This is a genomic window from Streptomyces sp. NPDC058008 (genome assembly GCF_042886395.1).
Taxonomy (GTDB): Bacteria; Actinomycetota; Actinomycetes; order Streptomycetales; family Streptomycetaceae; genus Streptomyces.
The window spans coordinates 1-57,328 of sequence record NZ_JBHVQX010000006.1; the positions used below are offsets into that span (position 1 = coordinate 1).

At 72.8% G+C, this 57,328-nt stretch carries 45 protein-coding genes, 1 pseudogene, 2 CRISPR repeat arrays and 1 riboswitch (1 of these 49 cut by a window edge); of the genes and pseudogenes, 14 read left to right on the forward strand and 32 right to left on the reverse strand.

The annotated features are described in order from the left end of the window. Positions 1-288: 288 nt before the first annotated feature. The 3 genes from ACFVS9_RS07530 to ACFVS9_RS07540 all read right to left on the reverse strand — a co-directional run bounded on the left by ACFVS9_RS07530 (position 289) and on the right by ACFVS9_RS07540 (position 3,204). Entirely contained in the window at positions 289-1,644 is a 1,356-nt protein-coding gene (locus tag ACFVS9_RS07530; RefSeq protein ID WP_389930832.1) for an NtaA/DmoA family FMN-dependent monooxygenase, read from the reverse strand. Positions 1,645-1,654: 10 nt separating this feature from the next. After that, positions 1,655-2,752 carry an LLM class flavin-dependent oxidoreductase gene (locus ACFVS9_RS07535; RefSeq protein ID WP_389930834.1) on the reverse strand — a complete coding sequence of 366 codons (1,098 nt, stop codon included), beginning with the start codon at positions 2,750-2,752 and terminating at the stop codon, positions 1,655-1,657. Between the two features lie 311 nt (positions 2,753-3,063). Beyond that, positions 3,064-3,204 carry a putative leader peptide gene (locus tag ACFVS9_RS07540; RefSeq protein ID WP_389930835.1) on the reverse strand — a complete coding sequence of 47 codons (141 nt, stop codon included), beginning with the start codon at positions 3,202-3,204 and terminating at the stop codon, positions 3,064-3,066. Positions 3,205-3,446: 242 nt separating this feature from the next. Here ACFVS9_RS07540 and ACFVS9_RS07545 point away from each other — a divergent pair, with 242 nt between their 5' ends. The 4 genes and pseudogenes from ACFVS9_RS07545 to ACFVS9_RS07560 all read left to right on the forward strand — a co-directional run bounded on the left by ACFVS9_RS07545 (position 3,447) and on the right by ACFVS9_RS07560 (position 6,479). After that, a complete protein-coding gene (locus ACFVS9_RS07545; RefSeq protein ID WP_383116398.1) occupies positions 3,447-3,590 on the forward strand; it encodes a putative leader peptide in 144 nt (47 codons plus the stop codon). Between the two features lie 243 nt (positions 3,591-3,833). Then, positions 3,834-4,811: pseudogene (locus tag ACFVS9_RS07550) on the forward strand (PLP-dependent cysteine synthase family protein); the annotation flags it as partial. A gap of 190 nt (positions 4,812-5,001) precedes the next feature. Beyond that, a complete protein-coding gene (locus ACFVS9_RS07555) occupies positions 5,002-5,610 on the forward strand; it encodes a GNAT family N-acetyltransferase (protein WP_389930837.1) in 609 nt (202 codons plus the stop codon). Between the two features lie 47 nt (positions 5,611-5,657). Continuing rightward, the gene (locus ACFVS9_RS07560) at positions 5,658-6,479 is read left to right on the forward strand and encodes a DUF1684 domain-containing protein (protein ID WP_389930839.1); all 822 of its coding nucleotides are present in this window, start codon (positions 5,658-5,660) and stop codon (positions 6,477-6,479) included. A gap of 65 nt (positions 6,480-6,544) precedes the next feature. Here the strand turns inward: ACFVS9_RS07560 and ACFVS9_RS07565 are convergent, their stop codons facing one another. Further along, on the reverse strand, positions 6,545-7,657 hold the full coding sequence (locus ACFVS9_RS07565) for an AI-2E family transporter (RefSeq protein WP_389930841.1): 1,113 nt from the start codon (positions 7,655-7,657) through the stop codon (positions 6,545-6,547). Between the two features lie 350 nt (positions 7,658-8,007). Here ACFVS9_RS07565 and ACFVS9_RS07570 point away from each other — a divergent pair, with 350 nt between their 5' ends. Both ACFVS9_RS07570 and glpK read left to right on the forward strand, forming a co-directional pair. After that, complete coding sequence (locus ACFVS9_RS07570; RefSeq protein ID WP_383116402.1) at positions 8,008-8,853, forward strand: MIP/aquaporin family protein; 846 nt, start codon at positions 8,008-8,010, stop codon at positions 8,851-8,853. A gap of 27 nt (positions 8,854-8,880) precedes the next feature. Next, complete coding sequence (gene glpK / locus ACFVS9_RS07575) at positions 8,881-10,398, forward strand: glycerol kinase GlpK (RefSeq protein WP_383116403.1); 1,518 nt, start codon at positions 8,881-8,883, stop codon at positions 10,396-10,398. Positions 10,399-10,406: 8 nt separating this feature from the next. On the opposite strand, the gene ACFVS9_RS07580 is transcribed toward glpK, so the two are convergent. The 4 genes from ACFVS9_RS07580 to eno form a co-directional block, all read right to left on the reverse strand. Next, positions 10,407-11,432: an ABC transporter substrate-binding protein gene (locus ACFVS9_RS07580; protein WP_389930843.1), complete on the reverse strand. Its 1,026-nt coding sequence runs from the start codon at positions 11,430-11,432 to the stop codon at positions 10,407-10,409. A gap of 40 nt (positions 11,433-11,472) precedes the next feature. Beyond that, positions 11,473-12,246 (reverse strand): ABC transporter ATP-binding protein, encoded by a 774-nt coding sequence (locus ACFVS9_RS07585; protein ID WP_383116405.1) that lies wholly within the window; start codon positions 12,244-12,246, stop codon positions 11,473-11,475. Further along, positions 12,246-13,361 (reverse strand): FecCD family ABC transporter permease, encoded by a 1,116-nt coding sequence (locus tag ACFVS9_RS07590; RefSeq protein ID WP_389930845.1) that lies wholly within the window; start codon positions 13,359-13,361, stop codon positions 12,246-12,248. The genes ACFVS9_RS07585 and ACFVS9_RS07590 overlap by 1 nt, the downstream gene beginning before the upstream one ends. Before the next feature lie 120 nt (positions 13,362-13,481). Next, positions 13,482-13,558: riboswitch (cobalamin riboswitch) on the reverse strand. Positions 13,559-13,804: 246 nt separating this feature from the next. Continuing rightward, on the reverse strand, positions 13,805-15,103 hold the full coding sequence (eno, locus tag ACFVS9_RS07595; protein ID WP_389930846.1) for a phosphopyruvate hydratase: 1,299 nt from the start codon (positions 15,101-15,103) through the stop codon (positions 13,805-13,807). Positions 15,104-15,260: 157 nt separating this feature from the next. On the opposite strand from eno, the gene ACFVS9_RS07600 reads away from it, so the two are divergent. Next, entirely contained in the window at positions 15,261-15,683 is a 423-nt protein-coding gene (locus tag ACFVS9_RS07600; RefSeq protein ID WP_389930848.1) for a MarR family winged helix-turn-helix transcriptional regulator, read from the forward strand. A gap of 139 nt (positions 15,684-15,822) precedes the next feature. On the opposite strand, the gene ACFVS9_RS07605 is transcribed toward ACFVS9_RS07600, so the two are convergent. Beyond that, on the reverse strand, positions 15,823-16,398 hold the full coding sequence (locus ACFVS9_RS07605) for a TetR/AcrR family transcriptional regulator (RefSeq protein WP_383116409.1): 576 nt from the start codon (positions 16,396-16,398) through the stop codon (positions 15,823-15,825). A gap of 513 nt (positions 16,399-16,911) precedes the next feature. On the opposite strand from ACFVS9_RS07605, the gene ACFVS9_RS07610 reads away from it, so the two are divergent. Next, complete coding sequence (locus tag ACFVS9_RS07610; RefSeq protein WP_383116410.1) at positions 16,912-17,154, forward strand: hypothetical protein; 243 nt, start codon at positions 16,912-16,914, stop codon at positions 17,152-17,154. A gap of 158 nt (positions 17,155-17,312) precedes the next feature. Next, positions 17,313-20,117: an AAA family ATPase gene (locus ACFVS9_RS07615; protein WP_389930850.1), complete on the forward strand. Its 2,805-nt coding sequence runs from the start codon at positions 17,313-17,315 to the stop codon at positions 20,115-20,117. Between the two features lie 79 nt (positions 20,118-20,196). Here the strand turns inward: ACFVS9_RS07615 and ACFVS9_RS07620 are convergent, their stop codons facing one another. Then, positions 20,197-23,115: an AAA family ATPase gene (locus ACFVS9_RS07620; RefSeq protein ID WP_389930851.1), complete on the reverse strand. Its 2,919-nt coding sequence runs from the start codon at positions 23,113-23,115 to the stop codon at positions 20,197-20,199. A gap of 187 nt (positions 23,116-23,302) precedes the next feature. Continuing rightward, on the reverse strand, positions 23,303-25,567 hold the full coding sequence (locus ACFVS9_RS07625) for an ATP-binding protein (protein WP_389930853.1): 2,265 nt from the start codon (positions 25,565-25,567) through the stop codon (positions 23,303-23,305). A 545-nt stretch (positions 25,568-26,112) separates the two neighbouring features. On the opposite strand from ACFVS9_RS07625, the gene ACFVS9_RS07630 reads away from it, so the two are divergent. Beyond that, positions 26,113-28,341, forward strand: a complete 2,229-nt coding sequence (locus tag ACFVS9_RS07630) for an ATP-binding protein (RefSeq protein ID WP_389930854.1) — start codon at positions 26,113-26,115, stop codon at positions 28,339-28,341. A 513-nt stretch (positions 28,342-28,854) separates the two neighbouring features. Here ACFVS9_RS07630 and ACFVS9_RS07635 read toward each other — a convergent pair. The 11 genes from ACFVS9_RS07635 to ACFVS9_RS07685 all read right to left on the reverse strand — a co-directional run bounded on the left by ACFVS9_RS07635 (position 28,855) and on the right by ACFVS9_RS07685 (position 43,684). Then, positions 28,855-29,124 (reverse strand): GlsB/YeaQ/YmgE family stress response membrane protein, encoded by a 270-nt coding sequence (locus tag ACFVS9_RS07635; RefSeq protein WP_383116415.1) that lies wholly within the window; start codon positions 29,122-29,124, stop codon positions 28,855-28,857. 462 nt (positions 29,125-29,586) lie between these two features. Beyond that, positions 29,587-30,957: a CRISPR direct-repeat array (repeat unit 29 nt; unit sequence GGGACCATCCCCGCAGGCGCGGGGAGCAC). A 90-nt stretch (positions 30,958-31,047) separates the two neighbouring features. Next, complete coding sequence (cas2e, locus tag ACFVS9_RS07640) at positions 31,048-31,395, reverse strand: type I-E CRISPR-associated endoribonuclease Cas2e (protein WP_383116416.1); 348 nt, start codon at positions 31,393-31,395, stop codon at positions 31,048-31,050. Beyond that, positions 31,392-32,369 carry a type I-E CRISPR-associated endonuclease Cas1e gene (gene cas1e / locus ACFVS9_RS07645; RefSeq protein WP_389930856.1) on the reverse strand — a complete coding sequence of 326 codons (978 nt, stop codon included), beginning with the start codon at positions 32,367-32,369 and terminating at the stop codon, positions 31,392-31,394. The genes cas2e and cas1e overlap by 4 nt, the downstream gene beginning before the upstream one ends. A gap of 4 nt (positions 32,370-32,373) precedes the next feature. Then, positions 32,374-33,150, reverse strand: a complete 777-nt coding sequence (cas6e, locus tag ACFVS9_RS07650; RefSeq protein WP_389930858.1) for a type I-E CRISPR-associated protein Cas6/Cse3/CasE — start codon at positions 33,148-33,150, stop codon at positions 32,374-32,376. Further along, positions 33,150-33,872 (reverse strand): type I-E CRISPR-associated protein Cas5/CasD, encoded by a 723-nt coding sequence (cas5e, locus tag ACFVS9_RS07655; RefSeq protein ID WP_389930859.1) that lies wholly within the window; start codon positions 33,870-33,872, stop codon positions 33,150-33,152. Before cas5e ends, cas6e begins: the two co-directional genes overlap by 1 nt. Beyond that, positions 33,869-35,062 (reverse strand): type I-E CRISPR-associated protein Cas7/Cse4/CasC, encoded by a 1,194-nt coding sequence (cas7e, locus tag ACFVS9_RS07660; RefSeq protein WP_389930861.1) that lies wholly within the window; start codon positions 35,060-35,062, stop codon positions 33,869-33,871. Before cas7e ends, cas5e begins: the two co-directional genes overlap by 4 nt. After that, positions 35,059-35,778, reverse strand: coding sequence for a type I-E CRISPR-associated protein Cse2/CasB (gene casB, locus ACFVS9_RS07665; RefSeq protein WP_389930863.1), 720 nt, complete (start codon positions 35,776-35,778; stop codon positions 35,059-35,061). Before casB ends, cas7e begins: the two co-directional genes overlap by 4 nt. Beyond that, on the reverse strand, positions 35,775-37,484 hold the full coding sequence (casA, locus tag ACFVS9_RS07670) for a type I-E CRISPR-associated protein Cse1/CasA (RefSeq protein WP_389930865.1): 1,710 nt from the start codon (positions 37,482-37,484) through the stop codon (positions 35,775-35,777). Before casA ends, casB begins: the two co-directional genes overlap by 4 nt. 560 nt (positions 37,485-38,044) lie before the next feature. Continuing rightward, the gene (gene cas3 / locus ACFVS9_RS07675; protein WP_389930866.1) at positions 38,045-40,987 is read right to left on the reverse strand and encodes a CRISPR-associated helicase Cas3'; all 2,943 of its coding nucleotides are present in this window, start codon (positions 40,985-40,987) and stop codon (positions 38,045-38,047) included. A gap of 218 nt (positions 40,988-41,205) precedes the next feature. Then, positions 41,206-42,148: a CRISPR direct-repeat array (repeat unit 29 nt; unit sequence CTGCTCCCCGCGCACGCGGGGATGGTCCC). An 83-nt stretch (positions 42,149-42,231) separates the two neighbouring features. Next, positions 42,232-42,429 carry a hypothetical protein gene (locus tag ACFVS9_RS07680; protein ID WP_389930868.1) on the reverse strand — a complete coding sequence of 66 codons (198 nt, stop codon included), beginning with the start codon at positions 42,427-42,429 and terminating at the stop codon, positions 42,232-42,234. Positions 42,430-42,718: 289 nt separating this feature from the next. After that, a complete protein-coding gene (locus ACFVS9_RS07685) occupies positions 42,719-43,684 on the reverse strand; it encodes a pirin family protein (RefSeq protein WP_389930869.1) in 966 nt (321 codons plus the stop codon). 118 nt (positions 43,685-43,802) lie between these two features. On the opposite strand from ACFVS9_RS07685, the gene ACFVS9_RS07690 reads away from it, so the two are divergent. Continuing rightward, positions 43,803-44,180, forward strand: coding sequence for a tetratricopeptide repeat protein (locus ACFVS9_RS07690; RefSeq protein WP_383116425.1), 378 nt, complete (start codon positions 43,803-43,805; stop codon positions 44,178-44,180). A gap of 547 nt (positions 44,181-44,727) precedes the next feature. On the opposite strand, the gene ACFVS9_RS07695 is transcribed toward ACFVS9_RS07690, so the two are convergent. Both ACFVS9_RS07695 and ACFVS9_RS07700 read right to left on the reverse strand, forming a co-directional pair. Next, positions 44,728-45,423 carry a TetR/AcrR family transcriptional regulator gene (locus ACFVS9_RS07695; protein WP_389930871.1) on the reverse strand — a complete coding sequence of 232 codons (696 nt, stop codon included), beginning with the start codon at positions 45,421-45,423 and terminating at the stop codon, positions 44,728-44,730. A gap of 223 nt (positions 45,424-45,646) precedes the next feature. Then, complete coding sequence (locus tag ACFVS9_RS07700) at positions 45,647-46,396, reverse strand: SDR family oxidoreductase (protein WP_389930873.1); 750 nt, start codon at positions 46,394-46,396, stop codon at positions 45,647-45,649. Positions 46,397-46,852: 456 nt separating this feature from the next. Between ACFVS9_RS07700 and ACFVS9_RS07705 the strand changes: the two genes are divergently transcribed. Next, complete coding sequence (locus ACFVS9_RS07705; RefSeq protein WP_389931072.1) at positions 46,853-47,368, forward strand: GNAT family N-acetyltransferase; 516 nt, start codon at positions 46,853-46,855, stop codon at positions 47,366-47,368. A gap of 210 nt (positions 47,369-47,578) precedes the next feature. Here the strand turns inward: ACFVS9_RS07705 and ACFVS9_RS07710 are convergent, their stop codons facing one another. The 7 genes from ACFVS9_RS07710 to ACFVS9_RS07740 form a co-directional block, all read right to left on the reverse strand. Beyond that, the gene (locus tag ACFVS9_RS07710) at positions 47,579-48,259 is read right to left on the reverse strand and encodes a 4'-phosphopantetheinyl transferase (protein ID WP_389930874.1); all 681 of its coding nucleotides are present in this window, start codon (positions 48,257-48,259) and stop codon (positions 47,579-47,581) included. Beyond that, positions 48,256-49,161: a metallophosphoesterase family protein gene (locus ACFVS9_RS07715; protein WP_383116870.1), complete on the reverse strand. Its 906-nt coding sequence runs from the start codon at positions 49,159-49,161 to the stop codon at positions 48,256-48,258. The genes ACFVS9_RS07710 and ACFVS9_RS07715 overlap by 4 nt, the downstream gene beginning before the upstream one ends. A 78-nt stretch (positions 49,162-49,239) precedes the next feature. Continuing rightward, entirely contained in the window at positions 49,240-49,989 is a 750-nt protein-coding gene (locus ACFVS9_RS07720) for a sigma-70 family RNA polymerase sigma factor (RefSeq protein WP_389930876.1), read from the reverse strand. Positions 49,990-50,126: 137 nt separating this feature from the next. After that, entirely contained in the window at positions 50,127-50,915 is a 789-nt protein-coding gene (locus ACFVS9_RS07725) for a hypothetical protein (protein WP_389930877.1), read from the reverse strand. A 153-nt stretch (positions 50,916-51,068) separates the two neighbouring features. Continuing rightward, a complete protein-coding gene (locus ACFVS9_RS07730; protein ID WP_383116867.1) occupies positions 51,069-51,602 on the reverse strand; it encodes a putative immunity protein in 534 nt (177 codons plus the stop codon). Between the two features lie 112 nt (positions 51,603-51,714). After that, entirely contained in the window at positions 51,715-53,139 is a 1,425-nt protein-coding gene (locus tag ACFVS9_RS07735; RefSeq protein ID WP_389930879.1) for a PepSY-associated TM helix domain-containing protein, read from the reverse strand. A gap of 193 nt (positions 53,140-53,332) precedes the next feature. Further along, positions 53,333-54,511, reverse strand: coding sequence for an epoxide hydrolase family protein (locus ACFVS9_RS07740; protein ID WP_389930880.1), 1,179 nt, complete (start codon positions 54,509-54,511; stop codon positions 53,333-53,335). A 162-nt stretch (positions 54,512-54,673) separates the two neighbouring features. Here ACFVS9_RS07740 and ACFVS9_RS07745 point away from each other — a divergent pair, with 162 nt between their 5' ends. Together ACFVS9_RS07745 and ACFVS9_RS07750 are read left to right on the forward strand one after the other, a co-directional pair. Then, positions 54,674-55,885, forward strand: a complete 1,212-nt coding sequence (locus ACFVS9_RS07745) for a phosphatidylserine/phosphatidylglycerophosphate/cardiolipin synthase family protein (protein WP_389930882.1) — start codon at positions 54,674-54,676, stop codon at positions 55,883-55,885. A gap of 126 nt (positions 55,886-56,011) precedes the next feature. Then, complete coding sequence (locus ACFVS9_RS07750) at positions 56,012-56,440, forward strand: hypothetical protein (RefSeq protein ID WP_389930883.1); 429 nt, start codon at positions 56,012-56,014, stop codon at positions 56,438-56,440. 70 nt (positions 56,441-56,510) lie between these two features. Here the strand turns inward: ACFVS9_RS07750 and ACFVS9_RS07755 are convergent, their stop codons facing one another. Next, positions 56,511-57,328, reverse strand: the 3' portion of a protein-coding gene (locus ACFVS9_RS07755) for a MerR family transcriptional regulator (RefSeq protein ID WP_389930885.1). The gene runs 142 nt beyond the window's last position; 818 of the gene's 960 nt are visible here — the last part of the coding sequence; its start codon lies beyond the right edge, outside the window — the gene reads right to left on this strand; it ends in the stop codon at positions 56,511-56,513.

Consider the following 57,328-nt stretch of genomic DNA (forward strand, 5'->3'; position numbering starts at 1 on the left):
TGTTTGTTTTTTTTTTCATACGTGCTGGTGGCGTCCGGGCGTGAGACGCTTGACTGGGGGGGGTGGGGGGGCTGGTGCCCCCCGCGCGCCGCCCCCCGCCCGCGCCAGGCTTCACCACCGGTCCGGGGGCGGGTCGTTCGCGGACCGGAGAGCGCGGGACACGGCATCGGCCCCTCGGCCCACGCCGGTCACGTCCGAGCCCCGGCCCCGGCGTGGTCGAGCGCCGGGGCCGGGGCGTGCCCGGGTCGCGTACGGCCCTCCGGCACGGCGGCTCCGTGCCCCGGGCTCCTACCCCGGTGCGGGCAGGTCGAGGTGCTCCCGCAGGGTGGTGCCCCGGTACTCGGTGCGGTAGACGCCGCGCTCCTGGAGTTCCGGGACGAGTCTGTCGACGATGTCCGTGACGGAGGCCGGGAGGAGATGCGGCAGGAGGTTGAAGCCGTCGACGGCGCGGGTGCTGACGTAGCGCGTCCACTCGTCGGCGACGGCCGCCGGGGTGCCGACGAAGGACGGGTGCCCCGGGGACACTTCGAGCGCCAGGTCCCGTATGGAGAGCCCGCGTTCCGCCGCGAGATCCCGCCACTTGCGGATCAGGGCCTGCTTCCCGGTGCGCCGCTCGACGGAGATCGTGCCGCGTGAGGGGTCCAGTTCCTCCTCGCCGGGTTCGATGTCGGGCAGCGGGCCGTCCGGGTCGTAGCCCGACAGGTCGGTGCCCCAGTACTGCTCGAGGAAGGCGATCGACCGCGGCCCGTTGACCTGCTCGCCGCGCACCCAGCGCGCCTTCTCCTCCGCGTCGGCGGGAGTGTCGCCGAGGACGACGCTCGCGCCCGGGAGGATCCGCAGGGAGTCGGGGCTCCGGCCGTGACGGGCCAGGCGCTCCCGCAGGTCGGCGGCGTAGGCCACCGCCTTGCCGTAGTCGGTGTTCGCGGAGAAGACGACGTCGGCGTGGCGGGCGGCGAGTTCTCGGCCGCCGTCGGAGTCGCCCGCCTGGAAGAGCACCGGGCGGCCCTGACGGCTGCCCGGAACCGTGGCCGTCGCACGGAACGTGACGAGGTCCCCGTCCCGCTCCACCGGGGTGATGGAACCGGGGCGCGCCCAGGCCTCAGCCCGCCCGTCGGGCGCGACGGCGTCCGGGGCCCAGGACGCCCAGAGTTCCTTGGCCGCTTCGACGAACCGTCCCGCGCGCGCGTAGCGGCGTTCGTGCTCCAGCCAGCCCCCGTGGCGGAAGTTGGCCCCGGTCCACGCGTTGTCGGTGGTCACGATGTTCCAGCCGGCCCTCCCCTCGGACAGCAGGTCCAGGCCGGCCAGCCTGCGGGCGAGGTCGGCGGGAAAGTTGTAGGTGGTGTTCTGGGTGGCCACCAGACCGATCCGCCGGGTCACCGCGGCGAGGGCGGACAGCTGGGTGATCGCGTCGGGCCGGCCGGCCACGTCCAGGTCGAAGACCTTGCCCCGGTTCTCCCGCACCCGCAGGCCCTCTCCGAGGAAGAACGCGTCGAACAGTCCGCGTTCCAGGACCTGTGCGATCTCGACGAACGTCTCGAACTCCGTGTGGGAGGGCGCGTGCGGATCGGTCCAGATCAACTGGGGTCCGACACCGGTGAAGAAGACACCGAGGTGGAGCTGCGGGCGGGAGTTCTGATCGGTCATGACACTCACCTCAGGCGTTCCTGGTAGCGGCGGCGAACCGGCCGGCGGGGCGGGGAAGGCCGAGCGTGTCGCGGAGGGTGCCGCCGGCCCGGGGCCGGGACGCGGCCAGTTCGGGCAGCACCCGCTCGGCCAGGACCGGGAGGTCGACGGCGAGCACGGCCGGGTGGAGCCGGACGCCGTCGACCGCACCGGACAGGTCGCGCAGCAGGTCCAGCAGGGATTCGGCGGAACCGACGTGGCGCAGCCGCCCGGCGTCGGGCCAGTCGGCGGCGGCGTTCAGCTCGGCGAGCCGGTCGGCCGCCGGGGCCGACGCGTCGAGGACCACCTCCACCTCGGCGAAGACCAGGGGCGCGCCCGCTTCCCTGGCCGTGGCGGCGCGGGTCGCGATCGCCGCGCGGTCGGGCCGGGCGACCAGGACCACGTCGGCTCGCGCGTCGGCGTCCAGGACGTCCGGAGCGAGGACCACGATCTGGCCCTGGGGCGGTCGCGGAGTGATCAGCGGTCCCTTGACCGTGAAGGTGGCGCCCTCGAAGTCGATGTGGTGCACCCGTCCCGAGTCGAGGAACCTGCCGGTCGCCACGTCCTTGATGACCGCGTCGTCGTCCCACGAGTCCCACAGGGCACGGGCGGCGTCGATGACGTCGGCGGCCTCGCGGGCCAGCGCGGCAGCGGGGAGGGCCGCTCCCCCGATGGTGGCGAGTTCGGCCGCGCCCGCCGCCGTCCCGACCACCCAGCCGGCCCTGCCGTGCGAGGCGTGGTCCAGGCTGGCCAGTTGGGTGGCGAGGTGGAACGGTTCCGTGGTGGCGACGTGCAGGGTGGGCGCGAGGCCGACGCGGTCGGTGAGGGGGGAGACGTACGAGGCCCGGATTCCGGCCTCCAGCCGCCCGGCCACCCCGGTGCCCGGATCGGGCGGCAGCGGCGTGTCCGCGAAGGTGACGAGGCCGATGCCCGCGTTCTCGGCGGCGGCGACCACCTCGCGCAGCGCTCCAGGGGCCAGTACGGCACCCGGCGGGCGGCCCGAGTGGCGCCAGGCGGCCGGGTGGGCGCCGTCGCCGTCCACCTCCAGGGCGAGACGCAGGCCGGTGGGCCCGGATTCTCGGTCGGTCATGGGATGTGCCTCCGGTCGGATTCGGTTCAGCGGGCGAGGAGTCGGCACGGAACGGCGCACGACGCCCGGAGCTGCGTACGGACCTGGCGGCCCGGCGGCGGCCCGCGCCGGTCGGCCCTCCCGGGCACGACCGCGGGTGCCACGGCACCCGGCAGTCACGGGCCCACGTGATCGGCCCCGGTGCTCCTGGGCCGTCGGGAGCCCGGGCAGGACCTACGAGCGGGGACGGAACTGGCGGCGGGGGCACGCGGATGAGAGTGCGGTGCGCGGTCGCAGGGGGGCGCCGGCCGGTGCGGGCGGCGGGTACGCGCTCAGTGGCGCGGCGGTGTCCCCGGACACAGCGCGCTGCTCACCCGGAGCAGGTCGACGTGGCGCCGGGCGACCAGGGGGGCGCAGGCCCCGGCGTGGTGGGGCAGGCGGTTCTCGCACGCACGGAAGGGGCGCGTCGCCATGCCGGTCACCTCGCAGCCCTCGGGTCGGTCGGCAGCTCGTCCACCGCTGCCGACGTGTGATCTCGCCTCACGGTAACGGTTCGACCACGGTTGAACAATGCCGTCCGGGCGCCCCGTGGCCCGTGGGGCGAGCGCGGTCCCCCCTGCCGGAGCTTCCTTCTCATCGCGGCGTCCGAGCTGATACGTTGCCTGGCGTCGTCCCGGGCGGACGACGCCACGTGTGCGAAAGGACGGCGTCACCCATGCCGTACCGTACGGCCACCGCCGGGGCGAAGCCTCCGAGCCGGGTTACCGGCACCCGCTGCGCGGGGTTCCTCCGTCCGCGCTTCGCGGCCCGTCGGCACATAGATCTGCGCCGCGTCTCCAGCGCCCTCTGTCCGGCCTGATCCACGCCCCTCACCGCTTCTCCGGCCCCGCGCTGCCCGCCCGATTGATCCCGGCCGGCCGTCGGTCCTGATTCCCGCCCGCCCCGCCGTCGGCGGGCTTCCGGGCGCGGTGGACGAAGTCTTCGCCCCACCACAGACCCGCACCCCGGGAACCCGCGGTCGTCCCCTATGCCGCCGGCCGGGCGCGGGGCCGGTACCGCGGGTTCGACGGCCGGAGCCGCCCCCGACGCAAGGAGCACCGCCTTGGACGTCCACGCATCCCTGACCGATCTGGTCGGCAACACCCCGCTGGTGCGGCTCAACCGCGTCACGGGCGCGGTGCCCGCACCCGTCTGCGTAAAACTGGAGTACGTCAATCCGGGGGGCAGCGTGAAGGACCGGATCGCGCTGTCGATGGTCGAGGCCGCCGAGCGGGCGGGACAGCTGCTGCCGGGCGGGACCATCGTCGAAGGCACCTCGGGCAACACGGGTGTCGGCCTGGCGATGGTCGCCGCGCAACGCGGCTACCGGTGCGTCTTCGCCGTCCCGGACAGGAGCAGCGCCGAGAAGATCGCCGTGCTGCGGGCCTACGGGGCCGAGGTCGTCGTCTGCCCGAGCGACGTGCCCCGCGAGCACCCCCGCCATGTGCACTCCGTAGCCGGCCGCGTCGCCGCGGAGACACCGGGCGGCTGGCTGGCGGACCAGTACGACAACCCGGCCAATCCGCAGGCCCATCACCGCACCACGGGGCCGGAGATCTGGCGCCAGACCGACGGGCGGATCACGCACCTGGTGTCGGGGATCGGCACCGGCGGCACCATCACCGGGACCGGCGAGTACCTCAAGGAGGTGAGCGGGGGGCGGGTGACGGTGGTCGGCGCCGACCCCGAGGCCTCGGTCTACTCGGGCGGTGACGGGGGCCCGTACCAGGTGGAGAGCATCGGCAGGTTCCGTCATCCGGAGACGGTGGACGACACCTGGCCGCTGTCCTACCACCCGGCGGTCGTGGACCGGTTCGAGCGGATCAGTGACCGCGACTCCCTGCTGACCGCCCGGCGCCTGGCCCGGGAGGAGGGGCTGCTGGTCGGCGGCTCCGCCGGCACCGCGGTCGCCGCGGCTCTGCGGGTGGCGGCCGGGCTGAGCAAGGACGACCTGGTGGTCGTCCTGCTGCCGGATTCCGGCCGCAACTACCTCTCCAAGGTCTTCGACGACGACTGGCTGCGCGGGACCGGCCTGCTCGACAGCGAGCTTCCCGCAGGCGCCACGCACTCTCCGGCGGCCACCGCGGGACCGGACGCGCCCCGCTGACGGAGCGGCCAGCAGTACACCACCCACAGGACGAGAGGCAGCACGACACGATGACTCCCGCACTCCCCGCGCCCGCCCCGACCGCGAGCGGGACCGGCCCCGGGCCGACAGAGGACGGTGCCCGGTGACCCTGGACGCCGACGCCCTCGCACCGGGCACCGGACCGGCCGCCACCCCGGCACCGTACGGCGGCGTCGCGGCGGTCCCCCGGGGCCGGACCGGGACGTCCCCGGAACCCGCCGGGGCGCACCCCGGCACGGCGGTACGGTGGTCCGCCGTCGACTGGGAGCACCCCGACGCGCGGGCGCTGCGCGCCCGGATGGACGCCGAACTGCGGCCCCGTTACGCCCCGTTCGACGCGCAGCGCGCGGGCCGGCAGGCGGACCCGCCGACCGCCTCGGAGATCGTGGCCACCTGGCTCGCCCACGAGGGGGCACACCCTGTGGCCATGGCTTCGCTGCGCCGGCTCCGAGGGCCCGACGGCGGCGGCCTCCACGAGGTCAAGCGGGTCTACGTGCACGACGGGTACCGGGGGCGCGGCCTGGCCAGGGCGGCGCTCGACGCCGTCGGGACCAGCGCCCGGGCGCTCGGCGTCACCCGGCTCGCCCTGCAGACCGGAAAGCTGCAACCGGAGGCCATGGCGCTCTACGAACGCCAGGGCTGGCAGCGGATCCCCTGCTACCCGCCCTACGACACGGACCCGTTCAGCGTCTGCTACGCCAAGGACCTGTGAGGGCGCGGGCCCGGCCCGCGACCGCCGCCGCACACGAGGGAGCGAACATGACAGTCCACGACGTCGACGAGGTGGCCTTCGCCAGGGAGTGGGAGCGGTGGCACCGTGAGCGCGAGGAGGTGCTGGCCGCCCCGCACGGGTTTCTCGCGATCACCGGCCTGCACTGGCTGAACCCCGGACCGACCCGGTTCGACGACGCCCCGGGAGCGTGGTCGAGCACTCCGGAGGGGGTGGTGGTCGAGCTCGCGGAGGACGAGGAACTCACCGTGGACGGTGTAACGGTCCGCGGCCGGTACGCGTTCGGGGTCATCGGTGAACGGGACAGCCTGTACGCGGGCTTCGGCGACGCGGTGGCCGAGGTGGCCCGGCGCGGCGGACACGACATCCTGCGCCCCCGCCACCCCGGTAACGCGCTGCGCACCGCGTTCACCGCGACCCCCGCGTACGCCCCCGACCCCCGCTGGGTGCGCGACGGCCGGTTCGTGCCGTTCGACCGCCCGCGCCCGGTGACCGTCGGCGCGGCCGTCGAGGGCCTGGAGCACGTCTACGACTCCCCCGGGCAGGTCGAGTTCGAACTCGGAGGAGCGGTGCACCGGCTCACGGCGTTCGACGGCGGGAGCCCCGGCGGTCTGATGGTGCTGTTCACGGACGGGACCTCCGGTGTGACGACGTACGCGGCGAACCGCGCCCTTCAGATCGGGCCGCCGGACACCGGGGGGAGGGTGACCCTCGACTTCAACCGGGCGGCCAACCTGCCCTGCGCGTACACGGACCTGGCGACCTGCCCGCTGCCTCCGGCGGAGAACCGGCTGACGGTCGCGGTCGAGGCGGGCGAGAGGATCCCCCTGGAGCGGGGCGGACGGCCCTGACGCACAGAGGGCGCCGTTGCCGTCCGGCCGTGGCGCGCCGGGGGCCCGGCGGCCGGACGGGCGCGTCACGACGGGACGGCGGCGCCCTCCGACGGTTCGGGCTCCGGTTCCTGCGGCGATTCGGCGAGCTGCTCGCGCACGTAGTTCCAGACGACCGCGGCCAGCGCGGCCGCGGGAACGGCGAGCAGGCTGCCCACGATGCCCGCCAGGCTGCCGCCCAGCGTCACGGCCAGCAGGACCACCGCGGCGTGCAGGCCCAGCCCGCGGCTCTGGATCATGGGCTGGAACACGTTGCCCTCGAGCTGCTGCACCACGACGATGATCGCCAGCACGATCAGCGCGTCGGTCGGTCCGTTCGACACGAGGGCGATGAGGACCGCGACGAATCCGGCGAACAAGGCGCCCACGATCGGGACGAACGCGGACACGAAGGTCAGCACCGCCAGGGGCAGCACCAGGGGCACGCCCATGATCCACAGGCCGATACCGATGAGGACGGCGTCGAGGAGTCCGACGTACGCCTGGGAGCGTACGAACTCACCCAGGGTCTCCCAGCCCCGCGCCGCCACCGTGGGGACATCGGTCGCGAGCCGGCCCGGGAGCTGGCGGGCGAGCCACGGCAGGAACCGGGGGCCGTCCTTGAGCATGAAGAACATCAGGAAGACGGCCAGGACGACGGTGACCACTCCGTTGACCACCGTGCTCACCCCGGTGAAGAGCGTGGTGACCAGGCTGCCGAGGCTGTCCTGGATGCGGGCGGTCGCGGAGTCGAAGGCACCGGTGATCTGGTCGTCGCCGATGTTGAGGGGCGGCCCTGACGCCCACTCGCGCACCTTCTGGATGCCGCCCACCACTCCGTCGGCCAGCTCGCCGGACTGGGAGGCCACGGGCACCGCGATCAGGGCCGCGACCCCGGCGGCGACCAGGAGGAACACCACCGTCACGACGGAGGCCGCGAGCGCGGGGGGCCACCCGCGCCGGCGCAGGTATCGCGCCATGGGCCACGTCAGGGTGGTGAGCAGCAGGCCGACTATGAGCGGCCAGACGACCGACCACATGCGGCCCAGCGCCCACACCGCCACCGCGGCCATGGCAAGGACCAGGAGCAGCTCGCCCGAGACGCGTGCGGACACGCGGAGGGCGGCGCGGGTCCTGGTGGAGCTCAACGTGACTGACATGCGATTCACCCTATGGGCCCACGGCCGCCCCGAGGACCGCACCGTCCCGCGCGGGCCGGGCCCGCTCCCCCACACGAACAGAGCAACGGCTGTCCGGACCGGCGCCCGTGACGTCCCCGGGCGGGCCGGTGGCGATCATCCGCCCGCCGTCCGGCCGTCCCGTCCCGTACCGGCGCGGCGGGAGGCCGCCCCGCACGCGGCACGGCGGCGGGCGCGGTCCGGGAAGCCGTGGCACGACGATCCGACCGCGCCTGATTCATCCTGATATGCGCGTCGGCGTGACCCGTCTTAGCCTGACCGAAATTGCTCGGGCAGTCGACGGCCGGTCAGCCGGCGGAGGGTGAGCTTCCATGGCGCGGTTGCGTAAACGATCCGGCTTGTTCGCCGAGGTCTCGGCGGAGTTCGCCGGCACGATGATCCTGATCCTCTTCGGCTGCGGTGTGGTGGCCCAGGTGTCGGCGGGCGGGGCCCTGACGAACCCGCCCGGCGGTCTGGGGGACCACGACAGCATCGCCTGGGCCTGGGGTCTCGGCGTTACCCTCGGCGTCTACGTGGCGGCCCGGCTGAGCGGTGCCCACCTCAACCCCGCGGTGACCCTCGCCCTCGCGACGTACCGGGGGTTCCCGTGGCGCAAGGTCGCGCCCTACGCCCTGGCCCAGACGGCCGGCGCGTTCGTGGCGGCCCTCCTCGTGCGCTGGAACTACACCGAGGCGCTGGCGAAGGCCGACCCCGGTCACACCATCAAGACGCAGACGGTGTTCTCCACCCTCCCCGCCAACGGCAACCCCGCGCTGCCGGTCCACGAGTGGGGCGCGTTCCGCGACCAGGTGATCGGCACGGCGATCCTGCTGCTGCTGATCATGGCCATCACCGACCTGCTGAACACACCGCCGGGCGCCAACCTGGGCGCGTTCATCATCGGCCTGGTCGTGGTCGGCATCGGCATGGCGTGGGGAACCAACGCGGGCTACGCGATCAACCCGGCCCGCGACTTCGGCCCCCGGCTGGCGAGCTTCATCACCGGGTACAGCGGAGCATGGCGAGATCAGTACGGAAACCTCTACTTCTGGGTCCCCATCGTCGGCCCGCTGGTCGGCGGTCTGCTCGGTGCGGGCCTGTACAAGGTATTCGTCAGCCGGTTCCTGCCCACCGCGGAACCCGAGCCGCCGGGACGCGTCCCGGCCCCCCAGGACTGACCACACCGCCCGGAGAGGTGACACATCATGGCGGACTTCATCGGCGCGGTGGACCAGGGGACCACCAGCACCCGGTTCATGATTTTCGACCACGGCGGCAACGAGGTCGCCAAGCACCAGCTGGAGCACGCCCAGATCCTCCCCCGGTCGGGCTGGGTCGAGCACGATCCGGTGGAGATCTGGGAGCGGACCAACTCCGTGATGCAGAACGCGCTGCGGTACGGCGGCCTCGCGCCGGGCGACCTGGCGGCGATCGGGATCACCAACCAGCGTGAGACCACGGTGGTGTGGGACCCGCGCAACGGGCGGCCCTACTACAACGCCATCGTGTGGCAGGACACCCGCACGGACGTCATCGCGGCGGAGCTCGAACGCTCGGGTCGCGGTGACGTCATCCGCCGCAAGGCCGGGCTGCCCCCGGCGACCTACTTCTCCGCCGGCAAGATCCAGTGGATCCTGGAGAACGTCGACGGCGTACGGGAGGCGGCCGAGGCGGGCAACGCCCTCTTCGGCAACACGGACGCCTGGGTGCTGTGGAACCTGACGGGCGGTCCCGACGGCGGCATCCACGCCACCGACGTGACCAACGCCAGCCGCACCATGCTGATGGACCTGGAGACCCTCGACTGGGACGAGGAACTCCTGGGGTTCTTCGGCATCCCCCGGGCGATGCTCCCCACCATCAACCCCTCGTCGCACCCGGAGGCCTACGGCGCGACCCGCACCTCCCGGCCGCTGCGCGCCGCCGTTCCGATCGGCGGTGTCCTCGGCGACCAGCAGGCGGCCACCGTGGGCCAGGTCTGCTTCTCCCCCGGCGAGGCCAAGAACACCTACGGGACCGGCAACTTCCTGGTGCTCAACACCGGAACCGAGCTGGTCCGCTCCCAGCACGGCCTCCTCACGACCGTGGCCTACCAGTTCGGCGACAGTCCGGTGGTCTACGCGCTGGAGGGCTCCATCGCCGTGACCGGATCCGCGGTGCAGTGGCTGCGCGACCAGATGAAGATCATCAAGACCGCGGCCGAGAGCGAGGTGCTCGCCCGCACCGTGGAGGACAACGGCGGGATGTACTTCGTCCCCGCGTTCTCGGGCCTGTTCGCCCCCTACTGGCGTTCCGACGCCCGGGGCGCGATCGTCGGCCTCGCCCGGTACAACGACAACGCCCACCTGGCACGCGCGACCCTGGAGGCGATCTGCTACCAGAGCCGCGACGTCGTCCAGGCCATGGAGCAGGACTCCGGCGTGCACCTGGACGTGCTCAAGGTCGACGGCGGGGTCACCGCCAACGACCTCTGCATGCAGATCCAGGCCGACGTCCTCGGCGTCCCGGTCAGCCGCCCCGTCGTCGCGGAGACCACCGCCCTGGGCGCCGCGTACGCCGCGGGTCTGGCCACGGGCTTCTGGCAGAACACCGACGAACTGCGCACCCACTGGCAGGAGTCCGAGCGGTGGTCACCGCAGTGGTCCGAGGACCGGCGCGAGGAGGGCTACGCGGGCTGGAAGCGGGCCGTGGAGCGCACCCTCGACTGGGTGAAGGTGCCGTAGGGGCCGTTTCAGGAGCCGACGTTCCTCAGTTCCGCGGCGAGTGAGCTGATGGCCGCGGGGTTGCGCGGGCTCTCCACGAGGTCCACGTAGTCGAGGACGACGATGCGGTCGTTCCTGACAGCGGAGACGTTCGCGAGCGGCTTGTAGGACCTGAGGAACGTCCGCTTCTGCTCGGCCGTCGTGTCACCGTAGTTGTTGATCACGATGACCTCCGGGTCGCGGGCGACGACGGTCTCCCAGCCCACCGTGGTCCAGCTGTCCTTGAGGTCCTTCATGATGTGGTCGCCGCCGGCCTTGGTGATGATGTCGTGCGGCCCGGCGTAGGCGCCGGAGGTCAGGGGCTTGTCCTGCCCGTCGTCGTAGAGGAAGACACGGGGCCGGTCGGCCCCCTTCGGTGCCTTCGCCTGGGCTGCGGCCACCTCCTTCCGGAACGAGGCGATGAGGGTTTCGGCCCTGCCCTCGACGTCGAACACCCTGCCCAGGTTCCGCAGGTCGGTGTAGAGCGCGTCGAGCGGGGCCATCACCCCGCGGGCCTTGCCCTGTCCGTTCCGGCAGGACTCGCTGAGCAGGTACGAGTCGACGCCCACGCGCCGCAACGCCTCGGGGGTGAAACCCTCGCCTTCGCTGAAGCCGTAGTTCCAGCCCGCGAAGACCAGGTCCGCGCGGGCGTCCAGGACCAGTTCCTTGTTGATCCGCTCCTTCGACAGCCACGTGGTCCTCCCGTAGCCGTCCTTCCAGGGGACGGACGTGAGGTCCCCCTTGTCGTCGGGCATGACGTAGCCCGCCATGTGGTCCTCGAGTCCGAGCGCGAACATGATCTCGGTGATCCCCACGTCGTTGGTGACCACACGCCGGGGCGCCGCGTCGTACGTCTTCTTCTCGCCGCAGTTCTCGACGGTCACCGGGTAGTGGCCGTCGGCGGCCCGGGACCCGCCCTCCTTCCCCTGGGACGAGGTGACCTGCGCACCGCAGCCGGAGAGGGTGAGGGTGGCGACGGCCAGGGCGAGGGCGGCGGGGCGTGCGAAGCGCGGCATGACAGCGGTGACTCCTTGAGGCGGGTGCGGCGGGGAGGGGTTACGCGGAGGGGAGGCGGTCGAAGAGCAACTGCATCGCTCCGGTCCCGGGGTGCGGTACGCGGTGCGCCCGTACGCCGAAGACATCGGCGAGCAGCTCGGGCGTCAGGACGTCGTACGGTGCGCCGGAGGCCACGACGCGCCCTTCGTCGATCACGTGGACGAGGTCGCAGTGGAGTGCGGCGAGGTTGAGGTCGTGCAGTGCGGTGAGCACGGTCAGTCCGCTCTCCCGGACCAGCGCCAGCACTTCCAGCTGCTGGGCGATGTCGAGGTGGTTGGTCGGCTCGTCGAGTACCAGGACCCGGGGCTGCTGCGCGAGCGCGCGGGCGATCAGGACCCGCTGCTTCTCACCGCCCGAGAGGGTCAGGAAGCCGCGGTCGGCCAGATGTGCGGCCCCGACCCCCGCGAGTGCCGCCTCACACGTCCGGCGGTCCTCTTCGGTGGTCCTGGCCATGGGCCCCTGGTGCGGCAGCCGGCCCATGGCCACCACCTCGGCCGCGGTGAAGTCGAACTCCGCGGCGGCCTCCTGGGGAAGCGCGGCCAGTCGGCGCGCGCTCTCCCGCGCGTTCAGGGCCCGCAGGTCATCGCCACCGACCCTCACCGCACCGGCCGAGGGCCGCAGGGCCCGGTAGACGCAGCGCAACAAGGTGGACTTGCCGCTGCCGTTGGGACCGACGAGGCCGACGAGCTGCCCGGAGCCCGCCCGCAGGGTGGCCTCCTCCAGCAGCCGCGCACCGGCGATCTCGACGGTGAGCGCTTCCACGTCGACCCGCATCACACGCCTCCGAAGGTGTAGCCGCGTCGGCGCATGAGGAGGACGAAGCACGGCACGCCGACGGCCGCGGTCAGTACGCCCACCGGCAGTTCGGCCGGTGCGAGCACCACCCGGGAGAGGACGTCCACCCAGATCAGCAGGACGGCGCCGGCCAGTGGCGCGACGGCGAGGAGCCGTCGGTGGTCGGCGCCGACCAGCATGCGTGCGGCGTGCGGGACCATGAGGCCCACGAAGCCGATGGCCCCGCTGACCGCGACGACCGCCCCGGTGACGGCCGCCGAGACGAGGAAGAGCTCCTTGCGCAGCCTCGCGGGGTCCACCCCGAGCGCGGCGGCGGTCTCGTCCCCCATCGCCAGGGCGTTCAGGCGGCGCGCGGACCAGCCGAGGTGGACGAGTCCGCCGAGCACGGCACCGGCGGCGATCGGGACGGAGGACCAGGTGGCTCCGCCCAGGCTGCCGAGCAGCCACATCATGGCGGAGCGGGCGGCTTCGCCCCGCTCGGCGGCGAACACCATGAACGTGGTCACGGCGGAGAAGCCGTAGTACATCGCCGTGCCGGTGAGTACGAGGCGAAGGGGCGTCAGCCCGCGGGCGGTCCGGGCGATGGCGTACACGAGCACCATGGAGAGCAGGGCGGAGAGGGCGGCGGCCGTGGACAGCGCCCAGATGCCGAGTGCGCCGAACGCCCCGAAGATGAGCACGGCGTTGGCGCCGACGGCCGCGCCGGAGGAGATGCCGAGGACGAACGGGTCGGCGAGGGCGTTGCGCACCATGGCCTGTACGGCGACGCCGATGGCGGCCAGCCCCGCACCGACGACGGCCGCCAGCACGGCGCGCGGGAGGCGCAGTTCCCAGACGATGGTGTAGGAGGGGACCTCGTCGGGGGTGATGGTCCCGCCGGTCAGCCCGGCCCACATGTGGTGCAGCGCCTCACCCCAGGGGACTCCGGAGGCGCCGATCCCCGCCCCGCAGGCGAGGGACAGCGGGAGCGCCACGCACAGGCCGGTCACGATCAGGGGGAGCGGGAGGCGTGAGGAGGCGGGCGGCGCGCCTCCGGTCCGGGTCCGGGCGCCGTGGGTCGGCACGGCGGCTATTCGGTCACGGGGCGTGGCCACAGGCGGATCTCTTTCGCCTCGGGCCGTGCACCTACGTATTCCAAGGAGCGGCCCGGACGCCAGGCGCCGTGCGCAGCGCCTCTCGCAGTCCACGGCGATTGACAGGAGCTTCACCACCGCGGGTGATCGGGCTTACGAATCGCATCGCGTTCCGCCTACCGTTGCGGGTCAGCGCCGGACTTCGACCGGACTTCCCCCACGAGGCGCTTGCAGCTTAGCGCGTGTCCCTCCGCTCGCGGCCACGGGGAAGCCGGGCGCCGCGTCCGCGCCCGACTCCCGTGGCACCAGGGCTCGGACACGCCCCGGTGCCACGGCCGGGCCCGGGCGCCGGACCCGGGGCGCCCCCGCCGCGGTGCGGCACCGCTCCTCCCGCGCTCACGGGCCCGGGGCCGTGGCTCCCGGCCGGAACCGTGGGCCGCGTGTTCCCCGTCTCCGCCCGCCGTTCACCCCCGGCGCAGCGCGGAACGGCCCGCGTAGCGCGCCGAGCCTCCCAGCTCCTCCTCGATCCGGATCAGCCGGTTGTACTTCGCCGTGCGGTCGGAGCGGGACAGCGAGCCGGTCTTGATCTGTCCGCAGCCGGTCGCCACCGCCAGGTCCGCGATGGTGGTGTCCTCGGTCTCCCCCGAGCGGTGGGACATGACGGCCGTCCAGCCCGCCCGGTGGGCGGTGTCCACCGTCGCCAGCGCCTCGGTCAGGGTCCCGATCTGGTTGACTTTGACGAGTACCGAGTTGCCGGCGCCGGTGCGGATCCCCTCGCGCAGCAGCGCCTCGTCCGTGCAGAACACGTCGTCGCCGGTGAGCTGGCAGCGGTCGCCGACGCGGGCGGTCAGCTCGCGCCAGCCGTCCAGGTCGTCCTCCGCCATCGGGTCCTCGATGGAGAGGACGGGGTAGGCGTCGATGAGTCCGGCCAGGTAGTCGGCCTGTTCGGAGGAGGTACGGCGCACCCCCTCCCCCGCGTAGTCGTACACCCCGTCGCGGAAGAACTCCGACGACGCCGGGTCCATGATCAGGCCGACGTCCGTGCCGGGACGGTAGCCGGTGCGCTCGACGGCGGCCAGGACGAAGTCGAGCGCCTCCTCGGCGGTGCGCAGCGAGGGCGCGAACCCGCCCTCGTCGCCGACCCCGGTGGAGTGACCGGCCGCGAGCAGGTCGCGGCGCAGGGTGTGGAAGATCTCGCTGCCCATGCGGACGGCTTCGGCGAAGGTGTCCGCGCCCACGGGCGCGATCATGAACTCCTGGAAGTCCAGCGGATTGTCCGCATGGGCGCCGCCGTTGATGATGTTCATCATCGGGAGCGGCAGGAGCTGGGCGTCGGCGCCCCCGAGGTAGCGGTAGAGCGGGCGGCGGTGTGCCGCCGCGGCGGCCTTGGCTGCGGCGAGGGAGACTCCGAGGATCGCGTTGGCGCCGAGCCGGGACTTCGTGGGAGTGCCGTCGAGGGCGACCAGAGCGGCGTCGAGACCTGCCTGGTCCGCCGCGTCCCGGCCGCGCACGGCTGCCGCGATCTCCCCGTTGACGTGGGCCACCGCGCGGTCGACGCCCTTGCCGTGCCAGCGCGCCGGGTCTCCGTCACGCAGTTCCGCGGCTTCCCGGGCACCGGTGGAGGCGCCGGAGGGGACGGCCGCTCGCCCCAGGGACCCCTCAGCCAGGACGACGTCGACCTCCACCGTGGGGTTGCCCCGGCTGTCGATGATCCCGCGCGCGGTGACAGTCTCGATGGCGGTTCGGGCCTGCTGTGCGGACATGGGAGTTCCTTCCCGTCGTCGTGTGCCGTGGCCCCGGCTGCGACGACGCTGGCGCTGGGCCCGACAGCAAAACCATACAGCAATGCTGTTCAGTTTTGCTGTACAGCATTGCTGTAGAGGCAGACCGGGCGCTGCCGACCGCGCGGTAAAGTGCCCTATGCCCACCTCGGAAGCCGCTGCCATCGCCGCCGAACTGCGCACCGCCATGGGCGAGCTCACCCGGCGCGTCAAACACGAGGACCGCATCCCGCTGACCCAGGTCGCCGTGCTCGGCGCACTCGACCGCAACGGCGCCATGACCACCAGCGACCTCGCCGTCGATCAGCGGGTGCGTCCCCAGTCGATGGCCCGGGCGGTGGGCCTGCTCATGGAACAGGACCTGATCACGCGCCGGGCGCACCCCACGGACGGCCGCAAGTCGCTGGTCGAGCTGTCGGACGCGGGCCGGGCCGCCCTGGAGGAGGAGCGGGGCCGCAGGGCCGGCTGGCTCGCCCGGGCCATCGAATCCGAACTCACCGATGAGGAGCGGGCGTTGCTGGCACGGAGCGCCGCGATGCTGAAGCGCCTCGCGGCACGCTAGGTACGGCGGCGGCTGCCGGTGCGCACCGCGTCGGCCTGCTCCCGGGGCGCCGGACGGTCGCACCCCACCCGCCGTCCGCGCCCCGGTGTCCCTGCCGCGCGGGATCAGCGTCGCGGTGCCCCGGCCCTGCGGAGCTCCGTCAGTCCAGCGCTCTCAGCGCCCCGGCGACGGCCGACTCCAGGAACTCCCGGTCGGCCCTCGCCTGGCCCATGACATGGATGCCCTGGATGAACGTCGTCAGGAACCGGGCGAGCTCCACCGGACTGTGCTCGCCGCGCAGTTCCCCGCGTTCCCGGGCCCGGCGCAGCGCGTCGGTGAGCACCGCGCCGACGGCGTTCATCGCCATGCGGACCTGTTCCACCGTGCCGTCGTGGGCCGCGCGTTCCGTGGTCGCGCTGACGAGCAGGCATCCTCTCTCGGGGTCGGCGACGTCGTCCGTGACCATGGTGATCAGCAAGCGGCGCAGTGCCGTGCGGATGTCGGAGCCGGACCGGACCTCCCGGTCGAGAGCGGCGACCAGTCCGTCGCAGTAGCGTTCCAGAGCCCGCGCGTAGAGGCCGTCCTTCGAACCGAACGCGGCGTACAGGCTGCCGCTGCCGATGCCCAGCAGCGCCGTCAGCCGGGGCATGGGCGTGGCGTGGTAGCCCTGCCGCCGGAACAGGCTCATGGCCTGTTCCACGGCCGTGTCGGTGTCGAACCCACGAGGGCGCGCCACTGCGGGATCCTTTCGTCGGCGGGGTCCGCGGGCAGGTGCTCGTCGGCGGGGTCGCCGCGCGGGGACGGGGGATCGGTCACGGTGCGGCGGGGCGCGCCCGGTCCGGGACCCCCGGGGCGGCGGGACGGAACACAGACCCGACTCTGGCAGCACGGGCGAGGTGCGGCTTAAGTCGATCGACTGCACGCACGTGACCGCCGGCCGCTGCCCCGGCACCCGCGCCGCACGGACCGGCCGGCCGTGCGCCCTCCCGGTACCGGGCCGTGTGCCGGTACGGGCAGGGCAGTGCCCCGCTGCGACGACGTGCGGTCAGCCTCGACGGCATCAGCCCGACCTGAACCCCCCGCGTGAGCCCGGCGGCGCGGCCCGGCACGCCGCCGTCGTCGCGACCGCCGCGGACATCAGCGGTGCGGAACTGGACTACAGTCCTGAGAGCGTCCTGCTGGTGGAGGACATCGTCGACGGCTTCCGGGCCGAGGGCGCGCCACCGGGGAGGACAGGGCGGAGTCCCTCGTGGCCTTCGGCCGTTACGTGGGAGAGATCCTCACCCGGCACGCCGGCGGATCCTGGCGGCGTACGATGATCGCACCGACCACGGCCGCACCCCTCGTCGTGGAACTGCCGGACGCACGGGAGTGCCGTCCGATCGACCGGGTCTTCCGCCGTCCCGAGTTCGGCACCGACGTCAGCGTCCGCACCCTCTGCGCTGCGGCCGGGACCGAGCGCGGACACCCGGTGGAGCGAGCACGCCGATGACTGTGCGGTACTCACACGCGGTACGGACGGGCGTGGGACGGGCCCGGCGTTCCGGTGAGCGGCAGGACACGTGCGAGCGCGGGACACACCCGGGAACACGTCGGCGGACGGATCAGGACGTATCCGCTGTTCGTTGAGGACATGTGGGAAGGCAGGAAGTGGGCACGCACATCGGCTCGGACCGCACAGGTGCGCACCGGACCGGCTCGGACGACGCCGGTCTGCTCGGCCGTGAGCACGAGAAGGCGCTGGTGACGGCGCTGCTGGCGGGTGCGTCCCGGGGTGGACGGGTGCTCCGGCTGAACGGCGCCGCGGGCACGGGCAGGTCCGCCGTCCTCCGTCACGCCGCCTCGGCCGCCGCACACCAGGGCATACGTGTGCTGTCGACGGGGTGGGCGCCGGGCGAGCGGGGTGTACGGCATGCCGCGCTGCACGGTCTCCTGCGGCCCGAGCTGGCGCGGGTGCCCTGCCTGCCGGCCACGGAACGCGCCGTGCTGGAGTCCGCGTTCGGTGGCGGCCCGACCGTGCCGCCACCCGCCGAACTGGCCGCCGCCGTGCTGAACCTGCTGGCCGTGGAGCCGGGACCGGTCCTGCTGTGTGTCGACGACCTCGACCGGCTCGACAGCGCGAGCCGAGACACCCTGAACGCACTGGCCCGGCTGTGCCCCGGGACACGTGTGGGCGTGATCGTCTCGGAGCGCGCGGCCCCCGGCGCACCGGCGGCGCCGGATCAGCTCGCCGCCACGCTCGGCGCGCTGCCCGGTCCCGAGGCCCGCGCCGTCCTCACCCGTGCCGGGCGGGCCACTGGGTACGCCGAGGAACACCTCGTCCTCGCGGTGGCCCGGGGAAACCCGCTGGCGCTCACGGAACTCTCGCTGGGCGACGGGCACCTCGGCGAGGAAGCCGGCTTCGGCATGCTGTCGGCAACGCCCCGGCTCGCCGAGGCGTACGCGGAGGATCTGGCGGGACTGTCGGTCCCGGCCCGTGGCGTGCTGCTCGTCGCGTCGCTGAGCGTCTCCGCCGTCGCCCAGGACGTCCTGGGCGCGAGCGCCCTGCTGCTGGGCAGCAGCGACGCGGCCGGCGCGGGGCTGGCCGAGACGATCGCCCGCGGACTCGTCACCGATGACGAGGTGCCCGCCGCCGGCGCAACGGCACGGCGGCGCCTGCTGCGTTTTCCCCAGCCGCTGGTGCGCCCCGTGGTCCTGCACCTGGAGTCCACGGCCCGGCGGATGGCCGTCCACGCGATGCTGGGGCAGAGCGTCGGCAGCCCCGCCCACGCCGCCTGGCACACGGCCCGGGTCGCTGCGGGTCCGGACGAGGAGCTGGCCGGGCGGCTGGAGTCACTGGCCGGCGCCGGCCCCCGCGCGGGCACCGGCGTACTCGTGGCGCTGGCCGCCCTGGAAGGCGCGGCCCGTCTCTCCGCGGACCCCGGGCGCCGGGCGGACCGGCTGCTGCGCGCCGCCGAACTGGCCTGCGACCACGGTCTGGTGGACCAGGCGCTGCGTCATGCGCGGCAGATCGACCCGGCCGGGCTCGGGACGTTCGGCCGTGCGCTGCTGCTCTGGGTGCACGAGCTGCTGCCGGGCAACACCGGCGGCGGCCGCGAGCGGATCACGGAGCTGTGCGAGGCGGCTCGCGCCGTGGCCTCGCGGGAGCCGGCGCTCGCCAGGAAACTGCTGCACGCGGCGGCCCGCAGGTGCTGGTGGCAGAAGGCGGGCCCCGGCGAACGCCAGGTAATCCGGGCAACGTTCGAGGAGCTGCGGTCGGCGCCCTGGGACGCGCGTGACCTCGCGGTCATGGCGCTGACCGACCCGCTGTCGGTGCTCCCGCGGGCGGAACCGCGCCCCGTTCCCGGACTGCCCGCGGGCGACGAGCCGAACCTGCTCGGCCAGGTCGCCCACCTGACCGGCGACCTCGACCGGGCGGCCACGCACTTCGGGAAGGCGGAGGCGGCCGTCCGCGCCGCGGGCCGGCACGGGCGGCTTCCGCAGATCCTCGTACCGAGGGCGATGGGCCAGATCTGGCTCGGCGGCCAGTGGGACACCGCCCTCGCCCTCGCCGAGGAGGGCCGGATGATCGCGGGCCGCACGGCACAGCCCGACTGGGTGGCGCGGGCCACCGCGACGCTGGGCATCGTCGAGGCGCTGCGGGGCCACCACGGACGGGCGCTGGAGTACGCCGCGCAGGTCGAGGAGGCCTCCCTGCGGCTGGGCCAGGACCGGCAGTTGCACCTGGCTTCCCTGGCCCGCGCGCTCACCGCGTCGGGCACGGGCCGTTACGCCGAGGCGTACGCCCGGCTGCGGGGCCTGTTCACCGAGCCGTCGGGACCGTGCGCTTACGCGGAGTTCTGGGGGCTCGCCTTCCTCTCCGAGGCCGCGCCGCCCGCGGGCGAGGCGGAGGACGCCAGGACGGTCGTCGCACAGGTGGCGTCCCTGACCGCAGCGGGACGGGCGCCGCTGCTGGAGCGGATCCTGGCGTACGCGGACGCGGTCCTCGCTCCCGACGCGGAGGCGGAGGACCGCTACCGCCGGGCGCTGGAGCCCGGGATCGAGGCGTGGCCGCTGCTGCACGGGATGGCCCGGTTCGGCCACGGGGCCTGGCTCAGGCGTCGGCGCCGCGTCACGGCGTCCCGTACACCGCTGGCCACGGCCGAGTCCGTCTTCCGGGCCCTGGGGGCCCGCTCCCGTGCGGAGCAGGCGGCTTCCGAGCTGAGGGCGACAGGGCTGGCGACGGCCGGGCACCAGGACCGGGACTCCGGGGACTCCGGGGCCGACGCCCTCGAAGCGCTGTCACCGCAGCAGCTCACCATCGCCCGACTGGCGGCCCGCGGCCTGACCAACCGTGCCATCGGCGAGCAGCTGCGCCTGTCACCCCGTACGGTCGCCTCGCACCTGTACCAGATCTTCCCGAAGCTGGACGTCACCTCCCGCGCGGAGCTCGCGGCGAGGTTCGGCGACGTGTGAGCCGGGCCCCGCCCGGTGCGGACCGAGCGGGGCCCGGCCCGAACGGCGCTGCTCCCGGGGCACGTCGGACGTGCCGGGGTCAGGTCCGCCCGTGGTCGCGCAGGACTTCGGCGAGCTGTGCCCGCGCCGTCACACCCAGGCGGGGGAAGATGCGGTAGAGGTACGCGCCGATGGTGCGCGGCGAGAGGCCGAGGAGTCCGCCGATCTCACGGTTGGACAGGCCGCGGCCGGCGAGGTCGGCGACGCGCAGTTCCTGCGCGTTGAGCAGGTCGCGGGCCGGTGTCCGCCGGGGCACGCCGGGGGTGACGGTCTCCGTCCGCTCGCCGGACGCCCGCAGCTCCGCGGTGATCCGCGCGGCCCGCGCGTCGGCGCCCATCATGGTGAAGGTGGCCGCCGCCTGGCGGAGGGTGACGCGGGCGTCGGCGAACTGCCGTCGGCGGCGCAGCCGTCGGCCGTGGGCCAGCCGCAGCGGCGCCTCCAGGAACAGCGAGCAGGACAGGTCCGCGGCGAAGGCCCGCTCGAACAGCGCCTCCGCGTTGTCGTCGTCCGCGAGAACCGCGCGCGCCACCGTGAACCGTACGGCGACCCCGGGTGCGCACTCCTCGCCCAGCGCGGTCTCCAGCCGGTCGAGCACCGCGAGCGCCGCGCCGGTCGCGTTCACCGCCTCGGCGGCCTCCGCGAAGGTCACCAGTGCGAAGAGGGCCGCCTCGGTGACCCGGGGGCCGGCCAGGAGGGCCGACAGCGCGGCGTGGCCCGCCTCGAAGTCCCCGCTCTCCGTCAGTGCACAGGCCGTGCCGACGGCGAGGACCGCGTCGATGGAGCGGACCGAGCGCCGCGCGGCCTCCAGGTCACGGGCGCCGCCCGGACGGACCGTGCCGCCGGTGTGCAGGCCCCGTACCAGTCCCTCCAGCAGGCGGGCGGCCGCGGCGTCGTGCTCCTGGCCGTGGTCGTCGGCGAGTTCCGCGCACCGCCGGAACACGTGGCCGCCCTGCCCCCGGTCCCCCATGGCGAGGTGCGCGAGCCCCTGCCGCAGGAGTACCCGGGGCAGTTGGTCGGGCACGTCGTGGAAGCGGTGGCGTCGCTCCGCCTGCCGGTAGAGGTCCAGCGCCCGCCGGGGATCACCGGCGAGCAGGGCCGCCTCACCCAGGCGTTCGAGATCGCGTACGGGCACGTCGGCGAGGCGGGGGACGGCGGAGATGCCGGCCAGGACGGTCGCGGCCCGGCGCACCCGGCCGGCCGTGGCCACCGCGTGCAGCAGGCGCGGATCGTCCGCCCGGTCCGGCATCCGGTCGAGGAAGTCGAGCAGCGCCGCGGCGCGCGCGTCGTCGCCGGCGGCCTCGGGCGCCGTGATCCGGGCCAGCTCCAGGGCGTTCTCCTGCTCGGCCGCACCGTCCGGCACGGGCCAGGTCGCGGGGTCGCAGGGAGGCTGCCCGCCGCCGGTCCACGCCAGGGCCTCGGCGCACAGCCTGCCCAGCGGGCCCAGCGGCAGGCGCAGCGCGCGGTGGGCCATCGTCCGTGTCATCCGCTCCAGTCCGAGGACGTGGGCCATCTGGGCGGCCCGCAGGGCGCAGCGGCCCTGGTCCCGGGGGGTCGCGTACAGCTCGGCCGCCCGCCGTAGCAGCCGTACGCCCATGGCCGGTTCGTCCTGCTCCTGTGCGTGCCGGTGTACGGCTTCGAGACGGCCGGCCAGTCGAGGGTCGCTTCCCTCGGCGGCCTGCGACAGGTGCCACAGCATCCGCACCGAGCCGGGTGCCAGTACGGCTGCCAGGGCGGCGTGCGCGGCTCGGGAGCGCCGGGGGCCGATGTCGTGGACCACCGCTCCCGCCGTCGCGGGGTGGCCGAAGACCATCCGCAGGCCGTCCGTGGTCACCAGGCCTTCGCGTTCGGCGGGTTCCAGCGCCGCGAAGCCCAGCTCGGTGCCGCCGATCCGCGACGCGGCCGACAGCAGCAGCGGGAGGTCTCCCGCCGGGTGCAGCGCCGCCACCAGCAGCAGGTCCCGGGTCCCGGCCGGAAGGCGCGCGGCGCCCGGCGCCATGGCGGCGGCCAGCCGGTCGGAGGAGGCGGGTACGTGGGGCAGCGAGTCCTCGGAGCGGATGGGGAGTTCGAGCAGGGCAAGGGGGTTGCCGGCCGCGGTCGCCAGCAGTTCGCGGACGGCCTGCCCGTCGAGACCCGGGCGCCTCGCCGCCAGCAGCCGGGCGGACCGGGCCCGGGTGAGCGGGGCGAGCGGCAGTTCGGGCAGACCGGCCAGCGGAGCGAGGCGCGTGCGGTGCGGGCGCGCGGTCATCAGCACGGCGACGGGGTGGCCTGCGGTCCGGCGGGCGACGAAGGACAGCACCTCCCGGCTGGGCTCGTCGAGCGCGTCCCAGTCGTCCACGGCCAGCAGCAGGGGCCGGCCCGCGCTGACCGATTCCAGTACCTCCAGCACGGCGAAGGAGAGCGACGACCGGCCGCTCTCGGCGGGTACGCCGTCGACGAGCAGTGTCCGCAGGGTGTCGAGCCGGGCGGCGGGCAGGCGCGGGGCCGGCCCGCCGAGCACCGGCCGGAGGATCTGGAGCAGTCCCGACAGGTCGGACGGGGCGCCGCCCCGGATGCCGGCGCAGCGCAGCACCCGCGTCCCGGCGGCGGTCGCCGCCCGGACGGCGGCCTTCAGCAGCGCCGACTTGCCCGAACCGGCGTGCCCGTACACCACCCGGGCCGCGCCGTGGTCCTTCGCCTCGCCCAGGAAGTCCCGCACCGCCCGCAGTTCGGCGTCGCGGCCGACGAGCCCGGACTCCGGGAACACCGTCCCGAGGTCGCGCCCGGCCCACGGTTCACCGTCCCCGCCGACGAACCCCGGCGCCCGGAACACCGTCCCGAGATCACGCCCGGCCCACGCTTCGCCGTCCCGGCCGACGAACCCCGGCACCTGGTGCGCCGGCCCCGGGAGCGCGAACGGCGCCCGTGTCCGGCCCACCTCCTGGCCGACGGCCGGCGGGGAGAGCGTGGTCTGCGCGTTCATCGATGGCCCCTGTTCCGCGGTGAGCGATCCCGCCGGACCCGGGGAACGCTCGCTTGCCTCCCCCCATCCCACGGGAAGGGAGGACGCGGAACCAGGCAGTTCGCATGCAGCTTGCTCGCTGCCGGACGGAAACCGCAGGTGGAACCGGCTACGAGCGCGGGGGCGCCGCGCTCGGCAGGGAGGGGCGTCAGACCGGCCCGGTGGCTGTCCCTGGACCGCCGAGTGCCTCCGCGTTGGCCCGCATCCGGGCCGCCTTCGGGCTGTGGACCGCGCTCAGCAGGTCGGCTGCCCGCAGCCAGCTCCGCCGTGCCGCCGTGTGATCGCCGCGCTCCTGCTGGGCCGTCGCGAGGTGGTCGAGGACCTCGGCCTGGTTGTAGCCGTCGAAGGCCTCGCCGTAGATCCGCAGCGATTCCTGGTAGTCCGCCGTGGCACCGTTGAGGTCGCCGAGGCGCTGCCGGGCGTAGCCCACGGTGTCCCAGGCGGCGGCCTCGATACGGAGGTTGCCGTCCCGCCGCAGCAGTGGGATCGCCTCCTGGCACAGGGCCACGGTCTCCTCGTACCGCCCGAGCAGGGCGAGATACCAGCCCACCGCGTTCATCTCACGCGCCATGGCCCTGTCGTCGCCCAGCGTGCGCTGGATCTCCAGAGCGGTCCGGGCGTGGTGCAGGGCGTCCGCGTAGCGCTTCTGACGGCCGCGCACCCAGCCGACGCTCCGCTCGGCGGAAGCCCGGTCCGCGGGACCGAGCAGGTCCATGCGGCCGAGCATGGACTCGACCTGCCGGTCCGCCTCCTCGGTCTGCCCGGTCTCCGCCAGCGCACGCGCGAGGTCCGCGGAGTTCCGCACGATGGCTGCGGGCTCGTCCAGTTGCATGGCCGCGTCCAGAGCGATGCGTTTGGTCTCGATCTCGTCGCTCCAGCGGCCCGTCACCGAGTAGTAGCTCACCCAGTCCTGCGTGAGCGTCATACGGAAGCGCAGCAGCCCGGGATCGTCCATGGAACGCAGCGCCGACGCGACCGTCGGCTCCTCCGTGCGGAACCAGTCCAGCGCCTCCTCACGGGTCCCCAGGGCGACCTCCACCACCCCGTCGGCCGGTGGGCCGGCGCCACCGGACTGGGTGCGCCCCAGGAATCCGTTGGCGGCGTGCGCGTTGTGACGCAGGTAGTCCAGCAGACGGGCCTGCGCGGCGAGGCGGTCGTCCTTCTCCCGTTCGACGAGCTCGACGCCGTAGGCCCGCACCAGGTCGTGCAGCACGTGCCGGTTGTCGGCGTCCCGCGACAGCAGGTTCGCCGAGGTCAGGTGCCGCAGGTGCCGCCGGGACTCCGGCATGCCGGTTCCGGCGAGGGACGCGGCGGCCTGCGCCGACACCGACGGTCCCGGGTGGAGCGCCAGATGCCGGAAGAACGCCGCCGTCTCCGCCGGCAGGGCCCGGTACGACCACGAGAACACGGCACGGACGTCGCTGCGCGTGGCACCGGCCGACAGCGCGTCCAGCAGCGGTCCGGTCTCCCGCAGCTCCCGCACCGCCAGCCTCAGCGGGACCTGCGGTGTCGCGCTCAGCTGCGCCGCGACGATGGCGACGGCCAGCGGCAGGAACCCGCACAGCTCCACCAGGCGCGCGGCGGCTTTCGGCTCCGCCCCGCAGCGCTCCTCGCCGATCCGCGCGGCGAGTGCGGTCAGCGCCTCCTCACGTGTCCACACGTCCAGCCCGACCAGTTGTGCTCCGTCCGCCGCGAGACCGGCGAGCTGGTTGCGCGAGGTGATGAGGGTCAGGCATCCCGTGCCCGCCGGGAACAACGGTCCGACCTGCTCCTCGTCACGCGCGTTGTCGAGCAGGACGATCAGCCGCCGGGACTTCGTCCGCTGCCGGAAGAGGGCGCCGCGCTCCGCGGTGCCACGGGGCACATCGCCTTCCGGCACGCCGAGGGCGGTCAGGAACCCTCCCAGGGCTTCGGCCGGGTCCAGGGGGCGGCCGGAGTCCTCGAAGCCACGCAGGTTGACGTACAGCTGCCCGTCGGGGAACCGGTCGGCGACCTGGTGCGCCCAGTGGACGGCCAGGGTCGTCTTGCCCACCCCGGCCATGCCGCCGATCGCGGAGACGACGACGCGGCCGCCCTGCCCGGTGCCCTGTGCGGTGAGCCGGTGCACCCTCGCGAGGGCCTCCTCACGCCCACGGAACACCGCGAGGCCGGGCGGAAGCTGCCGGGGGACGCGGGCCGCCTGCTCCCCCGGGCGTCGTACGGACGCCTCGACGAACCGGCGCCGCTGGTCCTCGCCCAGGTCCAGGGCGTCCATCAGCTCACTCAGCGTCGCGCGACGGGGCAGGCTGTGCCCCCGTTCCATGTCGCTGATGGCCCGGACGCTCACCCCGGACGCCTCGGCGAGACTCTGCAAGGTCAGCAGCGAGCGCTGCCGCGCCTCGCGCAGCAGCCGGCCGAACTCCGTCCTGTCCACACCCGCTCCTGGCACATCTGTTCTGGAACGGCCATTAAAGCAAGGGCGTGACCCGGGGCCGAACCGCACCTGGGACGGAACGGAGCGAGCCGCCCCGGGCCTGTGTGCCGGGGAAAGGCCCGGACGCGGGCGGCACGGTACGCGTCCGGGCGGGGTCCGGGCGGGCTCGCGTCCGGGCGGGGTCCGGATGCGGGTGGGGTCCTCCGAGCTCTGGTGGGGTCCGAGCCCTGGCGGGGCCCGGCCGTGGGTTCCAGGTCCGGGTGGGTTCCGGGTCCGGGTGGGTTCCAGGTCCGGGAAAGTGTCCCGCCCCGTCCGGCGGGTCACACGTGTCCCGACCGTTCCCGCCGGAGCGGACGCCTGCCCGGCACGTGGTGCGCCTCGCGGTCGGGCGGGTACCCGGCCGCGCCGGGCACACGTGGGCTCACCATGTGAGATCCCCGAGGTCCATGGTGAATACTCATTCCAGAACTGCTACGTTTCGCGGCATCCCGGAGCCCCTTTCCGGCCCTTCGGCGAACGTGTCGACGCACCACAGCGGGAGTGGGATGAGCGAGGAGACGTTCGGCCGCCTGCTGCGCGAAGCACGGCAGCGGTCCGCACTCACACTTGAGCGGCTGTCGGAGGCCTCGGGGGTGAGTGTCCGGGCGATCAGCGACATGGAGCGGGGCCGGAGCCTGCCCCGCCCGTCGACCCTCACCGAGTTGCTGGACGCGCTCGAACCGGACGAGGACCAGCGGCGGCACCTCGCGCAGGCGTCCACACCGCGCGCCGATCAGGTCCCCCGGCAGCTTCCTCCCGATCTGGCGGTGTTCCGCGGGCACGAGAACGCGCTGGAGGCCGTGCACGGGTTCACCGACCAGGTCGGCGGCCAGGCCGGACACGTCGTGATCGCCGCGGTGGCCGGCATGGCAGGGGTGGGCAAGACCACCCTGGCGGTGCACTGGGCCCACCAGGTGGCGGACCGTTTCCCGGACGGCCAGCTCTACGTGAACCTGCGCGGGTTCGAGGAGTCCGCCCGGCCGCTGGATCCGGGTGAGGCCCTGGGCGGGTTCCTCCGGGCGCTCGGTGTGGCGAGCGAGGACATACCTCCGGGGACCGAGGAGCGCGGTGCCCTGTTCCGTGAACGGACCGCGTCCCGACGGCTGATCGTCCTCCTGGACAACGCCCGGGACGCCGAACAGGTCAGGCCTCTCCTGCCCGCGGCGGGCTGTCTCTCCCTCATCACCTCGCGCAACCAGTTGCCCGCCCTGGCCGCCACGGAAGGTGCCTCGCTGGTCGGCCTGGACGTGTGGACGCGTGAGGAGGCGCTGGCCGCGCTCGCCGCCCGCATAGGCGAGGAACGGTGCCGGGCCGAGCCGGACGCGGCGGCCGAACTGGTCAGGAGATGCGGCTTCCTGCCGCTGGCGGTCGCCGTCGTCGGGGCGCGGCTGAGCGGGACCCCGCAGTCGTCCCTGCGCGACGGTGTCCGCGAGCTGCGCGAGGCGGCACCCCGGCTGGACGGGCTCACGGCCGACGGCCGGCGGGACGACGTCCGGGACGTCTTCTCGTGGTCGTACCGGGCCCTGGGCCGGGAAACGGCACGGTTCTTCCGCCACCTCGCGGCCCACCCCGGGCCGGGCGCGACCGCCGAGGCCGCCGCCTCGCTCGCGGGCGAGGAGATGAGGGTGGCACGGCAGCGCCTGCGCGAACTGACCGCGGCCAGCCTCCTCTCGCGTGATGCCGAGGGGCGCTACGTGATGCACGAACTGATCCGGTCGTACGGCATCGAGCTGATGGAGCGTGAGCGGGACGACCGCGTCGGTGCCGAGGTCCGCCTGCTGGACTATCTGCGCCACAACGCCCGTTCCGCCGGCCGCTTCGTCTCCCGCTTCCCCTCCGGGGCGCCCGGTACGCCGGCACCCGGTGTGGTGCGGGTGGCCGTCGAGGACCGCGAGGAGGGGCTGGACTGGTTCCGCCGTGAGGAGTCGGCCGTCGCCACCGCCCTGCGCGGCCTGCGTGATCCGCGACTGCTGCGGCACCGGGTGGACCTGGTGCTGGAGTGGGTGGGTTACAACGCGGTGGCGGGGCGCTGGGCCGAGGAGGCCTCTGCCGCGCGGACCGGCCTCGAAGCGGCCCTGGTCCTGGACGATCCGATCGCCGTCGCACGGACAGGCGCGCACCTCGCGCGTGCCCTCGTCGAGACGGGGCGGGCGGACGACGCCGACGAGCCGATCACCGTCATGCTCGGCCTGCTGGAGAGGCTGCCCACCGAACACCAGGTCCGCGTCGAACGGAACGTCAGCTTCCTGCGCGGGCGCCAACGGCGTCACACCGAGGCGCTGGAACACGCGCGCAGGAGCCTGGCGACCGCCCGCACGCTCCCCGGGACCGACGAGGTCGCACGCTCGCTCCTGGGTGTGGGCTTCTGCCTCGCCATGACCGGCGACCACCGGGAAGCCATCGCCGTCAGCGAGGAGGCCGTACCCCTGCTGCGGGAGGCACGGGACCGCAGCGGCGAGGCGTCCGTCTGGGACTCCATCGGCCTGGCCCAGCAGCGACTGGGCCGCCTCGACGACGCCGTCGTCAGCTACGGGAAGTCGCTGCGGCTCAGCGAGGAGGTCCACGACGACTATCTGCGGGCGGAGACCCTGGACCACCTCGCGTCCGCCCTGCTGGAACTCGGAGACACCCCGCAGGCCCGGGCGCACTGGCTGCGGGCGGCCGACCTGCTCAGCGGTCTCAAGGTGCCCCGGGCCGACGCCCTGCGGGCCAAGGCGGAGGCGCTACGCGCTTGAGGGCACCGGCAGCGTGGCCGCCGCCCCCGGGGAATCTCCTGGCGAGGAGGGCCGTGCACCGGAGCCGGTGAGCCCGCTGAAGGGCCGGACCGGCCCGCTCGCGTCTGCCAGGGGGCACCGGTCGAGGGGGCCGTGGGAAGCCGGCGAGGGAGGCCGCACTGTGGGCGCTCCTGGGCGCTCTCCCCCGGCGAACGGCGGTACCGGGCGCATACGCTCGGCGCGCGGATCCGTCGCCCTGATCGGCCCCGTTCCCGGCGTGTCCACGTGTTCACGCGTCGAGGTGACCGCACTGTGGGCCGCCGGGCGCATGCGTACCCGCCGGTGGAAGGCGCCCCGGTCAGCCGAGGCCGCCCGGCCGGGCCACCCCGACGAGGTGCCGCGGGCCACCTCGGCCTGCTGACCACCGTCCTTCCCGCGGTCCGGCACCTCCGTACCCCCGGGCCAGTCGCCGGTACGCGCGGAACGGCTTCGCCCTCTCCGGGCGAAGCCGTTCCGTGGTGCTGTGCGAACTGCTCAGGCGTGACGCCTGTTTCCGGTGAAGACCCGGTACAGGGCGAGGAGGATGAGCGAGCCGACGATCGCGGCGATCCAGGTGGACAGGGAGAAGAAGCCGTCGATGGAGTCGACCCCGAAGATGACCTTGCCGAGCCAGCCACCGAGCAGCCCGCCCGCGATGCCGATGAGCATCGTGATGATGATGCCGCCCGGGTCCTTGCCCGGCATCAGGGCCTTGGCGATGAGGCCTGCGAGCAACCCGATGATGATCCAAGCAATGATGCCCATGATGCCTCTCCTACCTGGTCGTATAAGGACTGTGTCAAGGAAGCGTGTTTACCGCGCCGCCCGTTTCAAACCGCACTCGGCCCGCTTCCTCGTCACCGCCCCGGAAAGAGCCGCCGGACGGGTGTCCGCCGCGTTTCCGCGCGGCACCACCAGGGTCGGGGAACACTCGACCGCGCCGACTGCTGCCACTGTGCCTGCGCTCAGGAGGGTCTCCGTAGCGCAGGGCACGGTGGCAGCAGTTCGTCCTTCAGATACGCACCGGTGATTCAGCGCGGCGCACCACGGAGGCCCGCCCTTCCGGGTGGTGGACGCGCGCCGGCACGACCACGGCAGCCTGGCACCCCGGCGATCAGTGTGCCGTTGCCACCCGATCACCTGGCTCGTACGGCCCTCAGCCACGGTCCGTCCTGACCTGCCCCCATGCGTCCACGCAACGATCGTCGCCGATTCGAGGTCGGTCTCGGGACCATCCCCGCAGGCACGGGGAGCACAGCATCTCGGCACGCTGCTTGGCGGCGTCGGCGGGACCATCCCCGCAGGCGCGGGGAGCACGCCCGCAAGGCCGAAGCCCAGTACAAGAAGACGGGACCATCCCCGCAGGCGCGGGGAGCACCCGGACTACGCGATCAGGTGGGCGGGGTGTCCGGGACCATCCCCGCAGGCGCGGGGAGCACCTTAGTGGCCACGGCTAACCCTCCAGGTCGCAGGGACCATCCCCGCAGGCGCGGGGAGCACGGCTGACGGCAGTATCCGGGATGCGCAGGGCCGGGACCATCCCCGCAGGCGCGGGGAGCACCGCAAGGGGCTGAAGGGCCAGTACGCCCTCCTGGGACCATCCCCACAGGCGCGGGGAGCACAACGGGACAGGCGCGGGCAAGGCCGACCGGGTGGGACCATCCCCGCAGGCGCGGGGAGCACTCGATCGCGGAGGCCGGGAGTGTCGTCGTCGGGGGACCATCCCCGCAGGCGCGGGGAGCACTCTCGCTCATCAGATGATCCGTCCTGTCTCTAGGGACCATCCCCGCAGGCGCGGGGAGCACGTGTTGCCCTCGATACTCCGGACGCTGCCCGAGGGACCATCCCCGCAGGCGCGGGGAGCACCAGATCCGCATCGGCGCGCCGGAGTCGGTGACGGGACCATCCCCGCAGGCGCGGGGAGCACCCGTCCGGGGGTATCTGGATGGTCGTCATTCGGGGACCATCCCCGCAGGCGCGGGGAGCACTTCCTGGCCCCGGCTATCGCGATGGCCGAGACGGGACCATCCCCGCAGGCGCGGGGAGCACCCCACCCACGCCGAGCGCCCGGCCGACGACCTGGGACCATCCCCGCAGGCGCGGGGAGCACGCCTGACCCCGGAAGGGGTCGGGCGCTCTTGCGGGACCATCCCCGCAGGCGCGGGGAGCACTCACTGGCCATTTCGTGTACTCCGAATGGGTTGGGACCATCCCCGCAGGCGCGGGGAGCACCCTCCTCTTCCGAGCCGACGTGTCGCAGGTCCGGGACCATCCCCGCAGGCGCGGGGAGCACCCGCCGTCGCCTCGGTCGTCGGCAACGCCATCGGGACCATCCCCGCAGGCGCGGGGAGCACTTCAAGGCCGCAAAACGCAAACCGAAGCGGGAGGGACCATCCCCGCAGGCGCGGGGAGCACTCCTACGTAGAGCGCCACAGACCGCAATGCGAGGGACCATCCCCGCAGGCGCGGGGAGCACTCCTGGCCGGACCTGGCCGGGGGAATCGCCATGGGACCATCCCCGCAGGCGCGGGGAGCACCAACCCTGGTACCGAGTCGATGTGAAGTTGTTGGGACCATCCCCGCAGGCGCGGGGAGCACCCTTCGTGACCTGCAGTGTTGCTAAGCCTGGGTGCTGTTTTGGAGCAGTTTCATTGAATCGGTCATAGTGCCCAAAAGGCCCTTCAAGTCTCACCGTCCGAATCGACGGCGCTTCGCCGCATTGCTCCAGCCCTTCTTCGGAGCTGGTGTGGTGGAAGGGCTGTCCGGTTTCGGGCGGCGGATCAGGGTCAGGCCCTCATGGTCGACCGGGTGCCAGGCGTGGTCGTGCGTGCGAAAGGTGAAGCCCTGCTCGTTGTTCGTGGTGTGGGCGAGCAAGGCCCGTCCCTGGTCGGCGTACTCCTGTACCTCTGCCCACAGCAGGTCACGGACTCGGGCGGAGGGGTTGCCGATGAACACGCCAGCTGAGATTTCGAGCAGCCAGCGCGTGAGGAATCCGCGGAGGCCGGCAGGGCAGTTGGTGAGGACAATGACGGTCACCAGGTCGTCTCCACGTCGTCGTAGTCCTCTCCCCCGCCGTAGTTGCGGCCTGCGGCCACTGCCTGGCCGCCATCGCTCTGGAGCGTGACGACATCAGGGCTCTCATCCGAGGCGGTGGGCGCAAGGACCTCTCCGGGTAGGAGGAGCCCCTTGATGTCATTCACGCAGCGGTCCAGCAGCGATGTCTCGTTGATACGGTCCCGCAGCGCGCGGCGTGTGCGTGGGCCGACGTCCTCCTCGTCCTCGGCGGCGATGTCGAAGGCGAGCGGAATGCCGATCTCGGTCTTGTACAGGTCGGCGACATCGAGGACGAAGGACAGCTCGTGGCCGGAGTGCACGAAGCCCAGAGCCGGGCTGCAGCCCAGGGAAACCACGACCGCGTGGGCGATGCCGTACATGCACTGGGCGGCCGCGGTGACAGCCTGGTTGACCGCGTCGCCACTGGTGAAATCGCCGGGGGTGTACCGACGCCCTCGCCAGGGCACTCCCGTACGCGCGGCCTGGATGCGGTAGCAGTCCTTGACGCGGCGGCCTTCGCGACCGAGGAGTTCGTGGCGCGTGAGGCCGGCCGGGTCCTCGTCCGGAAAACGCAGGCGGTACATCGTCCGCGCGACACCGAGCCGACTGCGGACGTTCGCCCATTGCACGGCCTGGGCCTCCGCGAGGGCGGACGAGCGCGTCAGCGCACGCCCTCCGGCGTAGTAGCGCACGCCCTGTTCGCCGACCCAGCAGACCGCCGCCCCCGTCTCCCCGAGGACGCTCATGGCCTGGTGTGTGATCCGGGTGCCGGGGCCCAGGAGCAGGGTGCCGATCGTCGCCGACGGAATGTGGGTGGTGCCTTCGGCGTCCTCGGCCGTGATGGCGTTGGCGTCGCGGTGCACCGTGCAGCGTTCGAGGTAGATGAAGGACGACCGTTCGCCGGTGCGGGTGAGCTGGCGCGGGGTGAGGGCCGCGCGGCGGGAGACCGTCGTCATCGGCTCACCCTCCAGTGCCGGGAGGCGCGAGGGTGAGCAGGCCGCAGCCGTACGCCTTGGCCTTACCGATTCCCTGCCGCAGGGCTCGGCGCAGCAGTTCGGGATCGGTGACCTCGAGCCGGCCGTCGAAGGTGACGGTGACCAGGCTGACAGGGGCCTTGTGGGCTGCCGTCGTAACCGGGCCGCGGGACTTGTCGAAGGAGAGCGCACGCCTGTCGTGGACCGTGAGCTCGTAGCGGTCGCCGTGGTGAGGCTGACCGGTGTGTGTGGTGCCGCTGGGCAGCAGACGCCGCTCGGCGGGCTTCTCGAGGACACGGAACCCGCACCGCTCCTGCCGGTCCAGGAGCCAGCCCATCTGATGGACGGGGGTGACGTGTGCGGTGCGCTTGGTGGGCTCGTCGTCCTTGCGGCGGATGTGGTGGACGGGGTTGGCCGTCAGCCTGAACGCCCACTGGCTTCCTGCGGCGAGCCGGTCGAGGAACGGGCCGTACGGGCGGCTCTCCCAGCCCGGTGCGGTCGCGGAGGCGATGGCCGGCCAGCCCGCCTGCTCGACGAGGTGGGTCATGTCCGGCTGGTCGGGGCTGACCACGTAGAGCATGACCTCGGCGCGGCTGGTGCGGTCCATGCGCCACAGCACGCGCGGCCCGTTCGGAGGAGGTGCGTCGGTGGGCAGCAGGGCCGGGAAGGAGGACATGACGGCCGCGTGCAGGACCTGCGGGGACGACAGCAGCCTGCGGGCGCCGGGGCGCGCGGTGTTCACGCGGAAGCGGGTGAGGAACATCAGGCGCTCTCTCCCGTGAGGGCGTCGAACGGATCGTGCCGGGGCAGTTGCCCGGCAGACGGAACGGTGAGGCGGACGCTGTCGCTGACGACTGCGCGCGGGGCGTGGCGTCGGTGTTCGGCGGCGTAGCTGATCGGCTGGTCGCGGAAGGTGTCGGCGAACTCCGCCTCCTCGTTGTCGGCTTCGCGCAGCACGGTCAGTTCGATGTCCGCACGGTCCCGGTACTGCCTGCGGTACCAGGCGGAGGCCTGCCAGGGCACCTCGCTGAGCACCTGCAACAAGGACGTGCCGTCGTGGAGGCCGAGGTCGACGGGCTGGGCCGGCGGGCAGGAGCGCCGGCCCAGGAACGGTGCGTACACCGGGTTGCGCAGCGCGGCATGGAGGCCGGCGAGGAGTGTCGGGTCACCTTCGACGGCGGCGACGAACACGGCGTCCGCCAGATAGAAGCGCTCCGACAGCGGCATCGACTTCCCGCTGGCGCCGTGATGGGCAGTCTGGAAGTCGCGAAGGCGCGTGCCCGGCTGGTCGATCCGGACGGCGAACCGGAGGTCTGCCAGCGGTGCGAGGCTCGTGTCGTCGCCCCGCTCGATGCCGGCTGCGGCGGCGAGCATGCCGATGACCGCGCTCTTGGTGGGAGCGGATTCCGTGGTGCGCCGGGTGAAGCGTGCGGAAGCCCCCCACGACTGCAGGGGGCCGGCGAGCCGCAGGCCGAGCACGCTCATGCGGGCTTCTCCAGGCGCTCGGCGACGGCCTTTCCGACTGCGGTGACGAGCTCGCCGATGTTCTGCGCCTCGGTGCCGATTCCGGCGAGCTTCGTGGTGTTCGGGCCGACGCGCAGAACCCAGGTGAGGGTGGAGTCCTCGTCGCCGTACGCGCGCTCGATGTCCGGGATGAACTCTGCGAGGCGCTCGGACGCCTCACGGACGTAGCCGCCCTGGTCGCCGCGGACCGGCTCCTCGAAGGCGGCGACGAAGCTGACCGGGCGGGTGGTGCGGAGCTTGACGACCACGGCGTCAGGCCGTGTGTGGTGGCCGAACGTGTTGATCTTCCCGGTGGGCAGCGACGCGGTGAAGCCGTGCACGAAGGCCTCCACCGCCCGGCGTACCGGAGTGGTGACGGGCTCGTCCTCGCGCAGGCCTTCGCCGAGGTTCGCGGCGAGCTGGTGGACGCCGAGGGCCGCGTAGCGGTACAGCGTCGACGAGTTGAAGTCGATCGTGCCGATCATGCCGGCGCCGGTCTCCTCGTCGGTGTTCTCGTCGTCGACCGCGGTGTAGTAGTCCGATTCGTTCTCGACGCGGTGGACGCTGATGGCGTGGGCGACCTGGACGGCGGCGTCGACGTTGAAGTCGGCGGCGTCGGCGACCATCCGCCCGAAGAGCGCGATGTCGACGGAGTGGTGGGTGTCCGCGATCTCCTTGGCCTGGTCCTTGGTCTTCTTGTCCTTCAGATGAGTGGTGATGTCGTCGGCGCCGGCCACGGCCAGCCGGGCGAGGCCGTCCAGCTGGCGGGAGCTGAGGAAGACGAGGTACTTGGCCTCGGGGGCGGGCTCCGGCTCCCCCTCCTTGGCAGCGGTGGCCTTGCGCTTGGGCACCTCCGTCTTCAGGCCTGTGGCCTTGACCGTCTCGTCCGCGATGCGCAGAGCCGCCTCGCTGCCGATCGACGGGTCCAGCGCCGTGATCCGGTCGGCCACCGCCTCCACGATCTTCTTCGTCCGCACCCCGAGCTCGCTCGCATCCAGCAGGTGCTCGTCGTCGAAGTAGGTACGGGCCGCCCGCTTCCAGGCCTGACTGGATACCCGGGCACGCGGCACTCCCCCGTACACCGCGGTCTTCGGGGCGCCGGTGTCGTCACGGTTGAGGTTGCTGGGCGGGACGGTCTGGAGGGCGTGCACGTCGAGGAAGATGCGGTTCACGAGGCGTCCTTGTCGGTGTCCGTGGTGCGGGTGGCTTCGTTGTCGATGGGAGTCGGGCCGCCGGTGGAGGCCGGGCCGTCGGCCGACGGCTGTTCTGAGGCCCTCTTGTCGTGCCATGCGTGGAAGGAACGGCCCCACTCACGTCGCACGATGTCGGCGCCGCCCGGCCGCTGCCAGGTGTAGAGCTGGCCGGCGAGCAGGGCGTAGTCGAGGGGGATGTCCTCGCGGCGCAGCAGTACGACGATGTCGCGCAGCCGCTGGGCAAGTGTGGCCAGGTCAGGGGCGCTGCCCGCGCGGACGAGGCGCTTGCGCAACGGCTCGTCGATCTCGCCGGGCTGCATCATGCGCCGCACAGCGGTCCCGAGACCACGCCTGCGGTCGGTCCGGTCGGGCTGGTGCATGCCGGTCGGACGGGACTGCTGGTGCAGCGCCCACAGAGTGAGGGCAACGTGCAGCGCGTCCTCGGCACGTACGAGATCGCTCTCGTCCAGGGGACGTGCGCCCTCCGGCGGCGCGTGCAGGGGGCCGGTGTCGATGAGGCTCCACAGGTCGGGGAGCTGACCGGCCTCGCGGCCCGCGCCCCGACGCAGCCTTGCCAGGGCGGCCACCTCCCGTGACTGGTCGGCGAGATAGCCGCGCTGCAAGGGGGCCAGGTGGTCCGCTGCGAGCTGGGCGACCCGCTCGCGCGGGGTGGGCGGTGCGGTGACGGTGGTCATGCCAGTGCCTTCACGGTGGTCTCGGAGTCCGGCTGTTCATCGGTGCCCGGGCCCTCAGCGGTGCCCCGGGGTGTGCCAGGCAGGTCGGGCCGTCCCAGGTCCCTGACCAGGGCCCCGTGGAACCACTTGCCGGCCAGGGCGGAGTTCAGCCACTCGGTGCCCTTCCTCGTCTCGACGACGCGTCCCTGCCACGCGCCCTCCCCCGCTGCGGCCATGAGCCGGTTACCGAGCGCGACAGCGAGCTTGTGCACCTGCCGTTGCCAGGAGGTCCGCTGCTCGTGGGGGTCGTCGGACTTGGCCAGGTCCCGGAGCCAGGCACGGTAGGGAGCCTCAAGGAGGCCGTAGGCGTGGTCCCGGGCGGTAGCACGAGGCCCCTCCGTGTCGGTCCCGGCAGCGCGGGCCAGATTCGTGGCCAGGTCGCCGATGGCGTGGACGGCACGATCGGCGTCCTCGACGGCAGCGATGGCCTGCTCGGCGAAGCGGCGGTCCTGCTGGTGGAGGAGGACGACAGCCATGGAGACGGAGTCGTCGACGATCTCGTCGATCACGGACTGCTGTGTGCCGTACTTCGGGCCGATGACGCGCGCCCGCACGAGGAACCCCCGCTCGAGGTGTCCCTCCGACACAAGGCGGGCCACCCACTCCAGGACCTGGGGGCGAAGGTGATCAGGGGCGTCCGCACGCTGCCGGGACGCGGAGGCGTCGGCAATGAGTGAGGCCATTCCGCGCCATGCGGCCCGCTCCGGGTCGTGGTCGCGGGGCAGGTAGACGAGGTTCTCCCGAAGCTTCTTCTCCTGCGCCTTGCTGCGCCTCCAGGCTGTCATCGGTTCTCGGCTGTGCTGGTTGCGCGGGCTGAGGGGGTCTCCGTAACCGAGGACGACCCCGTGCACGCCCTGCTCGTCGAAATGCAGCCGCAGACGCCGTGTCTGCCACGTGTACAGGTCGCGCACGCCGCTGGGCACGCGCTCGGCTCCGCCCGGACCGCAGGGATCACGTCGCCAGGCCGGCGCATCCTGCTCGTCGATCCGTACGCCCGTGGTGTCGGCGGCCACGAGATTCAGCAGCAAAGTCTCGCGCAGCGTGGGGCGCTCGACGAAGACCCCGCCGAGATTGCCCGCCCAACCGACTCCGAGCGGGTAGACCTTCCCGCCCTTGGCACGCTTGTCGCCCTCCACACCTGTCTTGATCCCCGAGGTGTCGAACGCGTGCGCATGGACCACCCAGCGGGCCGCTTCGGCGAAGGTGAGGCGCTCGACGGTGGGCATCCTGGCGCTGAAGAACGGCTCCCCGTTGGGGACGTCCGCCACGATGCGGTTGAGGGAGAACACCTCGTCCTTCGCCGTCCGCAGGCCGGCGGTCTGGAAGAACGGCGCCGTGGTATCGAGCAGGTCGAAGCGGCCGGCGTACGTGTCGAGATAGGCGTCCACCGGGGCGAAGCACTTCTCGTCGCTCCACAGGTCCGTCCAGTCGTCGATCTCCTCGGGCCCGCCGAGCGCGTCATGGGCCACGGCGAGGAGCAGACGTACGAGGGCGAACTCCTGAGTGGGCAGGTCCCCGACGATCCGCCGCAGCTCGGACGCCTGCTCGAACACCTGGCGCAGGGAGAGCTCGTCCTGCTGGCCGTCGGTCCTGAGCACGGGGATCCAGGGCTGGGTGGTCAGGTCGAACAACAGTGTCTCGTCTCCTACCGGGCTGGAATCTGGCATGAGGTTCCTTGGGGCTGGTGTTCACCGGGCGTCATCCAGCAAGCCGTCTGTGGGCAGGGGGAGTTGATCCACCAACCCTCTCAACAGGGTGATTGCGATGGGAGCCCGAGGATGCTCTAGAGTACGGCAATCCGTTTCACTGAACGGTCTCGTGTGAGTGCTTCAGTGGCTGAGAGGTGGACGCGTTGCGTACGTGGGCTCGCTGGATCCTGGCATCAGGAACCGTGTTGATCATTTTCTGGGTGGCGTTGTTAACCGGCCTATGGTTTCCGCTGGGAGACGAGGAGAAGAGCGTTCGATGGGGTGTGGCCGTAGCTTGGGCTACCGTGGTTTCTGGGGTGGCTGGCTGGCCGCTGAACCGATGGGCTGAGAGACCCTCCACGGCACCTCGAGAGGGACCGAGCTCTCTCCCGGAAGGGACCGCTGGCCCTCGCTGACCAGCCGTTAGTCCTGAAGTACAGTGGAAACCGTTCCCCATTCTGATGGGGATGGCCCCGGTCTGGGGTGTGTACGTAACCTGCTCCCCGCCTCTGCGGGGATACCTCCTCGCCGACTGGCATTCACTCGGTTGCACGGGCCACCTCAAGGCCGTCGCTCTCGCTGTACCGGAGGGTGAAGCCTGCCAGCCGGGTCTGACGGTCCTCGTCGAGCGGGAGGATCAGCTGGCCCGCCAGCCAGTGACTGCCCTTCACCTGCCAAGCAGGCAGGTGAAGTTCCTCGAGCTCCGAGATCGCCAGGTCCATCGTCTCCGCGTAGCTGAACTGGATCGGCAGCCGAAGCCCGCAGGACGCCGCGGTACGCGCAGCGAGGGGCGTAGGGACCTGGTCGGTGGGCAGGGCCAGCCCGGCCAGGGTGCGGTTCCCGCGGTCCGGGGCGAGCCACGGGACCGTCGTGAGGGTGCCGTCGGACTTCTTCTGCACGACGACGACTTCCAGACTCTCGCGGCTGTCGCGTACCTGAGCTTTGCCCCGGCTGGTGTCGTCGGCGTCGCCCACTCCCGCCGTGACCCATCCGAACAGAGGTCGGCCAGGCCGGGCCACCGCGCCCAGACGGAACGTCGCGGCACGTTCGGCCTGGTCCGCACGGTGCTCGTCGTGCCGGGCGCGCGCCGCTTCCATGTCCGGCGCCCAGTTCGCGGGGGCTGCGGCCTCCTCGGCGTACGCGTGCTGGACAAGAGGGCTGATGTCGGCCGGCAGTCGTACGGGATGCTGCGGTCCGCGACCGAGATGGGGAAGCAGCGCGGCAGCGGACCGCAGCAGCGCGTACGCCCCGTACACGGCGACCGAACCGCGAACTGGCTCCGGCACGTCGGCCGCCCAGTCGACGACACCGCTGACCAGGCAACGGGCCGTACGGAGCCGCTCGGGACGCTCCGCCTGGGCCTCGCCGCCCCGCTGGTGCCGGTGCAGGCGGCCCATGCGCTGGAGCAGCAGGTCTGCCGGGCACAGGTCCGTGACCAGGAGATCGAAGTCGACGTCCAGGGACTGCTCGGCGACCTGACTGGCGACCACGATGTGCCTGGCGGGCCGGCTCTCGGCCTTCTCCGGGGGCCCGAACTGCCTGAGCAGCGAGGCGTCCTTGGCCGCGCGGTCGACGTCGATGAAGCAGGAGTGCGCGACGGTCACGCCGGAGTCCCCGAACCGTTCCCTCAGCGCCCCCGCCGCCTCCACCACCCGGCGTACGGTGTTGCGTACGACGAGGACGCAGCCACCGCCCTCGAGTTCGGTATCCAGCCGGTCGGCGAGGAGCGTCAGGTCGTCGTCGATTCGCTCCAGCTCTACGTCCACAGCGCGGCCGGAGGCCGGGGGGCGCCGCAGGACCGGCGCCCCGCCAGGCGCGACAGCCGTCAGAAGCGGGTACTCCTGCGCCTGAGCGACAGCGTCGAAGTCGCGGGAATCGGTCTTCTTCCTGCCTGAATACGCTTCGACCAGCTCGCGTCGCCGGTTCGCCGGGAGAGTCGCGGAGAGCACCACCACCGGGACGCGGTAGGCACCCAGCCACGCGAGCACCCGGTCGAGGTAGACGCTCATGTAGGTGTCATAGGCATGCGCCTCGTCGATGACGATCACCTTGCCTGCGACCGCGAGATGGCGGAGGGCCAGGTGGCGGCTCTTCAGGCCGGCGAACAGCAACTGGTCGATCGTGCCCGCGACGAACGACGACAGCATGGCCTTCTTGCGCCCGCGCAGCCATGCGTGGGCGATCAACTCGGCGGAAGCGGAGCGCGTACGGCCAGAGGGCTGCAACTGCTGTCCGTCGTCGGGGCCTTCCATCGCGTCGTGATCAAGGGCCTTGATCTGGCCCCGGTCCATGAGGTCGGTGAAGTCCTCGTTCAGGGCGGACTTGGAGTGGGCCAGCAGAACCGAGTGGCGCGTCCCTTCCGGTGCGGGAAGCCGGTCGAGCCAGTCCAGGAGGCGGGGGAACATGGCGTTGCCCGTGGCCATGGTCGGCAGAGCGAAGAACACCCCGCCCGCACCGGACCGCGCTGCGAGTACTTCCGCGGCGGCGAGCGCGGCTTCGGTCTTCCCCTCCCCCATGGGCGCCTCGATCACCAGGAGCCCCGGTTCGTCCATCGTCCGGGCCAGTTCCACGGCCGCTTCCTGGACGGGGCGGACCTTCGCGCCCGGCGGCAGTGCGAAGCGGGAGGCAAACAGCTCCTGCACATCATCAGTCGGCTCTGCGGCCTGCCACGCGCCCGGCAGATTCAGGCCCTGCCAGGCGGCCGCGATCCGCTCCTCGTTGCTACGGGGGATGTCCTCAGGGAAGTAGGGGAACAGCTCGGGGTTGCTGGCGACCCAGTCGGAGACGATGACCAGTGCTGTGAGAACCACCTGGACGGGCTGCGGCAACTTCACCGACCGCCAGGCGTCGAGCCTGTCGTGCACACCGAACTCTGCCGCACAGGCCTCCAGCAGTTCCTGCTGGACACGTCGCCACAGGGACTGGCTACCGCCGGGGGTGCGCAGCAGCTGGGGATGCCGGTCCAGGGCGGTGATCTGTCCGTGCTCGGGAGGGATGCCATGATGCCCGCCCACCGCAACGGTGAACTGTCCTGTCTGCGCGACGGTCCAGCCGTACTGCTCCTCCAGCCACTCCCCCAGCAGCACTTGGCCGGCCAAACCGTGAGGGGCCAGCTTCCGGTCCGCGCCCATCGCCCGCTGGGAACGCATTTCCAGCCCTGCTGCCCGCATCACTTGCGCGAGCGGTTCGACCTGGCAGGCGAAGGCCGGGGTGGCCTTGCCGATGTCGTGAACGCCTGCCAGCCACACAGCGAGTCGGCGCGCGTCGTCCGCATTACCCGGTAGCTCGGCGGCGACCAGCTTGCGTACCGACAGCGGCAACCATTCGTCCCACAGCAACCCCGCCACCGCGGCGCTGTCCGCCATGTGCCGCCACAACGGCAGCCACCCATCGGAGTCCCGATCGTGCTTGGCCCACACACTGAGCACGGGGCCGCACAGCCTTGCCCGCAGATCGGTGCGGGAACCCCTCTCGACTGTCATGCCAGATGAATATCTGCAGGGAGCGGGGTTCCGCAGGTAAATGAAGAAGTTGCGGAGAATGTGTTGTTGTTGTGGTTGATGTCGCCTCAGCCGTGATGGACCGTCGGTAGACTTGGTCGGTTGTTGCCGAGGGTCGGGGAGAAAACTACTTAATGTCCGTTTCTTTGAAAGTGCTCAGAACTGAGCTACCGCAGCGATAAACCCGCAGGTCGCGCAGTCTGCTCCCCGCGCACGCGGGGATGGTCCCTACTACAACCCGATGCCCTGCGGGGAGGTCGGCTGCTCCCCGCGCACGCGGGGATGGTCCCCGGGGCGCCTTTGAGCGCGTAGTGGCTCCCGCCTGCTCCCCGCGCACGCGGGGATGGTCCCTCGGCTGCGTCGCGGCGGTATCCAGATGCCGCCTGCTCCCCGCGCACGCGGGGATGGTCCCCCTGCTGGCCGACGCACGACAGGAGCACATTCCTGCTCCCCGCGCACGCGGGGATGGTCCCTCGCCCGGGGTGTGGGTGGACGGCGTGGACTCCTGCTCCCCGCGCACGCGGGGATGGTCCCGACGGCCAAGCCGACACCGGGAGCACGCCCGTCTGCTCCCCGCGCACGCGGGGATGGTCCCGACGACGCGCAACGCGAGGCGCCGCAGGCGCCCTGCTCCCCGCGCACGCGGGGATGGTCCCGACGCCAAGTCCGAACCGAAAATCCGAGGAATCTGCTCCCCGCGCACGCGGGGATGGTCCCGGGGGATCTTCACGACAGGGTCACGTGCACGTCTGCTCCCCGCGCACGCGGGGATGGTCCCAGCCCCTCCGGACGACACCGGCCCCTCTCCGGCTGCTCCCCGCGCACGCGGGGATGGTCCCCCTGCGAGGTTCATCAAAGAGGGGCGCGACGCCTGCTCCCCGCGCACGCGGGGATGGTCCCAGCGGCCGAGGGCGCGTGACGGAATCCGAGGTCTGCTCCCCGCGCACGCGGGGATGGTCCCCCGCCCTGGCCCCGTCTCAGTTCACCAGCCCCTGCTCCCCGCGCACGCGGGGATGGTCCCGACCAGGGCCCTCCGGACACGCTGATCGCGGTCTGCTCCCCGCGCACGCGGGGATGGTCCCACCACGGTGGTGGACGAGGCGGGGGTGGAGCACTGCTCCCCGCGCACGCGGGGATGGTGCCCACGAAATGGTGGCGGGCGCAGGTCGCTCAGCGCGCTCGTCGCCCCTACCGCAGTGATGAGCGCCGGCAGCCGGTTCGCAGCGCTACGCCGCAGCTTCTTCGACAGCGCAGTCTCCACGATCGGGCCGCACCGCCCCGTCAGGGTCTCGACGTACGTACTGGCCGCCGTGCTTGACCAGGCGGTGGGCGACGCGTTCGGCCATCTCGGCGTCGATCCGCCCCCCGACCACCGTTCCGATCGACTCGACCCCGTACGTCGCCATCAGGACGGACACAGACACCAGGGCGGCCGCCTCGCCACTACGCGCCAGTGCGGGTCACCACTGCGTCGTGCTGACTCCGCTCACCACGGTCAGCCGATACGCCAGATCTCAAGTCGTCCCCACTGACGCTCCATCAGCTATGTCAGCATTGGGTTCTACCAAAGCTGCTCAAGCACGACCACACCTTCGAATCCCGGGCAGGGGGAAGACGAAGCCTCCCCCGCGAGAAGGGTCGATTCCGTTTCTACCTACGTAGCCCAGCTGACGTGACCAGGAGCGCACTAGTCACCATTTAGATCCTTGCAGGTCAACGCACCCTTCCTCGTGGTTTCAGCGCTACCGGCGGGAGTTGGGGAGCGGGCAGCCGGCCTCCGTCATAGCCCTCCACTTCCCCGAACCGGGTGGTGGTCATCCAGTCCGCCCGCGCCTGTGCGATTTCCTCTTGGGACCGTCCGACGAAGTTCCACCACATGACGATCTCCTCCTCGAACGGCTCGCCACCAAGAAGCATGAGTCCGGCGTCCGAGGCGGCGCGCAGCGGAAGTCCGGTCCGGCCGCAGCCGAGGTAGAGCATCGAACCGGGCAGGACGGGTACGCCGTCCACCTCGGCCTCGCCGGACATCGACAGCACCGCGTACTCGAAGTCGGGGTCCAGGGGGAGCCTGGCCTCGGCGCCGGCGGTCAGGGCCAGGTCGGCTCCGACGATCGGGGTGTAGGTCCTGCCGGGTGAGACAGTGCCGTCGAGTTCCCCCAGGATCACGGTGGCGGTCAGGCCCGGTGCGGTGACGGCGGGCAGGTCCGTGTGGTGCTGGAAGTGGGGCTCGACGTAGCGGTGGGCGTCGGGGAGCGCCACCCAGAGCTGGGCACCGTGCAGAAACCTCGCGTGCGGCTCCGGACTCTCCTCGGAGTGGCTGATGGCCCTGCCGGAGGTCATCAGGCCCAGTTCACGGGGCCTGATCTGCTGGAGGGTACCCAGGCTGTCACGGTGCAGGACCTCTCCCTCGTGCAGCCAGCTGACCGTCTGCAGGCCCATGTGAGGGTGCGGAGGGACCTGCATCCCGGGCTCGTCGGCGATGTCGTCGGGACCGTAGTGATCGACGAAGGCCCAGGCTCCGACCATGCGGCGCCCCAGGTTGGGCAGGAGCCTGCGCACCTCGGTGGACTCGCCGAGCTGGACCCGGCGCGGGGTGAGGAGTTCACGTACCGGTTCGGCGACGACGAAACCGCGTCCTCCGCAGACGGAGAGAGCGGCCTGGCGATCGAGATTGCTCATGGCGCACAACCTATTCCCGTACGCCCGGGGAGGGCCGGTCCCCACGCCGAATATTTAGTGGAATGTTTAACTACCTCGCTGTGTTGACGCGTCTGAACATTCCGGCCGAGGAGGAGAAGTGGAAGACACCTACTACGAGTTCGGCACGCCCGCCGACCGTTGGGACCGGGCGCAGCTGTTCTTCGAGGCGAAGGAGTACCTGACCGCGGCGCGGATCCTGGGCGGACTGGTACAGGAGGCCCCGGACCAGGTGGCCCCTCGGCTGCTGCTGGCGCGGGCCTACTACCACTCGGCCCGGCTCGCCAAGGCCGAGACGGAGCTCCGTGAGGTGCTGGAGCGCAACCCGGTCGAGGACTACGCGCGGCTGATGCTCGGGCGCACCCTCGAACGCCAGGGGCGTGACGCGGAGGCGGCCCCGCATCTGCGCATGGCGCACGCGATGACCGGGGACCTCGGCCCGGAGCTGCTCGCCCAGGAGCAGCGCGTCGAGGGGTGACCCTGCCTGTCCAGGCAGTCGAGGGGTGACCCGCCCGGCCAGACACAGGGGCGGGCGCGGGGAATGGAGGCGGTGACGCCGCTCCCCCGCGCCCGCCCCTCTAGCGACCCGGCCCTCTGCCGACCCGGCGCTCAGCCCTGGACCGGCCCGGCACCTGGGCATCCGCCGCCCCGGCGCGGCCCGTACGTGCCGCGCCGGGAGCGCCTGCGGCCCGGCGCACCCGGCACCCCGGCCCGCCGCCCCGAGAGCCCGCCTGTGTCGCGCCGGAGCGCCGACGACCGGCACCGGGCGCCCGCCGGTATCGGCGGGCGCCGGGGCGGAGTCCGGTGCCCGCCGCTACCGGCGGCCTCGCGTCCACCGGGAGATGGCCGGCATCGAGCATCCGGCGTCCCGGCAGGCCCCTCGGCGTCAGACCCGCCCCGTACCGATCCGGATGCCGACGCTCACCCCTCCGTCGGCCCGGCCTCCGTCACCCGGCGCCCCGCCGGGTGCTTACCGGGACCCCTGCCGCTCAGGGCGTCGCCCACCGGACCGTCCGTCTGTCCGATCAGCCTTCCGCGTTCGACACCTTGTCCAGCCATTCGGTCATCAACGCGGATTCGGCCGTGCTGAGCCCGGTTCCGTGCGAACGACGCAGAAGGGCGCTCAGCCTCGCCGCCGTCGAGGGCACCTCGGTGTCCGCCGGCGGGCTCGCACCCACGTCCGGCGTGAAGACCGACGCGTGCACGGCGTCACGCACCCGCGTCGACATCGCGGCATCCGGGAACGTCGCGGGCCGGGAGACCAGCATCAGCGCGACACCCGTCGTGGCCGACATGATCATCTGGGCCGCCAGTTCGGGGGCGACGCGCAGCTTTCCCTGCTCTGCCGCCCGTTCCAGGTCGCGCGTCAGGATGCGGTGCGCCTCGATCGCGGCCTCCGGCGGTGTCCGCATCGCCGGCGAGTTCATCAGCCGGTACAGATTCGGGTTCCGGAGGGCGAAGTCGATGTGGCTGTCCCAGCCGTTGCGCAGGTCCTCGACGGGGTCGGTGGTGTCGTCACGCTCCCGTTTGGTCGCCAGATAGGCGTCGAAGCCGTGGTCGACGACAGCCGACAGCAGCCCTTCCTTGTCTCCGAAGTGCCTGTAGAGGGCGGGCGCTCCGACCTGCGCGGCCTCGCAGACGGCGCGCGTGGAGATGTCCCCGTCGGGAGACTCCGCCACCAACCGTGCCGCGACTTCGAGGATGCGCGCTCGTGTACTCATCGGAGGGACGCTATCAAGGCGCGGACGGAGCGGATCGGGCGGTGACGACGCGAACGGTGTGCCTTCCGTGTCCCGACAGGCGGCCCGCCGGACGACGCTTCGGCGACGGAGCTCACGACGGCCTCCCACCGGCACCCCGTACGCCACGCTCCCTGCCCCGGCGGACGGGCCGGGGCAGCGGGGGAACGCCGCGCCCGGACGATGCCACCCACCGGCACCACGGTCAGATGATGCCGCCGTTGGCGCGGAGCACCTGGCCGTTGACCCAGCGGCCGGGGCCGGCGAGGAAGGCGACGACCTCCGCTATGTCCTCCGGAGCTCCGAGCCGTTCGAGAGGCGGCTGTGCGGCCATCCTCGCGATGGTCTCCTCGTCCTTGCCGTCCAGGAACAACGCGGTGGCCGTCGGACCGGGGGCGACGGCGTTGACCGTGATGTCCCGGCCGCGCAGCTCGCGGGCGAGGATGAGCGTCATCGCCTCCACCGCCCCCTTGGTCGCGGCGTAGGCGGTGTACCCGGGGATGGCGAGGGCCAGCACGGAACTCGAGAAGTTGATGAGCGCACCGCCGGCGCGCAGGCGGCGCGCAGCCTGCTGGCCGACGACGAAGGTGCCGCGCATGTTGGTCCGGTACATGCGGTCCAGCGCATCCAGGTCGAGATCGGCCAGCGGGGACAGCGACATGACACCCGCGGCGTGGACGACCACGTCGATTCCGCCGAACGCTCCCTCGGCGGCGTCGAAGAGGGCGGCCACCGCCACCTCGTCGGCGACGTCGGCCCGGTGCGCGAAGGCCTCGCCCCCGGCGGCGACGACGGCCGCCACCGCCGCCTCCGCCTCGGTCCTGTTTCCTGCGTAGTTGACGACGACCGCGTATCCGTCCGAGGCCAGCCGCTCGGCACTCTCGCGTCCGATTCCCCGCGAGCCCCCGGTGACAAGGGCGACCCGGCGTGCGCCGGCTGTGTGCTGCTCGGTCATGACGATGCTCCTGTGGCAAAGAGGTGCCGTCGGCTCCACGAGCCCTGACAGAAACAACGCTACCACTCACGCGATATCATCGCTACTGCTGGTTCGCCGGGGCCCAGCAACCCTGTTGACCTGGGCTCGGAGCGGAAATTCGGATGCGTTCCCTGTTCACTCGGTGATAGTCAGGCCGGTATGCGCAGCCTCATGACGGCCCGGCTCATCCTGCATCCGCTGACCGCCGCGGAGGCAGCGCTGGTGGAGACCGGCGATCCGGCCGCACCTCCACGGGGTGTGTGGTGGGCCCCCGGCTATCCCGACGACGGCGACCGGGCGGCTGCCCGCCGGTTCCTGGCGACGTGCGCCGGCATGGGCGACCCCCAGCCCTTCGGCCCGTACGAGATACGGCTCCGCGGGGATGGACCGGCGATGAACGGACCTCGGACGAACAGACCGGAAGCCGGCAGACCGATGAACGGGAGGCCGGTGAACGGGAGGCCGGTGAACGGGAGGCCGGTGAACGGGAGGCCGGTGAACGGGAGGCCGGTGAACGGGAGGCCGGTGAACGGGAGGCCGGTGAGTGGGAGGCCGGGACCTGACGGAACGAGGGCCGGTGGAACAGACCCTGACGGGTGGAAGGCCGACGGGCCCGCGATCGGCGGGGTGGCCTTCCACGGCAGACCGGACATCGCAGGCCAGGTCACCATCGGATACGGCCTGATCCACTCGGCACGCGGCCAGGGTTTCGCCTCCGAGGCGCTGAGGGCGCTGCTGGCCTTCGCGCGCTCCCAGGGGGTTCTCTCCGTGAAGGGTGACGCCGATCTCGACAACATCGGGTCCCACCACGTGATGGCATCGGCAGGCATGCGGTTGGTGGCCGTGGACGCCCGGCTCAAGCACTTCCGCATCGGATGGGGCAGCACCACGTCCGCGGGCCGGAGGCCGTACTCCCGGGCTCGGCCCACCGACCCTGACGTGCCGGGGTGACCGGCCGACGCCTCGCGCCACCAGCCTGACCTGCACGGGTCCCCCACGACCCCCCGGCCGGACCTGCACGGGCCCCCCGCGACCCCCCGGCCGGACCTCCTCGGGCCCCCGCGTCCCCCGGCACGAAGCGTCGCGGAGGATGTCCCCCGGCGGACGGCGCCCAGGCCGTCCACGGCACCTCACGGCGTCCCGGCGGAGCCACTGCCGGTGTCAGGCGGAAGCGCTGGCCGGCAGGACGATCGCGGTCACCGCGAAGCCGTTGTCGATCAGCCACCGGCCCTCGTACGACATCGGCATCCCGGGCGCGGTCCGCGAGAGCTGCGCGGTGAACGTCCCCTCGGCGGCACCGTCCGGGCCCGCACGGAAGCTGATGTCCGCCTCGTGGAAGTCGAGTTCGATCCGGGTGAGCGGGAACCACGTCTTGAAGACGCTCTCCTTGGCGCTGAACAGCAGCCGGTCCCAGTGGACCGCCGCGCCGTCCGGTCCGTCCGGGCCCGGGGGCCTCCTCGACCGTTCCGAGGGCAGCGAGATCGCCTCCAGGACGTCCGGGGGAAGCGGTTCGTTCGGCTCGGCGTCGATGCCGACCGCGCGCACCTCGGACGCCCTGGCCAGTACGGCCGCACGGTAGCCGTCGCAGTGCGTCATGCTGCCCACGATCCCGTCCGGCCACAACGGGACACCACGATGCCCCGGCAGCACCGGCGCCGGAGGAAGCCCGAGGACCGCCATCGCCCGGCGGGCACACGCGCGGACAGCCGCGAACTCGTGCTTCCGGCGGTCCACGCTCGTGGCCACCAGCCGTGCCTCCTCCGGGTACAGGCTGCCCGCCGGGGCGTCCGTCTCGTAGGTGTCGGCGGAGGCCACGTACGCGGGAAGGAGCCGTTCGATCACGAGAGGCCGTCCTTCGGGGCCGTGGGCTGCCGGCCGTCGTACGGAAGGATCTGCCTCAACAGCCCGCGGGGGTGGCCCCGTTTGCGCCACTCCCTGGGGTAGCCGATCGAGACCTCCTCGAACCGTACGCCGTCGTGCCAGGTCGTGCGGGGGATGTGGAGATGGCCGTAGACGACGGCGGCGACGTTGAAGCGGCGGTGCCAGTCCGCGGTGAGTTCCGTGCCGCACCACTGGGCGAACTCCGGGTACCACATCACGGACGTGGGTTCGCGCAGCAGGGGCCAGTGCCCGGCGATGACGAGGGGAACGTCCGGATCGTGCGCGGCGAGGCGCTGTTCGGTGAGTGCCACCCGTGCCCGGCACCAGTCGTCCCGGGTCTCGTAGGGGTCGGGGTGCAGCAGGTACTCGTCCGTGCAGACGACACCGGCGTCGTGGGCGCGGGCCAGGGACTCCTCCTTGGTCGCCGTGCCCGGAACCCTGAAGGTGTAGTCGTACAGGAGGAAGACGGGGGCCACGGCCACGGGGCCGTCCGCGCCCTGCCACCGGGGGTAGGGATCCTCGGGCGTGCTCACACCGAGCTCCCGGCACACCTGGACGAGGTGCTCGTACCTCGCCTGGCCCCGCAGCCGTACGGGGTCCATGTCCACCGTCCACAGCTCGTGGTTCCCGGGGGTCCAGACCACGTGGGCGAACCGGCCCGCGAGCAGTTCCAGCGCGCGTTCGACCTCCTCGGCCTGCTCCGCGACGTCCCCCGCGACGATGAGCCAGTCCTCGTCGCTGGTGGGGCGCAGCCGGTCGGCCACGGGACGGTTGTCGGCGATCCCGACATGGAGATCGCTGACGGCGAGGAGCCGACCGGCACCGTTCGGCGGGTGAGGGTCGGGCCGTGTCGGAGAGCTCATCGTTCGAACTTATCGTCTCCGGGGGTCCGATGGGGGCGTGCCGCTCGACACGCCCCCGGTTCATCCGCCCTCAGGGGCTCACACCGGGACGAGCCGGTCAGGAGCCGGCGGGTTCCCGCCCCGGCGGTGCGGCGGCGCGGGTCGCGCGGGCGCGGCTCCGGAGTCTCCCTCCTCCTCCGTGAGCAGGGCGACGAGCGCCGTGCGGGCCCGGGCGACGCGTGAGCGTACGGTCCCGACCGGGCAGCCGATGGCGGTGGCGGCCTCGGCGTAGGGCAGGCCGAGGAGTTGGGTGAGTACGAACGCCTCGCGGCGCTCGGCCGGTATCACCGCGAGGAGTTCGGCGAGGGCGACCCCTTCCTCGAAGCCGGGTACGCCGACGGGCTGGGCCCGTTCCACCGTGCCCTGCCAGTCGTCGCGGCCCGCGAGCCTGGGCCTGGCGGCGGCGCGGCGGAGGCTGTCGGCGACGGTCCGGCGGGCGATGGACAGGAGCCAGGTACGGGCCGACGAGCGGCCTTCGAACCTGGGCAGGCTGGTCAACGCCCGGAGGAACACCTCCTGGGTGAGGTCGTCGGCGCCTTGGGGGTCCGCGCTGAGGTGGGCGACGTAGCGCCGGACGTCGCTGTGCAGGGCCCGGACGAAACGGTCCGCCTTCGCGGGGTCCCCGTCCCGTGCCGCCAGCGCGAGCCGGGTCGCCTCCGCGTCGGACGCGGGCGAGTACCGCGCCGGCGCTCCGTCGGGCGCGGAGGTGCGGCGGGGCGGTGCCGCGCCGGAAGGGGAGTTCTGTCGTGCCGGTGCGGTGCCGGCAGGGGGGTGCGGGGCATGGGTCATCGCCACAAGGTCCTTACGGGCGGGTGGTGTCCGGCCGCGCACGAGGCGTGCCGGTGACGGGAACGGCCTGCCGGAGGGCACGCCGGTACCCGGGCCGCCGCACGGTGGTGCGCGTGCGCCCGGGGAAGCCGCTGTCGCTACACGACAGCCGTTCCCGTCGGCGGGCCCCGCGAGGTGATGCTGTGAACGAGCAGGAGCCGCACGGGCGTGTGGTCCGTGCGCCGGCGTCGCACGCGTGGACGCGGCCACGGCGGGGGCGGGGCGAGCCACAGCAGGAGCCGGAGCGGCGTCCAGAGCCGCACGGCGAGGGCGCGCAGGACACGGAAGAGGCCTCGCTCGCCGTGGGCGAGCCACAGGCCGCACAGCACGGCGGCGAGGAGGTGGGCCGCGAGCATGCCCGCCGATGCCATGGCGACCGGACCCGGCCCCCCGTGCACGGCGGGTTCCGCGCCGGCGGTCAGGCCGTGCAGGGCGTGAAGGCCGTGCGCGCCCGGATCGGCCGTCACGGCGGATGTGCCCGGAGGCGGTACGGAGATGAGGTTCCCCAGGCCGGCGTCCGTGACGACCGCGACCGCCTCCCGCTCGGGGAGCACGGACGCGCCGTCGCCGCACAGCAGTTTCGCGGCCCACTGACGGGCGAAGGACACCGGCGCGACCGGGGGCGGCTGGGCCAGGTTCCGGGCGAGGGTGAATCCCGTGTGGAGCGCGGTCTGCGCGACGACGGCTGCCGAGGTGACGGCGAGCAGTCCCCGCTCACGGCCCGCGAGGAACCAGGCCGTCGCGGCCGTTCCCGCGAAGGCCACCGACATCACCCGCCAGGGGACCGGAGCACCCGACATGAGGGCGTGGCCCGTTGCCGCGAGCAGCACACAGACGACCGCGAACATCGCGGCCCGCACAGCTCGTGAACACCGGCCCGGATCCATGGCGGGCCCATCCTCCCACCGACGGCCGGCACGGCGCAGCCGCGTGCGTACGGCGCACGCGGCGGAGACGCCGGCACCGGACCGCCGGTTCCTGGCCGGGCGGCTCCGGCCGCTGTCCGTCCGGGCCCCGGCCTCCGGGGATCTGATGTGCTCTCAGGCCCGCAGGGCGGCGTCGAGGGCGCGGATGTGCTCCCCGACGCGCCCTCCTCCCGCAGGTGCGCGGGGAAGGCGGCCGAGCACCGCTCCGACCGCCGCGGGGGCGTGCCGGAGTGCCCGGTCAAGCGTCCCCGCCGTGCCGGAACGGCCTTCCACGGCTGCGAGTTCCTCCGCCCGTGCCGCGTGGGCCGCCGCTCCGAGGACGTGTCTGACCTGATGAGCGCTGGCCCTGGGGTGGAGGAAGGCGGCCGCCGCCGCGTGACTGGCCGCTCGCGCCGCGTCGGCCGCGCCCGGCGAACCGGCCTCCCGGGCCGCCTTGTAGGCCGCCCACGCCCGCTGCCGCAGGGCAGTGGTGCGCCGGCCGCCGCCTGCGAACACGTGAGCCGCCTCGACGGCGTCGCGCGGACGTGTGTCCGAGGGATGGCGGTCCTCGAAGACCCACAGCGTTCCGTGCGCGCAGTCCGCCGCGAAGCCCGTGATCCGGCGCAGTTCGTCCTCGGTCAGCTCGATCTCGTCCGGTTCGGTGGGCATGGCCTCATCCTGCCCCACGCCGTGTCCGCCGGATGCGTGGATCCGCGTGGAGGCCCCGCGTCCCCGAGGCCTGTGGCGGACGGATCGGACGGGTCCCGCCCGCGCGTCCCGGTCAGTCGGCGGCGGCGTACGTGCGCTTCCCCCGCCGGTGGGCGACCTCGCCGAGCACGACGTCCACGGCGAGGAACGCCGCCAGCGGGATGCCGAGGAGCGGTACGAAGTACCCCAGGACGGCCACGGCCGCCATCAGCGGGACCAGCACGTGGGGCGGGACCTTCTGCCATGCGCCGCGCGGCAGCGGACGGCCGAAGGCGGAGCCGCGTCCGCGCTGCCACCACATCCTGTACCCCAGCACGATCAGGAGGACCAGGCCGCCGGCGAGACCGATGAGCACGATCTGGTTGGGCAGCCCGAACAGGACGCCGGTATGGGCGTCGATGCCCCAGCGGGTCAGTTTGGCCAGCAGGGGGTAGTCGGCGAACCGCACCACGTCCGTGACCTCACCGGTGCCCGGGTCGATGGCGACCGCGTCCTGCTTCTCGGGCCAGCTCCGCTGGATCTGGCGCACGACGTACGCCGACGAGGAGTCGGCCGGAGGCACGATCTCCACGGGGTCCGAGAGGCGCTCCGCGCGGGCCGTGCTCAGTACCGCGTCGAGCCCGATGTCCGCTCCGCGCGTCCCCGTGGGCGCGCCCGCCCCCGGGTGGCCGCCGTGCCCGGCGTGCTCGCCCCCTGGCGCGACGCCCTCCGTGAGCACCGGCGTCGTCTGTCCGACGGCCTCCCGCAGGTCCGTGACGCTCTGCCCCGCGTACGTCGACCAGGTCAGACCCGTCGCCGATACGAAGAAGAGGCCGATCGCCACCCACACGCCCACCGTGCCGTGCAGCGAGAGGGTGCGCCGGCGGCCGCTGGTCCCCCGTAGGGTCCGCCGTGATCGGCGGCGTCCGAACCACAGCACGAGACCTCCGGCGGCTGTCACCCACAGCCAGCTCGCGGCGAGTTCGCTGTACAGGCGGCCCGTCTGTCCCAGGTGCAGGTCGCGGTGGAACTCGTCGATCCAGGTGCGCAGGGGCAGGGCTCCGGAGGAGCCGTACTGCTCCAGAGCTCCGGTCAGTTCACCTGTGTACGGGTTCACGAAGACCGCGAGCGTGTGATCCGGGTTCACACCCGGTACCCCGGACAGCAGGACGCGGGTCGTCGCGCCGTCCTCCGGTGACGGCCTGACCGCGCTGACCTCTCCCTCGGGGTGCGCCTCCCGGGCCGCCGCCACCTGTCGCGACACGGGCAGCTCGCTCCCGCCCACGGGCACCCGCAGTTCGTCCGCGTACACGATCTTCTCGGCCTGGTACGACGCGGCGTAGAGGAGACCGGTGACCGCCGCGACCAGCAGGAACGGCGCTATGAGCACTCCGGCGTAAAAGTGCAGCCTCAGCACCAGCGGCCGGAGCGACGCCCACGCGGTACGCCCTCCGGGTGGATCGGGCTGTCCGGTCCCCTCCGTGTCACCGGGAGTGAGGACCGCTGGCTCGACGGACATGGCTGTTCTCCTGACGCGTGCGGGACGGGGCGGGCCGACCGTGGCCGGCCGCTCCAGTAGTCGGAGCGGACGGCCCGGTGGTTCCCGGCTGTTCGCACCCGTCGCGTCCCCGGGGGCGGCGACGGCTGTGGCCACGGCGCCTGTCCGGTGCGCGCCGCCGCGTTCCCGCCCTCCGCCGCGCCCTCGGCAGCGCTCAGTCCGCTGCGGTCCCCGTGCGGTAGGGCCGGAAGAAGTCGCGGAGCTCCTGCGCGTAGGCCTCCGGCTCCTCGAACGCCGCGAAGTGCCCGCCGCGCGCGGGCTCGGTCAGGCGCACCATGTTCGTCGTGCGCTCGAGCCACGCTCTCGGCGGGAGGACGGGTTCGCCGGGGAAGAGCGAGAAGCCGGACGGGACTTCGACCCGCCTGGCGTGCTGTGCGGGCGGGATCGCCGCGTTCGCGCGGTACATGCGCATGGAGGAGCCGATCGTGCCGGTCAGCCAGTACAGCGTGATGTTCGTCAGGATCTCGTCCTTCGTGAAGCTCCGCTCGATGTCGCCGTCGCTGTCGCTCCAGGAGCGGAGCTTCTCCACGATCCAGGCCGCGAGCCCGGCCGGCGAGTCGGTGAGCCCGAAGGCGGCGGTCTGGGGCTTCGTGCGGTGGATCGCGGCGTAGGCGCCCTCGACCGCGCCCCAGGCCGCCGCTCCGTCGATCCAGGAGCGCTCCTCCTGGGTGAGGTCCGCCGGGTCTCCGGTGAAGACGGGCAGACCGCCGTCGGTGCGGTGCACGGCCACGACCCGGTCGGGGTGGTCCAGGCCGAGATAGCGGCTCACGTGGCTGCCGACGTCGCCACCCGCGGCGCCGAACCGCTCGTAGCCGAGGACCGTCATCAGCTCGGCCCACAGACCGGCGACGGCGACGGAGTCGAGGGGCGGGCCGGCGGGCCGGTCGGAGTACCCGTACCCCGGCATGTCGGGCACCACCACGTCGAACGCGTCGGCCGGGTCGCCGCCGTGCGCGCCGGGGTCGGTGAGCAGCGGGACGACCTTGGAGTAGCGCCAGAAGGAGTCCGGCCATCCGTGGCTGAGGACCAGGGGAAGGGCGGGCGTGGTGGGTGCGGTGGCGCGGGCGTGCACGAAGTGGATGCCGAGGCCGCCCAGCGGGACCCGGAAGCGGGGCAGCCGGGCGAGCCGCGCCTCCTGCGCGGGCCAGTCGAAGTCCTCGGCCCAGTAGGTGACGAGCTCGCGGAGGTAGTCCAGGTCGGTGCCGAGCGACCATCCGGCGTCCTCGGGCGTGTCCGGCCAGCGCGTGGCGCGCAGCCTCGCACGGAGGTCTTCGAGGGCCGCCGGGGCGGTCTGCTGGATGAACGGCTCGGGGCGGAGCTGCGCGTCGGGCATGGACGCATCCTAGGGACGGCGGCTCGCCGGGGGGCAAGGCCGACCGGGGTGTCCGGCGGGATCCGGCCAGGCGTCGTACGCGTGTCCGAACCTGCTCGGGAGGGCGGGCCGACCCGGGAGTACAGTCGCCCTGCCCGTCGCCCCCAGAACACCAGGTGAGAGATGTCCAGCCAGACCGGTCAGCTATCCGCGCACGACAGACCCGACGACACCCTGTACGCGGAGCGTGCCCAGCGGCTGCGGCGGCGGCTGGAACGTCTGATCGGTATCGCCGCGACCGAGGGCAACGAGCTCGTCCCGCTGCGCAACGGGGACCAGATCTTCGCGTCGATGCTGGACTCCGTCCGCGGTGCCGAACACACCGTGGACATGATGACGTTCGTCTACTGGCGCGGGGACATCGCCCGCGAGTTCGCGGAGGCGCTGTCGGAACGGGCGCGCGCGGGTGTGCGGGTGCGGCTGCTGCTGGACGGTTTCGGGTCCCGGCTCATCGAGAAGGACCAGCTGGCGATGATGGACGAGGCCGGCGTGGAGGTCGCGTGGTTCCGCAAGCCGCTGTACCTCTCACCGCTGAAGCAGAACCACCGGTGCCACCGCAAGGTCCTCATCACCGACGAGGAGACCGCGTTCACCGGCGGTGTCGGGATAGCCGAGGAGTGGTGCGGGGACGCCCGCGACGAGAGCGAATGGCGCGACACCCACGTACGGGTGCGGGGGCCGGCGGTGGACGGGCTGGCCGCCGCGTTCGCGCAGAACTGGGCGGAGTGCCACGACGAGCTGTTCACCGCTCGCGACCGGTTCGTCGACGCGACGCGTCACGGAGATTCGGTCGTCCAGGTGGTGCGCGGATCGGCCGGTTTCGGCTGGCAGGACATGCAGACCCTGCTCCGCGTCGTCCTGGAGTCCGCCGAGGAACGGGTCCGGCTCACCACCGCGTACTTCGCGCCCGACACGTACTTCATCGGGCTGCTGTGCGACACCGCGCGCCGGGGTGTGTCCGTGGAGATACTGCTCCCCGGGCCGCACACCGACAAGCGGGTGTGCCAGCTGGCCGGGCAGCACCACTACGAGGAACTCGTCGCCTGCGGCGTGAAGATCTACCAGTACCAGCCGACCATGCTCCACACGAAGGCGCTGACGGTGGACGGGGTCGCCTCGCTGATCGGTTCGACGAACTTCAACCGCCGTTCCCTCGAACACGACGAGGAGGTGATGCTCGCCGTCCTGGACCGGGAGTTCACCGTCGCGCTGGACGGCCACTTCGAGGAGGACGTGGAACGGAGCACCCTGATCGACGCCCGCCGGTGGAAGCGCCGCTCGCCCGTGCAGCGGTTGCGGGAGACGGCCGTCCTGCCGATCCGCCGCTGGCTCTGAGCTGGTCCTCGCCGAGGTGCGGGTGACTCCTCTCCCGTGCCCGTTCGCCGGGCCCCGGGGGTGTGGGGGCTCCCGCCCGGGGCATACGGGCTGTCACCTGCCGCTCGTCAGGTGAAGGGAGTGTCCATGAGTGAGTCCGTCGGGACGCGGCCGGAAACGGCCGCGGTGGTCACGGAACCCGTGCCCGATCTGCAGCTCCAGCTGCTGATCCAGCTGCTGGACAGAGAACAGCGCTCCAGCCTGCCGATCACTCTCGCGCTGGCCGGTGGAGTGCTGCACGGCGACGTGATCGGTCATGAGGCGTGGAAGGCGGACTGGGCCCGAAGCCTCCGCCAGGTCGAGGGCGAGGGCGCGAACCTGATCGCCGAGTTCCCCGAGACGGTGGACCAGGGGATCAGGGAACTGGGTCCCGGTGACGGCGGTGCGCAACTGCCGCGCTGGATCCATCTCAGGGACGCCACGCTGGTCTTCGGCGGGACGGGGTCCCTGCGACTGCCCCTGTGGCGCGGACGCCTGGCCGATGTGTCGGGGTGGGCCCTGGGACGGCCGCAGTGACGGCGGGCGTACGGCAGGGGCCTCCGGGCCGGTCGCCGGCGGATCCCCGTGCCGGAAGGCGCCCGGCGCCTCAGCCGTCGTGTGCCCGGAGCGCCGCCTCCGACCGGGCGGTCAGCGCGGCGAGCAGCCAGTCGTGCGCCGTCCCGGGCGTCGGTTCGGCCGGCCCGCCGGCCAGTTCGGCCGCCAGTTCCCAGTAGCGGTCGATGCGCGGGTCGGCCGCGAGCTGACGGGCGAGCCCGCGACGGAAGTCCGGGGTGTCCGCGGTGCCGAGGGCGCTCGCGTAGGCGTCGACGAACCCGTCCAGGGCCTCCCCCGGATACGGCTCCCTGTTCAGGCGCATCTCCCTGCCCGCCAGGTCGTACGCCTGCGCGAGCCCGGCGTACAGCACGGCCGACGCGCGGGGGCTCGCGGCCTCGTGCGCGCGGGGCTGGGTGGCCTCGCGGCCCCCGCAGGGCCGGGACACCAGGGCGGACAGTCCGGCGAAGGCGAGCACCTGGGACGGCTCGGGGTCCTCGGGCGGCCGGGGTACCGCCGCCTCCAGGAAGGCGGTGACGGACCGGGCCGGCATCCGGGGCGGCAGCCAGGCACGCCAGAACCGGGCCAGGGGCGCGGTGCTCGGCGGCGCGGTGACCCCGCCGATCAGGCGCAGCCGCGCGGGGCGTTCCGCCGCCGGGCACTCCTGCACCGAGCGGAGTGCCGCCTCTCTCCAGCGCAGCGCCGTCAGGTGGGAGCCGAGTGCGCGCAGCCGTACGGCGACGGCGTCCTCCAGGGCGCGGCCCGCGTCCCCCGTGGCGTCCTGTTCGGCCAGGACGCGGCGTACCGCGGAGACCGGCAGGTCCATGGTCCGCAGGGAGCGGATCAGCCGCAGCCGTTCCAACGAGTCGGGAC

Bases quoted from the DNA above. Each gene is read 5' to 3' on its own strand.
- ACFVS9_RS07620 (WP_389930851.1), bottom strand. From the start codon at position 23,115: ATGAACGCGCAGACCACGCTCTCCCCGCCGGCCGTCGGCCAGGAGGTG.
- ACFVS9_RS07750 (WP_389930883.1), top strand. From the start codon at position 56,012: ATGAGTGAGTCCGTCGGGACGCGGCCGGAAACGGCCGCGGTGGTCACG.
- ACFVS9_RS07585 (WP_383116405.1), bottom strand. From the start codon at position 12,246: ATGCGGGTCGACGTGGAAGCGCTCACCGTCGAGATCGCCGGTGCGCGG.
- ACFVS9_RS07730 (WP_383116867.1), bottom strand. From the start codon at position 51,602: ATGCCCACCGAACCGGACGAGATCGAGCTGACCGAGGACGAACTGCGC.
- glpK (WP_383116403.1), top strand. From the start codon at position 8,881: ATGGCGGACTTCATCGGCGCGGTGGACCAGGGGACCACCAGCACCCGG.
- ACFVS9_RS07545 (WP_383116398.1), top strand. From the start codon at position 3,447: ATGCCGTACCGTACGGCCACCGCCGGGGCGAAGCCTCCGAGCCGGGTT.
- ACFVS9_RS07600 (WP_389930848.1), top strand. From the start codon at position 15,261: ATGCCCACCTCGGAAGCCGCTGCCATCGCCGCCGAACTGCGCACCGCC.
- ACFVS9_RS07565 (WP_389930841.1), bottom strand. From the start codon at position 7,657: ATGTCAGTCACGTTGAGCTCCACCAGGACCCGCGCCGCCCTCCGCGTG.
- ACFVS9_RS07580 (WP_389930843.1), bottom strand. From the start codon at position 11,432: ATGCCGCGCTTCGCACGCCCCGCCGCCCTCGCCCTGGCCGTCGCCACC.
- ACFVS9_RS07540 (WP_389930835.1), bottom strand. From the start codon at position 3,204: ATGGCGACGCGCCCCTTCCGTGCGTGCGAGAACCGCCTGCCCCACCAC.
- ACFVS9_RS07635 (WP_383116415.1), bottom strand. From the start codon at position 29,124: ATGGGCATCATTGCTTGGATCATCATCGGGTTGCTCGCAGGCCTCATC.
- ACFVS9_RS07535 (WP_389930834.1), bottom strand. From the start codon at position 2,752: ATGACCGACCGAGAATCCGGGCCCACCGGCCTGCGTCTCGCCCTGGAG.
- ACFVS9_RS07695 (WP_389930871.1), bottom strand. From the start codon at position 45,423: ATGAGTACACGAGCGCGCATCCTCGAAGTCGCGGCACGGTTGGTGGCG.
- casB (WP_389930863.1), bottom strand. From the start codon at position 35,778: ATGACCACCGTCACCGCACCGCCCACCCCGCGCGAGCGGGTCGCCCAG.
- ACFVS9_RS07630 (WP_389930854.1), top strand. From the start codon at position 26,113: ATGAGCGAGGAGACGTTCGGCCGCCTGCTGCGCGAAGCACGGCAGCGG.
- eno (WP_389930846.1), bottom strand. From the start codon at position 15,103: ATGTCCGCACAGCAGGCCCGAACCGCCATCGAGACTGTCACCGCGCGC.
- ACFVS9_RS07570 (WP_383116402.1), top strand. From the start codon at position 8,008: ATGGCGCGGTTGCGTAAACGATCCGGCTTGTTCGCCGAGGTCTCGGCG.
- cas3 (WP_389930866.1), bottom strand. From the start codon at position 40,987: ATGACAGTCGAGAGGGGTTCCCGCACCGATCTGCGGGCAAGGCTGTGC.
- ACFVS9_RS07715 (WP_383116870.1), bottom strand. From the start codon at position 49,161: ATGAGCTCTCCGACACGGCCCGACCCTCACCCGCCGAACGGTGCCGGT.
- ACFVS9_RS07740 (WP_389930880.1), bottom strand. From the start codon at position 54,511: ATGCCCGACGCGCAGCTCCGCCCCGAGCCGTTCATCCAGCAGACCGCC.
- ACFVS9_RS07735 (WP_389930879.1), bottom strand. From the start codon at position 53,139: ATGTCCGTCGAGCCAGCGGTCCTCACTCCCGGTGACACGGAGGGGACC.
- casA (WP_389930865.1), bottom strand. From the start codon at position 37,484: ATGCCAGATTCCAGCCCGGTAGGAGACGAGACACTGTTGTTCGACCTG.
- ACFVS9_RS07685 (WP_389930869.1), bottom strand. From the start codon at position 43,684: ATGAGCAATCTCGATCGCCAGGCCGCTCTCTCCGTCTGCGGAGGACGC.
- ACFVS9_RS07745 (WP_389930882.1), top strand. From the start codon at position 54,674: ATGTCCAGCCAGACCGGTCAGCTATCCGCGCACGACAGACCCGACGAC.
- cas1e (WP_389930856.1), bottom strand. From the start codon at position 32,369: ATGACGACGGTCTCCCGCCGCGCGGCCCTCACCCCGCGCCAGCTCACC.
- ACFVS9_RS07700 (WP_389930873.1), bottom strand. From the start codon at position 46,396: ATGACCGAGCAGCACACAGCCGGCGCACGCCGGGTCGCCCTTGTCACC.
- ACFVS9_RS07705 (WP_389931072.1), top strand. From the start codon at position 46,853: ATGAACGGGAGGCCGGTGAACGGGAGGCCGGTGAACGGGAGGCCGGTG.
- cas6e (WP_389930858.1), bottom strand. From the start codon at position 33,150: ATGTTCCTCACCCGCTTCCGCGTGAACACCGCGCGCCCCGGCGCCCGC.
- ACFVS9_RS07720 (WP_389930876.1), bottom strand. From the start codon at position 49,989: ATGACCCATGCCCCGCACCCCCCTGCCGGCACCGCACCGGCACGACAG.
- cas5e (WP_389930859.1), bottom strand. From the start codon at position 33,872: ATGAGCGTGCTCGGCCTGCGGCTCGCCGGCCCCCTGCAGTCGTGGGGG.
- ACFVS9_RS07530 (WP_389930832.1), bottom strand. From the start codon at position 1,644: ATGACCGATCAGAACTCCCGCCCGCAGCTCCACCTCGGTGTCTTCTTC.
- ACFVS9_RS07725 (WP_389930877.1), bottom strand. From the start codon at position 50,915: ATGGATCCGGGCCGGTGTTCACGAGCTGTGCGGGCCGCGATGTTCGCG.
- ACFVS9_RS07560 (WP_389930839.1), top strand. From the start codon at position 5,658: ATGACAGTCCACGACGTCGACGAGGTGGCCTTCGCCAGGGAGTGGGAG.